General features: G+C 69.9%; 37 protein-coding genes, 1 tRNA gene and 2 pseudogenes. 20 read left to right on the top strand and 20 right to left on the bottom strand.

Going from position 1 to position 41,479, the window contains the following annotated elements:
- Positions 1 to 168: 168 nt before the first annotated feature.
- From N4G66_RS30495 to N4G66_RS30485, 3 genes are all read right to left on the bottom strand, one after another.
- A tRNA-Trp gene (locus tag N4G66_RS30495) sits at positions 169 to 243 on the bottom strand.
- A gap of 280 nt (positions 244 to 523) precedes the next feature.
- Positions 524 to 691 carry a DUF4177 domain-containing protein gene (locus tag N4G66_RS30490; protein WP_261707482.1) on the bottom strand — a complete coding sequence of 56 codons (168 nt, stop codon included), beginning with the start codon at positions 689 to 691 and terminating at the stop codon, positions 524 to 526.
- 829 nt (positions 692 to 1,520) lie between these two features.
- Positions 1,521 to 1,706 (bottom strand): hypothetical protein, encoded by a 186-nt coding sequence (locus N4G66_RS30485; protein WP_261707474.1) that lies wholly within the window; start codon positions 1,704 to 1,706, stop codon positions 1,521 to 1,523.
- A 1,030-nt stretch (positions 1,707 to 2,736) separates the two neighbouring features.
- Between N4G66_RS30485 and N4G66_RS30480 the strand changes: the two genes are divergently transcribed.
- Positions 2,737 to 4,431: an ISAzo13 family transposase gene (locus N4G66_RS30480; RefSeq protein WP_261707473.1), complete on the top strand. Its 1,695-nt coding sequence runs from the start codon at positions 2,737 to 2,739 to the stop codon at positions 4,429 to 4,431.
- Positions 4,432 to 4,458: 27 nt separating this feature from the next.
- Here the strand turns inward: N4G66_RS30480 and N4G66_RS46010 are convergent, their stop codons facing one another.
- Positions 4,459 to 5,265, bottom strand: a complete 807-nt coding sequence (locus tag N4G66_RS46010) for a transposase domain-containing protein (RefSeq protein WP_391858911.1) — start codon at positions 5,263 to 5,265, stop codon at positions 4,459 to 4,461.
- Between the two features lie 153 nt (positions 5,266 to 5,418).
- On the opposite strand from N4G66_RS46010, the pseudogene N4G66_RS30470 reads away from it, so the two are divergent.
- The 3 genes and pseudogenes from N4G66_RS30470 (at position 5,419) to N4G66_RS30460 (ending at position 8,725) form a co-directional block, all read left to right on the top strand.
- Positions 5,419 to 6,218: pseudogene (locus tag N4G66_RS30470) on the top strand (IS5 family transposase).
- A 65-nt stretch (positions 6,219 to 6,283) separates the two neighbouring features.
- Positions 6,284 to 7,469: pseudogene (locus N4G66_RS30465) on the top strand (IS701 family transposase).
- A 221-nt stretch (positions 7,470 to 7,690) separates the two neighbouring features.
- Entirely contained in the window at positions 7,691 to 8,725 is a 1,035-nt protein-coding gene (locus tag N4G66_RS30460; protein WP_261707472.1) for a M23 family metallopeptidase, read from the top strand.
- A 263-nt stretch (positions 8,726 to 8,988) separates the two neighbouring features.
- Here the strand turns inward: N4G66_RS30460 and N4G66_RS30455 are convergent, their stop codons facing one another.
- Together N4G66_RS30455 and N4G66_RS30450 are read right to left on the bottom strand one after the other, a co-directional pair.
- Positions 8,989 to 9,840: a helix-turn-helix domain-containing protein gene (locus N4G66_RS30455; protein ID WP_261707471.1), complete on the bottom strand. Its 852-nt coding sequence runs from the start codon at positions 9,838 to 9,840 to the stop codon at positions 8,989 to 8,991.
- A 10-nt stretch (positions 9,841 to 9,850) separates the two neighbouring features.
- Positions 9,851 to 10,609 (bottom strand): DUF6879 family protein, encoded by a 759-nt coding sequence (locus N4G66_RS30450; protein ID WP_261707470.1) that lies wholly within the window; start codon positions 10,607 to 10,609, stop codon positions 9,851 to 9,853.
- A 409-nt stretch (positions 10,610 to 11,018) separates the two neighbouring features.
- Here N4G66_RS30450 and N4G66_RS30445 point away from each other — a divergent pair, with 409 nt between their 5' ends.
- A complete protein-coding gene (locus N4G66_RS30445) occupies positions 11,019 to 11,273 on the top strand; it encodes a DUF7848 domain-containing protein (protein WP_261707469.1) in 255 nt (84 codons plus the stop codon).
- Between the two features lie 652 nt (positions 11,274 to 11,925).
- On the opposite strand, the gene N4G66_RS30440 is transcribed toward N4G66_RS30445, so the two are convergent.
- Positions 11,926 to 12,978: a sodium-dependent transporter gene (locus N4G66_RS30440; RefSeq protein ID WP_261707468.1), complete on the bottom strand. Its 1,053-nt coding sequence runs from the start codon at positions 12,976 to 12,978 to the stop codon at positions 11,926 to 11,928.
- Positions 12,932 to 13,675 carry a phosphatase PAP2 family protein gene (locus tag N4G66_RS30435; RefSeq protein ID WP_261707467.1) on the bottom strand — a complete coding sequence of 248 codons (744 nt, stop codon included), beginning with the start codon at positions 13,673 to 13,675 and terminating at the stop codon, positions 12,932 to 12,934. Before N4G66_RS30435 ends, N4G66_RS30440 begins: the two co-directional genes overlap by 47 nt.
- Positions 13,676 to 14,144: 469 nt before the next feature.
- Between N4G66_RS30435 and N4G66_RS30430 the strand changes: the two genes are divergently transcribed.
- Both N4G66_RS30430 and N4G66_RS30425 read left to right on the top strand, forming a co-directional pair.
- The gene (locus tag N4G66_RS30430; protein ID WP_261707466.1) at positions 14,145 to 14,537 is read left to right on the top strand and encodes a VOC family protein; all 393 of its coding nucleotides are present in this window, start codon (positions 14,145 to 14,147) and stop codon (positions 14,535 to 14,537) included.
- A gap of 84 nt (positions 14,538 to 14,621) precedes the next feature.
- Positions 14,622 to 15,686: an adenosine deaminase gene (locus tag N4G66_RS30425; RefSeq protein WP_261707465.1), complete on the top strand. Its 1,065-nt coding sequence runs from the start codon at positions 14,622 to 14,624 to the stop codon at positions 15,684 to 15,686.
- A 26-nt stretch (positions 15,687 to 15,712) separates the two neighbouring features.
- Here the strand turns inward: N4G66_RS30425 and N4G66_RS30420 are convergent, their stop codons facing one another.
- Positions 15,713 to 16,222 (bottom strand): mycothiol transferase, encoded by a 510-nt coding sequence (locus N4G66_RS30420; RefSeq protein WP_261707464.1) that lies wholly within the window; start codon positions 16,220 to 16,222, stop codon positions 15,713 to 15,715.
- Positions 16,223 to 16,350: 128 nt separating this feature from the next.
- Complete coding sequence (locus N4G66_RS30415; RefSeq protein ID WP_261707463.1) at positions 16,351 to 17,244, bottom strand: LysR family transcriptional regulator; 894 nt, start codon at positions 17,242 to 17,244, stop codon at positions 16,351 to 16,353.
- A 147-nt stretch (positions 17,245 to 17,391) separates the two neighbouring features.
- Between N4G66_RS30415 and mgrA the strand changes: the two genes are divergently transcribed.
- Entirely contained in the window at positions 17,392 to 18,384 is a 993-nt protein-coding gene (mgrA, locus tag N4G66_RS30410; RefSeq protein ID WP_261707462.1) for an L-glyceraldehyde 3-phosphate reductase, read from the top strand.
- Between the two features lie 209 nt (positions 18,385 to 18,593).
- Here the strand turns inward: mgrA and N4G66_RS30405 are convergent, their stop codons facing one another.
- Positions 18,594 to 18,881, bottom strand: coding sequence for a DUF1905 domain-containing protein (locus N4G66_RS30405; protein WP_261707461.1), 288 nt, complete (start codon positions 18,879 to 18,881; stop codon positions 18,594 to 18,596).
- A gap of 101 nt (positions 18,882 to 18,982) precedes the next feature.
- Positions 18,983 to 19,360 (bottom strand): nuclear transport factor 2 family protein, encoded by a 378-nt coding sequence (locus tag N4G66_RS30400; protein WP_261707460.1) that lies wholly within the window; start codon positions 19,358 to 19,360, stop codon positions 18,983 to 18,985.
- Positions 19,361 to 19,719: 359 nt separating this feature from the next.
- Here N4G66_RS30400 and N4G66_RS30395 point away from each other — a divergent pair, with 359 nt between their 5' ends.
- The 4 genes from N4G66_RS30395 (at position 19,720) to N4G66_RS30380 (ending at position 24,306) form a co-directional block, all read left to right on the top strand.
- Positions 19,720 to 20,130: a hypothetical protein gene (locus N4G66_RS30395; RefSeq protein WP_261707459.1), complete on the top strand. Its 411-nt coding sequence runs from the start codon at positions 19,720 to 19,722 to the stop codon at positions 20,128 to 20,130.
- A gap of 68 nt (positions 20,131 to 20,198) precedes the next feature.
- On the top strand, positions 20,199 to 22,541 hold the full coding sequence (locus N4G66_RS30390) for an ABC transporter ATP-binding protein/permease (RefSeq protein ID WP_261707458.1): 2,343 nt from the start codon (positions 20,199 to 20,201) through the stop codon (positions 22,539 to 22,541).
- Positions 22,542 to 22,547: 6 nt separating this feature from the next.
- A complete protein-coding gene (locus tag N4G66_RS30385) occupies positions 22,548 to 23,273 on the top strand; it encodes a hypothetical protein (RefSeq protein WP_261707457.1) in 726 nt (241 codons plus the stop codon).
- 34 nt (positions 23,274 to 23,307) lie between these two features.
- Entirely contained in the window at positions 23,308 to 24,306 is a 999-nt protein-coding gene (locus tag N4G66_RS30380) for a serine/threonine-protein kinase (protein ID WP_261707456.1), read from the top strand.
- Positions 24,307 to 24,407: 101 nt separating this feature from the next.
- On the opposite strand, the gene N4G66_RS30375 is transcribed toward N4G66_RS30380, so the two are convergent.
- On the bottom strand, positions 24,408 to 25,703 hold the full coding sequence (locus tag N4G66_RS30375; RefSeq protein ID WP_261707455.1) for a streptophobe family protein: 1,296 nt from the start codon (positions 25,701 to 25,703) through the stop codon (positions 24,408 to 24,410).
- Between the two features lie 162 nt (positions 25,704 to 25,865).
- Here N4G66_RS30375 and N4G66_RS30370 point away from each other — a divergent pair, with 162 nt between their 5' ends.
- Both N4G66_RS30370 and N4G66_RS45720 read left to right on the top strand, forming a co-directional pair.
- Complete coding sequence (locus N4G66_RS30370; RefSeq protein WP_261707454.1) at positions 25,866 to 27,179, top strand: DUF6777 domain-containing protein; 1,314 nt, start codon at positions 25,866 to 25,868, stop codon at positions 27,177 to 27,179.
- Positions 27,180 to 27,306: 127 nt separating this feature from the next.
- Positions 27,307 to 27,801, top strand: coding sequence for a helix-turn-helix domain-containing protein (locus N4G66_RS45720; RefSeq protein WP_315903711.1), 495 nt, complete (start codon positions 27,307 to 27,309; stop codon positions 27,799 to 27,801).
- A gap of 35 nt (positions 27,802 to 27,836) precedes the next feature.
- Here the strand turns inward: N4G66_RS45720 and N4G66_RS30360 are convergent, their stop codons facing one another.
- The 3 genes from N4G66_RS30360 to N4G66_RS30350 all read right to left on the bottom strand — a co-directional run bounded on the left by N4G66_RS30360 (position 27,837) and on the right by N4G66_RS30350 (position 30,429).
- Complete coding sequence (locus tag N4G66_RS30360) at positions 27,837 to 28,439, bottom strand: ClpP family protease (protein ID WP_261707453.1); 603 nt, start codon at positions 28,437 to 28,439, stop codon at positions 27,837 to 27,839.
- A 1-nt stretch (position 28,440) separates the two neighbouring features.
- Positions 28,441 to 29,094, bottom strand: coding sequence for an ATP-dependent Clp protease proteolytic subunit (locus N4G66_RS30355; RefSeq protein WP_261707452.1), 654 nt, complete (start codon positions 29,092 to 29,094; stop codon positions 28,441 to 28,443).
- 138 nt (positions 29,095 to 29,232) lie between these two features.
- Positions 29,233 to 30,429: an epoxide hydrolase family protein gene (locus N4G66_RS30350; RefSeq protein ID WP_261707451.1), complete on the bottom strand. Its 1,197-nt coding sequence runs from the start codon at positions 30,427 to 30,429 to the stop codon at positions 29,233 to 29,235.
- A 225-nt stretch (positions 30,430 to 30,654) separates the two neighbouring features.
- Here N4G66_RS30350 and N4G66_RS30345 point away from each other — a divergent pair, with 225 nt between their 5' ends.
- Together N4G66_RS30345 and N4G66_RS30340 are read left to right on the top strand one after the other, a co-directional pair.
- Positions 30,655 to 31,137, top strand: a complete 483-nt coding sequence (locus N4G66_RS30345) for a VOC family protein (RefSeq protein ID WP_261707450.1) — start codon at positions 30,655 to 30,657, stop codon at positions 31,135 to 31,137.
- A 191-nt stretch (positions 31,138 to 31,328) separates the two neighbouring features.
- Positions 31,329 to 31,724: a nitroreductase family deazaflavin-dependent oxidoreductase gene (locus tag N4G66_RS30340; RefSeq protein ID WP_261707449.1), complete on the top strand. Its 396-nt coding sequence runs from the start codon at positions 31,329 to 31,331 to the stop codon at positions 31,722 to 31,724.
- A gap of 65 nt (positions 31,725 to 31,789) precedes the next feature.
- On the opposite strand, the gene N4G66_RS30335 is transcribed toward N4G66_RS30340, so the two are convergent.
- Complete coding sequence (locus tag N4G66_RS30335) at positions 31,790 to 32,974, bottom strand: PP2C family protein-serine/threonine phosphatase (protein WP_261707448.1); 1,185 nt, start codon at positions 32,972 to 32,974, stop codon at positions 31,790 to 31,792.
- Positions 32,975 to 33,075: 101 nt separating this feature from the next.
- Positions 33,076 to 34,092 (bottom strand): zinc-binding alcohol dehydrogenase family protein, encoded by a 1,017-nt coding sequence (locus tag N4G66_RS30330; protein ID WP_261707480.1) that lies wholly within the window; start codon positions 34,090 to 34,092, stop codon positions 33,076 to 33,078.
- A gap of 141 nt (positions 34,093 to 34,233) precedes the next feature.
- On the opposite strand from N4G66_RS30330, the gene N4G66_RS30325 reads away from it, so the two are divergent.
- The 3 genes from N4G66_RS30325 (at position 34,234) to N4G66_RS46245 (ending at position 38,482) form a co-directional block, all read left to right on the top strand.
- Entirely contained in the window at positions 34,234 to 35,031 is a 798-nt protein-coding gene (locus N4G66_RS30325) for a VOC family protein (protein ID WP_261707447.1), read from the top strand.
- 418 nt (positions 35,032 to 35,449) lie between these two features.
- Complete coding sequence (locus N4G66_RS30320; protein WP_261707446.1) at positions 35,450 to 36,172, top strand: ribonuclease H family protein; 723 nt, start codon at positions 35,450 to 35,452, stop codon at positions 36,170 to 36,172.
- Positions 36,173 to 36,472: 300 nt separating this feature from the next.
- Positions 36,473 to 38,482 (top strand): serine/threonine-protein kinase, encoded by a 2,010-nt coding sequence (locus N4G66_RS46245; protein WP_261707445.1) that lies wholly within the window; start codon positions 36,473 to 36,475, stop codon positions 38,480 to 38,482.
- Positions 38,483 to 38,596: 114 nt separating this feature from the next.
- Here the strand turns inward: N4G66_RS46245 and melC2 are convergent, their stop codons facing one another.
- Entirely contained in the window at positions 38,597 to 39,421 is an 825-nt protein-coding gene (gene melC2, locus N4G66_RS30310) for a tyrosinase MelC2 (RefSeq protein WP_261707444.1), read from the bottom strand.
- A 33-nt stretch (positions 39,422 to 39,454) separates the two neighbouring features.
- Positions 39,455 to 39,859, bottom strand: coding sequence for an apotyrosinase chaperone MelC1 (melC1, locus tag N4G66_RS30305; protein ID WP_261707443.1), 405 nt, complete (start codon positions 39,857 to 39,859; stop codon positions 39,455 to 39,457).
- A 338-nt stretch (positions 39,860 to 40,197) separates the two neighbouring features.
- Between melC1 and N4G66_RS30300 the strand changes: the two genes are divergently transcribed.
- A complete protein-coding gene (locus N4G66_RS30300; RefSeq protein WP_261707442.1) occupies positions 40,198 to 41,400 on the top strand; it encodes an FAD-dependent monooxygenase in 1,203 nt (400 codons plus the stop codon).
- Positions 41,401 to 41,479 lie beyond the last annotated feature (79 nt).

Below are 41,479 nucleotides of genomic sequence, written 5' to 3'. Positions count from 1 at the left end.
TGATCGGCAGGTCCGCCGACCGTCGTCCTCGCGCTTGGAGAGCACGAGTCCACCAGACCTCATCGGCTGGCTGCACTCAGGACAGGCCAGGACATCGCTGATCATGCGGCGAACTCTAACGAAAGGCGACCGTTGGGACGTGTACATGGACGCCGCAGCTGGGGCGGACGAAGCCGACCGGATTCGAACCGGCGTCCTCGCGATTTTGGAGACCGCGTGCGACTACCTCTGCGCTACAACTTCGCCCGACTGGGATCCTAGTCCCGCCGGCCATGCGCGAGGCATACGGGCGCTCTTCGGCAGGACCCCCGCTCGCTTTCCAACTGTGGTGGTGGGGTGGTGGGCGTCGTTCGGGAGCGTTCACCTGGGTTCATGGGCGGTTGGCGACCGAGGTGGGCCCGGCTCCGGGTCTCGTCTGAACGGCCGTGAACGGTGCTGAATGAGACGGAAACCGAGACGGCCGCGCGACGGAGGACGCCCGCCCTGTGGACGTGTCCGTCACCAGGTCAAGGCGCGTTGGCTTTCATGCGAACTTCGGCCGCTTCAGGTAGGCCACAGGGTTGTCGCTGTTTGAGCCAGGAGGTGCGGGCACAACTTGGACGAGTTCCCAGCCGTCTTCGCCAAAGTTGTCCAGGATCTGCTTCGTCGCGTGCAACAGCAGTGGCACGGTCGCGTACTCCCACTTCGTCAGCTCCGCAATCCCACCTCCGGTGTGGGCGGACAGAGGCATGGCATTACTTGAGACGGCCACGGCCGCCGTGGGGCTTTTCGCCTTTGCTTGCCCGTCGACTGGTGACAACAGCAACAGCGCCGCGCCTATCGAGAGCAGCAGTGCAGCGCTGAGCGACCACCAACGGAGGCGCGGGCGGAAGCGGCCCAGCGTCGAGCGAGTGATTCGGGCCATGGAAGTCCTCCTCGTGATTGGGGACCAGGACGCCGCAGGGGGCCATGTCAAAGGGATGTGGCCACCCGCCGGTATCTGGCAGTCCGGATAACGGTGAGGGATGTTCAACCGTCGCGTCGGACTCAGGGCCAACCGCTGTGCGTAGCGATTGGACACACATAGCGACGTTAGGTGGACACAGATGATCTCGCGCACCCCAAGGTGCCGAACGAGTGAACGAGGGATCGGTGCCCTGTGCTCGGTGGCGGAGCCGTGCACGGAGTGGGTCACGCGTTCGCCCACGGGTGGCCGCACAACGGCTCACAGCTCTGCTGGGCCCCCAACTTTGCCGGTGCGTGGCTTCGTTCGGCGGATGGTCGGAACCTTGGTCGCGGTCCGTTCTCAGCCGCAGCCGACGAAAGCCCGCCACAACAGCGCGTCAGTTGACCGACCAGGCGCGCGTGTGCCTCGCTGCACCCCCACCGGCCTCAGCCACGCTGTTGAGGTGTCGTCGATCAGAGGAAGCTAGGACGCCCAGCCCGTGAGCACACTGCCTGAGCCATCAGCTTGGGAAGCCGCGATCACTTGGGGCCCGTCTCGGCGTAGAGCCGTGGAGCGTCATCCACATCGAAGCCGGCTAACGCTCGGACTGTGGCGGTTGCAATGACGATCCCGTCTGACGACCGGCGACGGCTGCGGCGAGTGCCAGTAGGGCTTCGACCTGTGCAACCTGGGCGCGGGTTTCATATGAGGCCAGCTTTCCGATCTTGATCGGTGCCAAGAGATCGCTCGCGGCTTGGGCGTGTACTTCGTAGCTGGCCATGCGGAACTCCCCAGTGAGTTGGGTCATGGGAGCGGAACCGTACTACGTCGACCTTCGAGCCTGATTCCCTCCCCGGTACTGGCTGCCCGCTACCGCTCGGATGGCGCAGTTTCAATGGCCGAGGCGACCCGACGACCGGGATCGACGCCCCTCGGTGCGAACTATGGGCGCGACGGTCACTGAGGTCTGCCGGGCACGTCAGACGGTCGCTCAGGGCCGGTGGTGGTCGGTCTGGTCGCAATGGTGGCTGTACTTCGATGCTGTACAGCCACCTGCCCTGCCGGCCGACCACCACTTTAGGAGCGAAGTTGGGGGATCACAGGTCTGACCTGGGAATCCCTGCCTTGGGCGGCGTGGGGAGGTACGCACCTTGGCGTACCTCGATTACCCGTGAGTCCCCGTCCGTTCTGGCACGGAAGTGGCACCCCGCGACCCCCTCGAAACCGCATCGATCAAGGCTCTTGCGGCTCGCCCGCGGCAGCGTCATCCGCGGAACCTCTGCGGCCTCGCCTGGCTGCTCGCATTCGGTCGATGATGAGTCCTGCAAGTGCAGCCAGGAAACAGATCGCCGCTGCGCCGAAGCCCACCCGAAGTAGTGGCGGTCGCCCGTTACCCAACGCGCGGGCGCCGGCCCAGACCGCTGCGGCCGTGAGCCCGAGACCCTGTATCCACCATCGCTCATCCTTGGCGCTTGTCATGTACTTCATCAATGTCATACGTGATGATCCCACTCGCGCCCACCCACCTCAGCTCCCATCCCGTCTGCCGTCGGCCCACTTCCGGCAGGAATCGGCCGACCCAGTCCGCCTCCTGTGGACAAGGGGCCGTGAACGCCGAAGACCCCCGACCGGGATGGGTCAAGGGTCTTCGAACCGGTGGGGCCAACAGGATTTGAACCTGTGGCCTCATTCTTATCAGGTCGGTAGTGGGTCATCATCGCCAAAGGGGGGGGCCTTGACCCAAGGCCGGGTAGTTAGGACTTGCCGGGGAACAAGCCGTCGCTTCCGGCTCCGAGGCTCGTTGCCATGGTATGGGGAGTCCGGAGGGGATCGAGGTGGCCCTGGCCGCGAAGTTTGCGACGCTGTTCCCGCATCTCGACGAGCGGCAGCGGCGGCTGGCCATAGGAGCAGAAGCACGGTCGCTGGGCCATGGAGGCATCAGGCTCGTCGCTCGTGCGGCCGGAGTCCGGGAGGGAACCGTGTCGTGCGGGGTGACAGAACTGGATTCCGGCGAGGCGCCGTTGGGACGGGTGCGCCGGTCCGGTGGGGGCCGCAAGCGTGCGGTGGACCTGGATCCGGGCCTTCGGCCCGCGTTGCTGGCCTTGGTGGAACCGGATGCACGCGGGGACCCGATGTCGCCGCTGCGCTGGACGACGAAGTCGACCCGGCAACTGGCTGCCGAGCTGACCCGGCAGGGGCACCGGGTCTCGGCGGACACCGTGGCGGCCGTGCTGCGCGAGGAGGGTTTCAGTCTCCAAGGCAACGCCAAGACCATCGAAGGTGCCCAACACCCGGACCGCGATGCACAGTTCGCCTATATCAACGACCAGGCCAAGGACTTCCAGGCCGCCGGAGACCCGGTGATCAGCGTGGACACCAAGAAGAAGGAGTTGGTCGGCAACTACAAAAACGCCGGCCACGAGTGGCGTCGCGAAGGTGATCCGGTCCGGGTTCGCACCCACGACTTTCCCGATGCCGATCTGGGCAAGGCGGTCCCATATGGGATCTACGACCTGACCGCGGACACGGGCTGGGTCAACGTCGGCACCGACCACGATACCGCGGCCTTCGCCGTCGCCTCCGTCCGCCGCTGGTGGCACGCGGTTGGGCGCGACACCTACCCGCGCTCGCACCGTCTGCTGATCACTGCGGACGCGGGCGGTTCCAACGGCTACCGCACCCGGGCCTGGAAGTTCGAGCTGGCCGCGCTGGCTGTCGAGACGGGCCTGGAGATCACCGTGTGTCACTTTCCTCCGGGCACATCTAAGTGGAACCGAATCGAGCACCGCCTGTTCTCCCATATCACGATGAACTGGCGGGGCAGGCCGCTGACCAGCCATGAAGTCATCGTGAACAGCATCGCAGCGACCACCACCCGCACGGGACTGACAGTCCGCGCCGAACTCGACACCGCCCTCTACGAGACCGGCGTCCGCATCAGTGACGGGCAGCTGAACGTCCTGCCACTGAGTCGCCATGACTGGCACGGCGACTGGAACTACACCCTCCACCCCCAGGAACACCGCCGGGACGGCGTCCTTCCGATCCCGCCCCAGAACGAAGCCGGCCCCGGCCGCGACTGGCTGACCCATCCCGCCCTCACCGGCATCCCGCACGAGCAGTGGGACTCGCTGGTCACCGAGTTGGCAGCGGCCCGCGCGGCTCAGCGGGAAGCAGACCTCCATCAGCGACGCGGCGGCGACCGGCAGAAGACACCTGCCGCCGGCCTCTACACCGGTCGACGCCCCGGCCTCACCCTCGTCGACCGACTCCTGGCCACCGTCCTCTACCAGAGGTTCAAGATCCCCCAGGTCGTCATCGCCCCGCTCTTCACCGTGACACCCGTGACTCTCAACCGGGCCATCAGCCAAACCCGCCGACTCCTCCACGACATCGGACACGCCATCGAACCCGCCGAGACGCGATTGGCCACCCTCGACGATCTCGCAGACCTCACCGCACGCCTCGGTATCCCCAAACCGGAGATCAAGACGGCGAGTTATTGATCGGCAAGTCCTTAGTGTTTTCGCTGGTCACGCAAGGGGAGTTGGGGTCCATGCTGTGGCGGCGTAGAGGCCGGGGCCCAGTTTGTGGATGAGGCCGGTTTCGGCCCATCGGGAGAGCTGTCGATACATGGTCTCCATGGTGATGTCGCCGAAATGGGAGGCGATGTCACGGGGTCGCCAGAGGCGGTTGGGGTCCTTCTCGAGCAGGGCCAGGATCCGGTGACGGCGGCGCTCGGCGAGGGCGGTGTGCCGGTCGTCGCGGGAGACGGCGGGCAGCTGGGGGCGGGATTGCGCAGGCTCGAGGACGTTGATGTCGAGGGTCGGATAGCCGTGGTGAGACGTCCGCCCCAGCCAGACCCGGTTCCGTTCGGAGTCGGCGACCTTCTGTGAACTGCACCCGTCGAACGACACCGTTCGGAACGGGCCGAATCGCACCCCTGGTGTCGTCGGCCGGGCCAGCGGCCCGGCCAGCACCTCGAACAGTGCCCGCACCGGTGCGACTCCAAGCCGACGGCGCAGATCACGCAGGGCCTTCGGCGTCGGAGCGGCCACCGCGATCCCGTCCAGGCCCACCGTCAGCTTGTCCCAGACCAGCCGGTATCCGACCTCGGGGAACAGATACATCGCGAGCAGGAAGTACACCCCGACCCGCGACGGGAGATCACGTAGTCGCCGCTGCACCGACCGCGTCTCCTCCAGGATCGCGTCGACCAGCTCGAACGGCACGACGGCTGTCAGCTCGCCCAGATGCCCCGGCGCGAACCGGCCCGCCGCCACGGTGACCGTACGGGTGCTGGCCGCCACCGGGGCCGACAGGACATGATGAAACGGCAACGGAGCTCCTCGGGAACAAGCTGTCTTGGTCGACTGCCTGTACCAACGAGCTCCGTTGTTCTGTGTCGGACATCCCTCAACGGGCTTGCGTGACCAGCGAAAACCCTAAGACGTCATCTCATTTGGAGTGTTCGGTAGGCTTCCGGTGTGGGGATCGTTGAGCGGCTGGTGCCGGATGAGTTGTGGGAGTTGTTCCAGCGGGTGGTGCCGGAGGCGCCGAGTCGACCTCAGGGAGGCGGCTGGCGTCGGCACGGGGATCGGGAGGTGCTGGCCGCGATCGTGTTCGTGGCCACGTCGGGCTGCACGTGGCAGCAGCTGCCCTTTGCCTCGTTCGGACCTTCGGGAGCGACAGCCCACCGGCGTTTCGCCGAGTGGTCCAAGGCCCGGGTGTGGGCGAAGCTCCATCGCCTGGTCCTGGACGAACTCGGTTCCCGCGGGGAGCTGGACTGGTCTCGCTGTGTGATCGACTCGGTGAACATGCGGGCCCTGAAAAAGGGGATCTGACGGGTCCGAATCCTGTGGATCGCGGCAAGTACGGGTCGAAGATCCACTTGATCACCGAACGGACCGGGCTGCCCCTGTCGGTCGGCATCTCGGGTGCGAACATGCACGATAGTCAGGGCCTGGAGCCGCTCGTGCGGGGTATTCCACCGATCCGTTCGCGCCGCGGTCCGCGCCGCCGCAGGCCCGGCAAGCTGCACGGTGACAAGGGCTACGACTACCGCCACCTGCGGCAATGACTCCGCAGCCGGGGCATCACCCATCGTCTGGCCCGGCGAGGCATCGAGTCCTCCACCCGCCTGGGCCGCCACCGCTGGGTCGTGGAACGGTCCGTCGCCTGGCTCGCTGGCTGCCGCCGACTCCACCGCCGCTACGAGCGCAAAGCCGAACACTTCCTCGCCTTCGCCGCCATCGCCTGCACCTTCATCTGCTACCGCCGACTCACCAAATGAGATGACTTCTAATACTGCAACGGTGCTTGCCGTGACTGTTGGCCAGGTCGTTCGTTGGTGTGGTTATGGGTGGGGACCTTGCTGATGTCAGGTTGTGGGCGGGTGAGCTCGAGGCGGTGCACGAGCGGTTTGTGCACCGGTTCAACCGGTCGGAGCCGCGGGAGTCTGCGCTGGCCTATATGCGGGGGCTGGTCGCGCCGCTGGAGCGGAAGAACGGCTGGACGCTGGCGGAGGAGGCCGGGCATGCCGGCCCCGATCGCATCCACCGGCTGCTGAACCGGATCGAGTGGGACGCCGACGAGGTTCTGGACGACGTGCGTGACTACGTCGTCGAGAACCTCGGTGACCGGGATGCCGTCCTGATCGTCGACGACACCGGCTTTCTGAAGAAGGGTGTCCGTTCGGCCGGGGTCCAGCGGCAGTACTCCGGCACCGCGGGACGCACGGAGAACTCCCAGATCGGGGTCTTTCTCGCCTATGCGACGGGCCGCGGACGCACGCTGATCGACCGGCGGCTGTATCTGCCCACATCCTGGACGGACGACCGGGAACGATGCCGGCGGGCAGGCATCGACGACAGTGTCGCCTTCGAGACGAAGGTGGCAATGGCCAAGGCTATGGTCGGCCGGGCCATCGCCGAGAAGATCCCGTTCGGCTGGGTGACGGCGGACGCCGCCTATGGCTTCAGCAAGAGCTGGCGGTTCGAGCTGGAGCGGGCGGACGTCTTCCACGTCATGGCCACCACCCGGCACGACACCGTCGTCACCCGCTGGTCCATCGACCACCCCGTCCACGACCTGTTCCCCGGTCTGCCACGGCAGAAGTGGAAACGCCGTTCCTGCGGCAAGGGAGCCCACGGACAGAGAATCTACGACTGGGCCCGCGTCGAGGTCCGGCCCTGGCACCGCGAGGACCGCCGGCACTGGGTGCTCGCCCGCCGCAGCGTGAGCAGGCCCGAGGAGATCTCCTACTACATCGCCTACTGTCCGGCCCAGACCACGCTGGACGAGCTGATCCACATTGCCGGCAGCCGATGGGCGGTGGAGGAATGCTTCCAGACGGCGAAACAGGAATGCGGCCTGGGACGACTACCAGGTCCGCCGCTATCCCGGCTGGCACCGCCACATGACCCTGGCCATGGCCGCCCACGCCTGCCTGACCGTCCTGCGCGCCCGCGAACTCGACGCCGACAAAGCAGAAACGGATCCTCCCAGCTCATCCACCTCAGCCTCGCCGAGATCCGACGACTGATCACCCGCCTCACCGACCGCCGGCCCACCCCGGTCGATCACATCCTGCACTGGTCGACATGGCGCCGTCGACGCCAACACCAGGCCCGCATCAGTCACTACAAACGACGCGGACACAGCCCATGAAAACTGCCCACCAATCAGAACAAGCACCGTTGCAGTACTAAGGGCGTCAACGTTGCAGGAACGTTCGGCTCAGCTGTCGGCAAGATCCCGCTGAAGATGATCTCCAGCCTGAAGAACAAGATCGTGGACGCCGCAGCGGATGCGCTCGCAGCCACCGAAGGAGGTGGCGGACAGTGGGCCAAGCCCGTCAACGCTCCGTTTGGCACGCGCTTCGGCGTGGCTGGCAAGATGTGGTCGTCCGGTCATCACACGGGCCTCGACTTCCCCGTCCCCATCGGGACGAGGATCAACGCCGTCGACAACGGCAAGGTCACATACGCCGCGGGTGGCGGCCCCTACGGCAACCACGTAGAGATCAGCCACGGTGGTGGCCTCTCCTCCCTGTACGCGCGCATGAGCCGGATCCTGACGTCGGTCGGCCAGGTCGTGAAGCAAGGCCAGGAGATCGGCAAGTCCGGCGACACCGGCAACGTCACCGGTCCGCACCTCTACCTGGAGGCGCGCGTCGGAGGCAAGCCCGTCGACCCGATGAAGTACCTGACGGGCGGAGGCGGGTTCGCGGCCAACGCGACCGGCGCGGCGCAGACGTACGCGAAGAGCATCCTCGGCAACTACGGATGGGGCCCCGGGCAGTTCGGCCCCCTGAAGAGCCTGTGGAACGGCGAGTCCGGATGGCACTGGAATGCCAAGAACCCCAGCTCAGGCGCATACGGCATCCCGCAGGCGCTGCCCGCGGAGAAGATGGCGTCCGCCGGCTCCGACTGGAAGACGAACGCGAAGACGCAGATCCGTTGGGGCATGGACTACATCAAGCACCGTTCGGACTACGGGTCTCCTGCCGTCGCGTACTCGAAGTGGCTGTCCCGCTCGCCTCATTGGTACGACGACGGCGGAATGATCCCTCCGGGTCTCTCCCTCGTCGCCAATGGCACCGGCTCCCCGGAGCCCGTCTTCACCGGCTCTCAGTGGGCCGACATCCGTTCCGCGAAGGGCGGAGGCGGACCCACAAACGTCGTCGTCGAGAACCACGTATGGATAGGTGACCGCGAAATCACCGACATCGTGGACCACTGCATCACGGTCCGCGACGCGGACACCGGTCGCGCTCTCGACGCGGGCCGCTGGGTCTGACGCACACCGCACGCACACACCGGGACGTCGCCGACATGGCGACGTTCCTCCCTACGCCCCGCGGACCGACATGGACCGCGGGGCGTTCCCATGACTTGAGAGGACACCCCATGTTCGACACCACGAAGCCTGTGAAGGCCGCTCCCGTCTCATGCCCGCACTGCGGCTGTGACGTCCCTCAGAGCCCCGGAGCGGGTCGCGTACGGCAGTACTGCACTGGAAAACTGGCGCCGTCGCATGCGCCACGCAGGATGGCTCTAGGCCTACCGGGAGACGAGCGCTCGTCTGGCCGAGCTGATGACGCTGTGCGCTTCAGTCCCGTACACCGCAGACTCGTGGAGCGTGGCCCAAACACGTCCGTACAGGCGGATGTTCTCGGCGTCGTCGAGCCACAGCTCCGCGTGCCAGTCCTCCGTGATGACGAGCCGCTCACCAAAGATCCAGAACCCGTTGGCCGGCGGGAGTTTCAGCGACGCTGCGAACGGCACGATACCTAGCTCTACGGAGTTCATCCCGACGACGCTTGCGAGGCGGTCCAACTGTGCGTCAAGGACCGAGGGAGGGCAGACGAGGACTCGGAGCGCTGCCTCCCACATGATGACCTTGAGCGTGTGGCCGCTCTCGTAGAGCCAGGCCTGACGCTTGGCCCGTGCTAGGACAGCCTCGTCGGCGTCCTGCGTCGATCCGAAGAACGAGCCATAGCGCATGAACACGTGCCGCGCGTAGTCGGCGGTCTGCAACATGCCTGGGATGACGGACTCTTCCCAGGCATGGATGACGGTGGATTGGGACACTTCGACATTCCACGAGTCCTGAACAGGGCTATGCCCGGAAGCTAGCTGGCGTCGCCATGAGCGGATCTGTGACTCGAAGCCGCGCAGCCGGGCGAGCATCCCGTCAAACTTGTCGGGTTGCCCGCAGGCGTCGACCCACCGTCGGAGGTCGTCCTCCGTGATGGTCTGCTTACCACCCTCGCACTTGTAGATCTTCGAGTGTGGCCACGCGAGTGCGGATGCAAGCTGAGTGCCGGTGAGTCGGCCTGACGGGCAGGTGAGGCGCAGCTCTCGAAGAGAGATGCCGAAGGCCACGCGCGCCTGTTGGTAGTCCGTGCTCACCGGCTCTCTCTCACTGGTCGGATGCGGCAGCCACTTGCTCCGCGAACAGATCGTAAGCAACGGCGCCGTGCGTGGCGGCGTCGCGTACCTGCATATAACGGTTGACCTCTGCGGGCTCCGTAATGACTTCCGCCCCGAGCAACACGTCCGACTCGTCGAAACGGAGGATGGCGACGAGGCGTGAGTCAAAGATCCAGAAGTCTTCTGCGGGCAGATTGCGGGCGTCCGCATCCTGGCGCCGCAGGTACCGCATGTCCTCCCCGGCGGCAGCGTTGCGCGGCGCGTCGGCGAGTAGGAAGAGCTGACCGGTGGTCGGCGATGCATCGACGATCCGGACGCGCCCCACTGTCTTGCCGGCTGACGTCTGGCGCCGCATGAGCTGCGACCACTCGTCTTCCGTGTCCAGGTCGAAGCGTCCCGTACGGACGAACTCGTCGTACGTCGGGTCTTCCGTGTCGGACTGATAGCGCCCGCGCGTCTCAAGCCGCCATGCAGTGTGCTCGAACGTCTCGAAGAGGAGCCCGAACTCCTCCAGGTCGATCAGCTTCGGCACACGCTCCAGCTCCTTCGGTCCGTGGTTGACGAGGGTCTCCCGCGGGACGAGGACAGCTACGTCGTCGGTCCCCAGGAACCGCAGCTTCGCAACCTCGTCGGGATCGGTAAGCGGGAGACCTTGAACGATGAACTCGTCAGTGCCGACGACCTCATGAACTGCCGGGCACCCACCGTTCTTGCTGTCGGTGCCGTTGAAGCGGATGTTCCGAGTCATGTCCGGCCTCTTTCCGGGGAGTTGGGTTCACTCAGCGTCGCTTCTGTTGTCGATGTTCTCCACATGGTCCGACACCCGGCGTGAGAACACACGAGAACATTCGGCCAATCTGCGCGATCATTCGAGAACATCACGTCGACGCGAGAACATTCGGCTCCGTAGCGTCGTGGTATCGAACCCGCGGCGGAGGTACAGGAATGGCACTAGAGCGGACGCTCAGGGATCCGATTCAGCTCCTGGACCCTGCGAGTTATTTGGAACCGGTACCGACGCCGGATTGCGACGTGTGCGGGGCGCTCGCGGATCAGTGGAGGGACGCCCGGAACCCGAACAGCCCGAACTATGACGTGACGCGGGCGTCGGACATCATCGTCGAGATGCGGCGCCATCAGGGCGGGGTGAAGGGGAAGTGACGAAGGAAACCCGCTCCTACGCCTATCCCTTTCTTACGCCGCGGATATCCGTCGACGACCTCCCCGCCCGCCGGTGGGTCGAATGCGCCTCGTGCATCGACTTCAAGGACATCGACCACACCTCGGAGGCGGAGGTGTGGGCCGTGGAGCACCTGAGCCACAACCCCCGTCATGACCGCTTCCGCATAGTCCGTCAGGTCGGATGGAAGCTCACCCCGACGGCTGTCGACTCGGAGCCCGTGACGGTCTGAGCTGTCCCCACAGACCCGCCCGCTAGCCGCCTGTGCGGCCGGCGTGCGGAGGGCGCGGCGGGGGTGGTCCGGGTAGAGGTGCGAGTGAGGTCGGACGGCTCCTCGCACCCCCGATAGCGTCCTGCACTTCCCGTCCCCCTCGTGACCTAGTCGCGGAAACGCGAGGGAGGACGGGGCGCCGCCCGTCGGAGGAGTCTCGGCCTACTGAGACTGCCAGGGGCGGCAAGGGAGCCCCGCTCATCCCTGGCCTGGTAGACGCAGGGGGGTGAGCGGGGCTTCTTCCTGCAGACGTTGACTACAGTTAGGCCGTCTTGCTGATGAGGAAGACGTTGTACGTCAGCACCCTCATGGAAGGCGTTGTCGCCCCGGCAGCCGACGCGGGATCGGCCCCGACGAGCCCCGCTGCGGTCAGGGACAGAACAAGGACGGCTGCGCCCTGCGTGCGACGCGGTGAGGAGAGCGGCACTGGGTCTCCCGGTGAGTGAGGGGGGTGGGTTGCGCCGCACATCAAACCACCGGCGATTACTGTCAGGTAACTCCCGTGCACGGAAAGGATGTCGCCGACAAGTACGTCCGGAGGCCGTCCAGACTCCGGGACCGGTACGGGACCCGCCCCGGCCCCGACTCCGGGACGGTACGGGACCCGCCCCATTCATACGTGAACACGACGTCGGGTCCCAGCCCGTACGACCCGCCCGGCGGCCACCTTCTGCAGCAGGCTGTACGCCAGCACCGGCAGCAGGACGTGCGGGCGGTCGGGCAGCGTCGTCGCGATCAGGACGGCGCTCGCGCTGCTGTTGTTCATGCCGCAGGCCAGGGTGACCGACGCGCCCGCGGGTGCGTCGAGGCGTAGTGCGCGGGCGGTGACCAGGCCCAGGGCGAACGACAGCCCGCAGACGGTGGCGGCGACGGCCACCGCGGCGGTGAACAGGACCGGCTCGGGGTGCGCGATGAAGGGGCCGAGAGCTCCGCTCGCGTTGACGTAGGTCAGGAGCAACGAGGCGAGTATCGCCGCGGGAGCCGCCGCACCGAGCAGGAGTCTCACCGGGCGGCGGGGCAGTACCAGGCGGCACAGGATTCCGGCGCCGCACGGCAGCAGTACCCCTGTGAGGGCGAAACCGCTGCCCGCGGTCCGGGCCGCGTCCGCCAGCGAGCCTGCGTACGTGCCGTGCAGCAGTGGGCACAGGGTCGTCAGGGTCACCGGGACGGTGAGCGGACTGACGATCGTGGACGCCAGGACGAGGCCCACCGCCGTCGGCTGGCAGCCCTCCCCCTTGGCGGTCCACACCGTTGCCCCGGCCGCCACCGGCATCGCCACGATCAGGATCATCGCCGTGATCAGCCCGCTGCCTCCGTCACTGTCGGGGGACTGCCGCAGTGCGAACGCGACCCCCGGGATGATCACCAGGGGTGCGACGAGATGCAGAGCGAGGCCCGTCAGCAGTGCGGTGGGACGGCCCAGAAGCGCGCGCAGTTCGCTCAGCGGCACTTGCAGGCCGGCAGTGAACAGGACCAGGGACAGCAGGAAGGGCGCTGTTCTGAAAGGGAATTCGGTCATTCCGGCCGGGCCGAGCCAGTGAGTGCGGCGTAGCCACAGGCCGGGGGCAGGCGCTGTCGCGGCGGCCAGATAGACGATGCCCACCGCCCAGCCGAGATGACTACGGAGCAGAGTGAGGGGGGACGTCGCGCTGGTCGTGGGATGCATCGTGGCGCTCTTCCGTCGTGGGGCCTGGGCGGAGACGGGGCGCCGATATCGCGGAGAGCGCGCGGGGGAGGAACCGCGCGAGGACGTAGAAGAGCAGGCTCAGCCAGCAGATGGCGAACAACCAGCCGCCGACGACGTCGGAGAACCAGTGCACGCCCAGATAGACGCGGGAGAGGCCGACCAGCACGGCCCAGCTGCCGATGAGCGCAACAAGGGTTCTCTTGCACTGCGGGGCGCGGGCGAGCACCGCGATGATGAGCAGTCCGCCGGTGACGGCGGAGGTGGTGGTGTGACCGGAGGGGAAGGACCAGCCCGAGGCGTGGGTGGCCCAGTCCGCCATGGGGGGCCGGGGGCGGGCGACCAGCGACATCACGGTGAACCGCACGGCCTGCGCGGCGGCCAGACAGCCCACGCAGGCGGCGACGGTGCGGACCCGCTGCCGGGCTGTCCGTCCGAGGAGGAGGCCGGCCACGACGACCAGCGTGTACGCGATAACTCCTGTGCCGGTGTACGTCACGCCGCGTGCCAGGGCGAGCGCCACGTCCGGGCGGTGGGTGAGCGACCAGGTGGTCAGCGCCTCGTCGCCGAACAAGGGGGCACCGTCGTGGCCGGTCACGATCAGTGTCAGCAGTACGAACGCGACCAGGCTTCCCACCGCCGTCGAACCGGCGATGTCGCCGGTGTCGTCGCGCTTCACGGCCGAGTCCGAGAGGCGTCGGCCTCGCGCGCGGGCGTGTCGCCCGGGGCGGCGGACATGGGTGTGGCCCCTTTCCATGGCAGGCGCGCAGGCGGCAGGACACCTCGCCCGCGCCGACCGCATCGCTGCAATCGTCTACACAACTGTAGACGATTGGGGGCCGGGATCGTTCCCGTATCGCCCGAAGAAGATCGCCGTCGTGCGGTCCGGCGAGGATCGCCGTCGTGCGGTCCGAAGGAGACCGCCGCCGTGATGTCCGGCCAAGATCGCCGCGATGCTGCCCGATGAAGATCGCCGTCGTGCCGGAGGGCGGAGATCGCCGTCGTGCCGACCGACGGAAACCGCCGCCGTGTCGGCTGTCGGCTGTCGGCTGCCGGGGAATGCCGCTGTGCTCCCCGTCGGAGATCGCCGCCGGGCCGCCCGACGGATGCCGTACCCTACGTGTTACGTATAACCCTGGAGAGGTCCGATGAGACGCATCGCCCTGGTCACCCTCGTGGTCGACGACTACGACGAGGCCATCCGCCACTACACCGAAGCCCTCGGCTTCCGCCTCGTCGAGGACACCCCGAGGCCCGACGGCTCCCGCTGGGTCGTGGTCGAGCCGGGCACGGACGGCGGCGGAAGCGGGCTGCTGCTGGCCCGGGCCAAGGACGAGGCGCAGCGTGGCCGGGTCGGCGACCAGACCGGCGGACGTGTCGGCTTCTTCCTGCACACCGACGACTTCGCCCGCGATCACGCCCGGATGCGTGCCGCGGGCGTGACCTTCCTCGAGGAGCCGCGCCACGAGCCGTACGGCTCCGTCGTCGTCTTCCAGGACCTGTACGGCAACCGCTGGGACCTCCTCCAGCCCGCCGGCTGACCGGGACCTCCCGCACCCTCCCGCACCCTCCCGCACCCTTCCGTACCCTTTCGACCCGAACCGACCTGCCGAGGAACACCGCACATGACCGCGCCCCGCATCGACATCGACACGATCCGCCGCCTGCCCAAGGCGGTCCTGCACGACCACCTCGACGGTGGTCTGCGTCCGGCCACCCTGGTCGAGCTCGCGGAGAAGGTCGGCCACACCCTGCCCACCACGGACCCGCAGGCGCTGGCCGACTGGTACTACGAGGCCGCCAACTCCGGTGACCTGGTGCGCTACATAGCCACCTTCGAGCACACCCTCGCCGTGATGCAGTCCCGCGAGGGACTGCTGCGCACGGCCGAGGAGTACGTCCTCGACCTCGCCGAGGACGGTGTCGTCTACGCCGAGGGGCGGTACGCGCCCGAGCTGATGGTGAACGGCGGACTCACCCTGCCCGAGGTCGTCGAGACCGTGCAGGAGGGCCTCGCGGCCGGTATGGCCAAGGCGGCCGCCGCGGGCACCCCGGTACGCGTCGGCACCCTGCTGTGCGGCATGCGGATGTTCGACCGGACCCGGGAGATCGCCGACCTCGCGGTGGCGTTCCGGGACGCCGGAGTCGTCGGCTTCGACATCGCGGGCGCCGAGGACGGCTTCCCGCCCGCCGACCATCTCGCCGCCTTCGAGCACCTGCGGCGCGAGAGCGTCCCGTTCACCATCCACGCCGGTGAGGCGCACGGTCTGCCCAGCATCCACCAGGCCCTCCAGGTCTGCGGCGCCCAGCGCATCGGCCATGGCGTCCGCATCACGGAGGACATCGTGGACGGCAAGCTCGGCCGCCTCGCGGACTGGGTCCGCGACCGCCGTATCGCCCTGGAGATGTGCCCGACCTCCAACCTCCAGACCGGCGCGGCCACCTCCATCGCCGAGCACCCCATCACCGCTCTGCGCGACCTGGGCTTCCGCGTCACCCTCAACACCGACAACCGTCTGGTGTCGGGGACGACGATGACCCGGGAGATGTCGCTGCTCGTCGAGGAGGCGGGCTGGGGCATCGAGGATCTGCGCACCGTCACGGTGAACGCCGTCAAGAGCGCGTTCATCCCGTTCGACGAGCGCAAGGCCCTCATCGAGGACGTCGTGCTTCCCGGTTACGACTGCTGAACCAGCCCGGGCGTCGTGCCTCCCGGTTACGACTGCTGGACCAGCCCGCGTACGTAGGCGGCCTGTCCGACGTGCTGGAGATCGTCGGACAGGACGCTGACCAGGCGTACGCCCAGAGTGACCGGCGGGTCCCAGCGTTCGTCCACGACCCGCTCGAAGTCCTGCGCGGTCAGCCCGCCGATGAACGCGAGGGTCCGCTCGTGAACGGCTTCGTAGTAGCCGAGCAGCAGGTCACCCGACTCCACCCGTACTCGGGCGACCTTCGCCGACGTGTGGCCGTACCCGGTGTCGCGGAGCGGCAGGTCGAGCCCGAAGCGCTTGGCCCAGTCGTCGGTGAGCCAGACCTGATCGGTCCCGGCGGCGTCGGCGACATGGTCGTCCTGGACGCGGGTCAGATGCCAGACCAGCCAGGAGATCGAGTTGGCTGTCTCGCTGGGGCGGGCGTTGAGGCCGTCCGGCGGGAGGCCGTCGACGGTGGCGCGGACTTCTTCCCGGATGCGGCCGAATCCGTCGATGAGGATGTCCTTTGCGAGCATGGATCCACCATCGCGCATCGCGCCCGTCCGTGCGTCCGGAACTCCGGGCGTTGGGCCCGCCGACGCGTGCGCGACACCCGCCGCACTCGCAGCCAGGTGTGCGCGACAGGAGCCGGGTCCGGACGGGCTCAGACACCTTCCCGGGAGGTGTCGAGAAGCAGCATCAGGGCCCGCGCGGCCGGGCTCGTGGCCTCCGGTGGCGGGAGCATGGCGACCGTCTCGTACGACCCTTCGACGGGGCCCTTGAAGGGGAGCGCGGTGAGGGCGCGGGCCTCGCGCTTGAGGCCGAAGTGGCGTGGTACGACGGCGATTCCGAGGCCTTCGTGGACGAGCTCCAGAAGGCTGTGGACGTCGTTGACCTCCAGGGTCACCGTCCGTTGCACGCCCGCCGCCGCGAACGCCGCGTCGCTGGTGCGGCGCGGACCCCAGTCGGGGTGGAAGTCGACGAAGGCCTCCTCGCCCAGTTCCTCGGGCGTCACCACGGCGGCGGTCGCGAGACGGTGCTCCGGGTGGCAGAGCACGCTCATCGGCTCACTGGTCAGCGGGACCGATCTCAGGTGCTCGGAGTCGGCCCGCGTCCGCACGGCGAAGGCCAGGTCGAGACGGCCCGCCGCGACCTCCTCCGCCAGCGCTTCGGAACCCGCCTGCCGCAGCCGGATCTCCACGTCCGGATGGCGTCGCCGGAACGCGGCGAGCAGCTTGGCGCAGTGCACGCCCGCGATGCACTGTTCGGTGCCGAGGGACAGGGTGCCGCGCAGCACGCCCTGCACGGCGGCCACTGCGTCGTGCGCCGAACGCACCTGGGCGAGAATCCGCTCCGCCTCGACGAGCAGGGCGCGACCGGCCTCCGTGAGGGTGACCCGGCGGGTCGTACGGACGAACAGCGGCGCCTGGAGCTCCCGCTCCAGCGCACGGATCGACGACGACAGGCCCGACTGCGACACCATCAGCCGCTCCGCCGCCCGGGTGAAATGCCGGTCCTCGGCGACGGCGACGAAGTGCTGAAGATGGCGCAGTTCCATGATGGGCAAGCGTAGACGCCAGGATGCGGGCACCCGCACCGATTGAGAAGCCGGATCGCTCAATGCCATCCGATCCTCCCGTTGGACCGCTGCCCACAGGGCGCGCGAGAGTGGAAGCCTGATTCCCCGGCCTCCCAGGAGCACGCGTTGTACACCCCCCACCCCGACCGTTACGCGGACATGCCCTACCGGCGCACCGGACGCAGCGGCCTGAAGCTCCCCGCGCTGTCGCTCGGCCTGTGGCACAACTTCGGCCCCGACCGGCCCGTGGACATCCAGCGAGCCATCCTGCGCCGCGCCTTCGACCTCGGCGTCACGCACTTCGACCTGGCCAACAACTACGGCCCGCCGCCCGGTGCCGCCGAGTCCGCCCTCGGCGACGCGCTGAAGGCCGACTTCACGCACCACCGTGACGAGTTGATCATCTCGACCAAGGCCGGATACCTGATGTGGCCGGGCCCGTACGGCGAATGGGGCTCGCGCAAGTACCTGCTGTCCTCGCTCGACCAGAGCCTGGGCCGGATGGGCCTCGACTACGTCGACATCTTCTACTCGCACCGCCCCGACCCGGAGACTCCGCTGGAGGAGACGATGGGCGCCCTGCACTCGGCCGTCCAGCAGGGCAAGGCGCTGTACGTCGGCGTCTCGAACTACTCGGCGGAGCAGACCCGCGAAGCCGCCCGGATCCTGGCCGAGCTGGGCACCCCGCTGCTCATCCACCAGCCGCGCTACTCGATGCTCGACCGCCGCCCCGAGGACGAGGGTCTGCTGGACACGCTCGACGAGCTCGAGGTGGGTTCCATCGCGTACTCGCCGCTGGAGCAGGGCCTGCTCACCGGCCGCTACCTCGACGGCATCCCGGAGGACTCGCGGGCCGCGAGCGACAGCCCGTTCCTGAGCGCGGACAAGGTCACCGAGGACCTCGTGGGCCGGCTGCGGACCCTCGACGAGATCGCCAAGTCCCGTGGCCAGTCGCTGGCCCAGCTGGCACTGGCCTGGGTGCTGCGCGGCGGCCGGGTCACCTCCGCGCTGATCGGCGCGAGCAGCCCGCGGCAGCTGGAGGACAGCGTCGCGGCCATCGGCAACCTGGAGTTCACCGAGGACGAGCTCGCCCGGATCGACGCGGTGGTCAAGGCGTAGAGCCTACGGCGGTCAGCGGACCGTCGGACGTTCGTCCAGGTCCCTGATGCGGAGCCCCTCCGCATCAGGGACCTCGCGGGCGACGTCCACCCGCGGCCCCCTGGCAGTCAGTCGCAAGCGCGGACCTCCAGGCACGGCCATTCCGGCGAGGTCTTCTGACGCGGCCACCCGCGCGGTCATGGGCGCGGACGTCGCCGCCGCGTCGGCCGCTACGCGGTGATCCTTTCCTCCAGGCGTACGGTCACCGGGTCGCCCTCCTCCTTCCCGATCGCCTTGCGCACGTCGGCCTTGACCGGCAGTTTGTGGGTGCCGTCGCCGAGTGCCATGAACGAGCTGCGGAAGGGGCGGCCGTCGATCGTGCCGCTGACCTTGACCAGTCCCCGGGTTCCGAAGAACGCGACGGACTCGGGCCAGACCACGTACGTCCAGCCGCCGTTCTCGGGACTCTTCCGCAGCACCGCGGTGAATTCCGCGTCGAGCCTGCTCGCCGTGCTCATGTGGTCCTCCCGGTCCGGTGGACGGCATCCGATGGTCGTCCTCTCCAAGAGACCACCGGAAGGGGGAAAACTCATCGCGAGCGGCCTGGTTCCGCTCCGGCTCAGGCCGGAACGCGGTCCAGGAATCCGTGCACGCTCCGTATCCGGCCCTCGCCGTCCAGGACGATCACGTCGAATCCGGCGACGGGCGCGGATCCGTCCGTCTCGTCGACCAGCTCCCAGCCGAAGCGGGCCGTGTCGTGGTGGCCGTCGACCGCGCCCAGCAGGCGGAAGGCGAAACCGGGGAACTGCTCGTGCGCCGCCGTGATCACGGCCGCGATCTGCTCGTGCCCGCGGACGTCGGCGAGCGGGTCGGTGTACGTGCCGTCCGCGGTCCAGGCGGCGGCCACCGCTTTCGTCAGGGTGTCCCGCCCGCCCGCGTTCCAGGCCTCGAAGTAGTGGGTGACGGCGGTCTCGTAGCGGTCGGTGTTCGCGGACATGGTGAACCAGCCTCCATCGAGGAACGTATTCATGGTCAAGGTCCGTATCCGGAGCCGGTCTTGCCGCTCCGGGATGCGATACGACCACCCTGACGGGCGCCCCTCGAAGCGTCGATTACCTGCGGGGTAATGCCGTGGGCCGGGAGGCCGGGGACGCGGGCGGTGTCGTTTCGGCCAAACCCGGCGGTGAATATGCCAAGAGACTGGCTGGAATCACATGGTGACAGTGTGTCAGTAGTGACGATACTCAATCAGTAGGGCAATTCAGCCACGCCCGTGCACCAGCACGGTGCACTGCATACGAGCCGCAGGGAAAGTGAGGCCGGACCGGCGACGAGCGACGCCAATGGGGGAAGATCGTGCACGACGAATTCCTGTGCCATGTCACCGCGTACGGCATCTGCGGCGGTCAGCGAGTCGGCGTTCCCTTAGGCACCTATCGCGCGCCGACCCTCGCACTGGCCCTGTGGTGGATGCGGGACCGGGCGGCCTGGATGGCCGAACGGCTCGATCCGCAGCCGGAGGACCCCACCTTTCCGCCCAACTCGATCGCGCCGGTGGGGGAGAGCGTCCCCGACGTACCCGCGATGCTGCGCGCCTGGTGCGGTGACTCCGAGCAACAGGAGCTGGTCGCCGATGAGTTGGCCGCGGGAAAACTCGTGCGGGTCTCCACCAACGACGACACCACCGAATACGAACTGCTCGCGGAATCGGTGGACGCCCTGCGCATGCACCGCACCGCAGCGGTTCTCGGCATCTCCGCCGCGTGACCTTCCGCCGGCGACGGCCGCAAGACGCTGATCGGGCACACATCTGGGCGAATCGTTAGAATTCTGGCATGGCAGAGAGGCAGGTCGCGGCGACTGCACCCGAGCTCGTCCTCGAAACCGAGACGGGCTCGACGGTGATGAGTCCGAACCACGATTACCACGTCGGGCGCGATCCCCTGTGTGACGTCGTGATCGACGACGTCCGGGTCTCGTGGCACCACGCGGTGCTGCGGCCCCAGGCCGATCACTGGACGCTGGAGGACGAGAACAGCACCAACGGCACGTACGCCGACGGCCGCCGCGTCCACGAGTGGGGCGTCGGACCCGGCAGCGTCATCCGCTTCGGCAGTCCCGCCGACGGCCCGCGCGCCGTACTCGTCCGGCGCCCGCCACCTGCCGCGGAACGCCCCTCGGCCGTCTCCATGCCGGCCGCCACCGGCACCTTCAGAGCGCCGACCACCGTACGGCCGCTGCCCTCCCGCACCGTCCGCATCGGCCGCGGCGCCGACAACGACCTGGTCATCGACGACCTGATCGTCTCCCGGAACCACGCGGAACTGCAGGCCCGGCCCGACGGGACGTACGAGATCGTCGACCTCGGCAGCCACAACGGCACGTTCCTCAACGGCCAGCCGGTGGAGCGCGCCCCGGTCACACCCGGTGACATCGTCGGCATCGGGCACTCGGCGTTCTGCCTCGTCGGGGACCAGTTGCAGGAGTACGTCGACAGCGGCGAGGTCTCCCTCGACGTGCAGGACCTCACCGTCGAGGTGGACAAGGGCCGCAAGGTACTTCTGGACCAGGTGTCGTTTCCCGTCGGCGAGAAATGCCTGCTCGCCGTCGTCGGCCCGAGCGGCGCCGGGAAGTCCACGCTCCTGAACGCGCTCACCGGACAGCGTCCGGCCGACCACGGCACGGTGCTCTACGACGGCCGTGACCTCTACCGCGACTACGCCGAGCTGCGCCAGCGCATCGGCCTCGTCCCGCAGGACGACATCCTGCACGCCCAGCTGACCGTCCGCCGCGCGCTCACCTACGCCGCCGAACTGCGCTTTCCGCAGGACACGGCCAAGGAGGAGCGCCTCGCGCGGGTCGACGAGGTGATCGGCGAGCTGGGCCTGGAGCAGCGCGCCGACCAGCCCATCCACAGCCTGTCGGGCGGACAGCGCAAGCGCGTCAGCGTGGCCCTGGAGCTGCTGACCAAGCCGTCGCTGCTCTTCCTCGACGAACCGACCTCCGGCCTCGACCCGGGCATGGACCGCTCGGTGATGCACATGCTGCGCGGCCTCGCGGACGACGGCCGTACCGTCATCGTGGTCACCCACAGCGTGCTCAGCCTGGACGTCTGCGACCGGCTCCTGGTCCTCGCGCCCGGCGGCAAGGTCGCCTACTACGGGCCGCCCGACGACACCCTGGCCTTCTTCGGCTACCGGCAGTGGCCCGAGGCGTTCGAAGCCTTCGAGCGCGACACGGACCGGGCCTGGGCGCAGGAGTACCGCGACTCGCCGTTTCATCGCCAGTACATCGACAAGTCCACCTCGCAGCCGAGGATGCCGGACGCGGCCACCGGAGCGCTCGTCGGACCTCCCCCCAAGGCCCAGAGCTGGGGCTCCCAGCTGCGCACCCTGGTCCGCCGCTACGCTGCCGCGCTGGGCGCCGACCGGACCTTCCTCGCCATCATGATCGCCCTGCCGTTCGTGATGGGCGCGATGGCGCGGGCGCTGGCCGGCGGCAAGCTGACCCGGGACACGGCGATGAACGCGCTGCTCATCCTGTGCGTCGGCGGTGTGCTGACCGGCGCTGCCAACGCGGTGCGTGAACTCGTCAAGGAACGGACGATCTACCAGCGAGAACGGGCCGTCGGCCTGTCCAGATCGGCGTACCTGATGTCCAAGGTCGTCGTCCTCGGCACCATCACCGTGCTCCAGGCCGTCGTGCTCACTCTCGTCGCCCTGTTCGGCGTCGACCTCAACGCCCCCGGCGGCAAAGGCGTACTGATGCCACCGCTCGTGGAGATCACGCTGGCCGTGGCCCTGCTCGCCTTCACCGCGATGATGCTCGGCCTCCTCGTCTCCGCCGTGGTGCGCAAGGAGGAGGTGACGATGCCGCTGCTGGTGCTGCTGGCCATCGTCCAGGTGGTGTTCTGCGGCGCCCTGCTGAAGCTGAACGGCGTGCCCGGCATCGAGCAGTTGTCCTGGCTGGTGCCCTCCCGCTGGGCCCTGGGCGCGATGGCCGGGACCATCGGACTCTCCCGGATCGTCCCCGGCGACCTGACCGGCGACCCGTTGTTCCGGCACTCGACCGGCGTCTGGCTCCTCAACATGGGGATGCTGATCGTGCTCTCCGTCGTCTTCGGCTGGCTGGTGGCCCGGCTGCTGCGGCGGCACGAGCCCGCGGTCATGCGGAAGTAGGCGCCGATGACGAGCCCCGACTTCCGCCCGACGCATGTCGTTCCGCAGGACGGGCTGCCCGCGTGGGAGTCGCCGGACCCCTCGCGGCCCACCGCCCCCCTCGACGCGCTGCTGCCCGTCGAGCTCGTCGACCGGCTCGGGGACTGGGGGCGGGTCGTCTGCGCGAACGGCTGGTCGGCCTGGGTCGACGGCCGCCTGCTGATCGCCGTACCGCAGGTACCGCCGGCGGCGACCCGTCCGCTCGCCCGCACGGCCGATCCGCGCCCGCTGCTGGCCCGGGTCGAGGATGCGCTCACCGACTACCGGAAGGCCGCCGAGGAACTGGCGTCCGGGAAGCTCGAGGCGGAGGCCTTCCGCGCCCGGACGCAGGGCAACCGGATCGGCGTGGTCGTCGACGGTGAGTCGCTGTGGCTGTACGACGGCGAGCACGAGCGGTGGGTGTACTGCGACGGAACGCGGCTGAGCACCTTCGCCGCCGAGCGCACTCCCGCGATCGCGCGCCCCCACGGGGCTCGGCCGCCCCGGGAACAGGACCCGCAGCGTGACCAGGATCCGGAGCGGGAGCGGGATCCGGAGCGGGATCACGATCGAGACCTGGAACGGGAGCCGGAGCCCAGGAAGGCCCACGAGCACGAGGCGGACCCGACGCGGATCGTGGGGGAAGCCGCTCCGGGCGGACACGAACCCACCCGGCTGGTCACCTTCGAGAGCGACGAGCGGGGCGAGGACTGATGGACGGCGCCGGGCGCGACCGGGGTGAGGGCTGATGGACGAAGGCTCCCGGCGTGACATGAGCGTGTTCTCGGGGCGGCCGTCCGATCTGATCGGACGGCAGATCGCGGGCTACCGGATCGAGCGGGAGATCGGCCGCGGCGGGATGGCGGTCGTCTACCAGGCCAAGGACCTGCGCCTGGACCGCACGGTCGCCCTCAAACTGCTCGCCCCGGAACTCGCCCGCAACGACACCTTCCGCGGCCGCTTCACCCACGAGTCACGGGTGGCCGCCGCGATCGACCACCCGCACATCGTGCCCGTCTTCGAGGCGGGCGAGACGGACGGTGTGCTCTACATCGCCATGCGCTACGTCGCCGGGCGCGACCTGCGTCATCTCCTTGACCGGGAAGGGCCGCTGCCGGTGGCGGTGGCCACCAGGATCGCTCTCCAGGTAGCGTCGGCGCTCGACGCGGCCCACGACCACGGCCTGGTGCACCGGGACGTGAAACCCGGCAACATCCTGGTTGCCCAGGGCACCGACAGCGACCACCCCGAACACGTCTATCTCACGGACTTCGGGCTGACCAAGAAGTCCCTCTCCCTGACCGGGTTCACGAGCGTCGGACAGTTCGTCGGCACCCTCGACTACGTGGCGCCGGAGCAGATCTCCGGCAGGCCGGTCGACGGCCGCTGCGACGTCTACAGTCTCGGCTGTGTCGTCTACGAGACGATGGCAGGCAAGCCGCCCTTCCAGCGCGACGACGACATGGCGCTGCTGTGGGCCCACCAGTACGACCAGCCGCCGGCCCTGAGCACCAAACGCCCAGACATCCCGGACGGGGTCGACGCCGTCCTCGCGAAGGCGCTGTCCAAGAGCCCCGACGACCGGTACGACTCGTGCCTGGCCTTCGTCAGCGCGCTGCGGATCGCCGCACGGGGCCAGGTGAGCGGGGGCGGCACCGGGTCGCGGGCGGACGCCGAGGCGGCACCGGGTCACCCCGGTCCTCCGCCTGAGCCGCCCGCCTGGGCCCGGCCGGTTTTCCGCCACTGACGCGATCGCGGCAGGTCCTCGCCGCCGGCGGATCCCACCGGGTCCGCCGGTCCGGCACCACCGGGGGACCTCCTTCCGCGGCGGCCCGCACCCGGCCCGCGTCAGCCGGGGGGCTCGACCTCACCCCTGCGCCGGACGCGCTTCGCCACCAGCGCGCCGAGGAAACCGGCGACCAGCCCCCACAGCACGGCGAAGCCGAGGGCACCCCACACCTGGGGCTTCAGGAAGAGCTCCCCCTTCAAGCCGCCGCCGATGTCACCGAGACCGAGGATCGACAGGCCGTAGTGCGCCGAGATCCGGCCGAGCAGACAGATCATGAGCACCGTCAGCGCCAGCGCGACCGCCATGTGGACGGCGTGCTGCCAGGCGCGCACCCGGGCCGGTGACCGGGCCGCCATCAGGAACGCAGCCCCGAGCAGCAGCACGGCATCGACGACCACCAGCCACCAGATCCTGCCGTCGTAGTCGGCGAGGGTGCCGAGATTGACCGCGGAGACGTCCGGGGTGCGCAGCACCTCGTCGAGCAGATGCGGCATCGGCAGCCCGAACGGCCCGTCGACCCGGCCGTTCCAGGTGGCGCCCAGCCCGATGGTGAACGCGAGCCAGACGACGTTGGGAAGGCCGAGGAGCATCACGGCGAACGTCTCGGCCGCATGCCCGCGGGTCGCCGCCACCACCAGTCCGATGACCACACCGAGGCCGACGCAGGTGAGCAGGAGGACCACCATGGCGTACGCGGCCGGTCGCACCGATTCCTGGAAGCGCAGCAGCCGGGCGGGGAGCGGCGCACCCCGCGAGACCAGCAGGGAGATGACGAACACACCCGCGAGCCACAGCACTCCGAAGACCAGGGTCTGGGCCACGGCGGCCTTGAAACCCACCTCGGGAGTTGCGCCGAACAGGTCGCCGATGGCGCCGATGGTGCCGTTCCCGAGGTCGACGGTGAAGTTCTGGCGCGCCGCGAGCGCCAGCCCGATCAGGGCGAGCAGCCACAGGACGAGGAGCCGTCCGGCCCAGCCGGCCAGTTCCGTTGCCCCGGCGACGGCGCGATGCCGCAGCGGCCGCAGGAATCCCGCCCCGAGCACCAGTGCTCCGGCCAGGGTCACCGACAGCGGAGTCACCGTGAGGCCCGCCTTGGTCTCGGCGATGGCACCCGCGTCGCCGGTGAACTCGACGGTGCCGCCGACCGCCGTGACGACAGTGGCCGCGACCACCCGCGGATAAGCGTTGTCGGGAAGGTCGGTGGCACCGGACGCCCACAGGCCGAGAGCGGCGACCACCCCCATGACCACCAGTCCGGCCAGTACGGCCACAAGGGCCTGGATCCAGCCGTGGCGGGCGGCCGGACGCGCACCGCTGCTGTCGGCCGGCTGGGCGGACGGTGTCTGGGGACTCACGCTGCCACGCTAAGCAGCGCCGACACCGTCCGCCCCTCGGGAGGGCCGACCGCGTCGGCTTGCGGGCACTGACGGACCGAGGCACACAATGGGTTCGTTGCGGAAGAAAGCGGCGCGAAGCACCCGCGTGCCGCAGCATCCCTCCATCGGGAAGAAGAGCTCGTGAGCGTCGAACCGCCGTCCTCCGGCCGCCCCACCGGACCGCCTTCGGGCCCGCTGTCGGGCCCGACCCGGCCGAGCCCTACCCAGCCCGTCGGCCGCCCGCCCGCCGGACCGCCCAGCGGCGCGTCCGGCGCGGGAAGCGGAGCCGGTGGTACGGGCGGCGGCGGTGGTGCGGGTGGTCCCTCCGGGCCCGGCGGTGGAGCCACCGGGCCGGGCCAACCCGGCAACGGACCCGAGCCGTCCTGGTGGCGGTCGGCGCCGCGCGTCGCGCTGCTCACCGGTGTCGTGGCGGCGGCGGTGATCCTGGGCCTGGTCTTCACCAACAGTGGCGGCGGGACCAAGAACGCGAACAGCGAGGTCTTCCTGCAGTCCGCGGACAAGACGGGACCCGACCCGTTCACCGAGTCGACCGCCAACGACAGCTCCACCGCGCCCCAGACCCCCGCGACGCCGGTCCAGTCGGCGCCCGCCAACGCGACCCGCGCCGTGAGCGGCAACGCGCCCGGCCTCTACGGCGGCACCCGCAACGTCTCCAGCTGCGATGTGGGCAAGCAGATCAGCGCGCTCCAGGCGGACCCGGCGAAGAACAAGGCGTTCGCCACGGTGGAGGGCATCCAGCCGGACGCCGTCCCCGCGTATCTGCGCTCCCTGACCCCCGTACAGCTGCGCATGGACACCCGCGTCACCAACCACGGCTACCGCAACGGCGCCCCGACCAGCTACCAGGCGGTTCTCCAGACCGGCACCGCCGTCCTCGTGGACGCCCGCGGTGTGCCCCGGGTGCGCTGCGCCTGCGGAAACCCGCTGCTCGCGCCGGTCCCGCAGAACGGCACGCCCAAGCCGACGGGCGACTCGTGGCCGTCGTACCGCCCGCAGAACGTCGTGGTCGTCGCGCCGTCGACGACGGTCATCAACGTGTTCGTCATCTTCGACCCGGACAACAACGAGTGGATCGCCCGGCACCGGGGCGACAACGTGCACCACGACAAGAAGACGCACCCGCCGGTGAACCCCTCCCCGTCGGTCAGCGTCTCGGGCTCCGCATCGCCGTGCGCCTCGCCCGGTGACAAGAAGCCGGCATCCGGGAGTCCGTGCCCGTCGACCTCGGCCTCCACCTCGCCGTCGTCCGAGAGCTCGTCGCCGTCGTCCTCCTCCTCCGCGCCGACCTCGTCCTCGCCGTCCTCCGCGGAACCGCAGACCCCGTCCAGTGAACCCCCGACGACCGAGACGGAGTCGGTCCCGGCGTCCGGTTCGGCGTCCTCCGACCTGACGACGCAGTCGGCACCTTCCTCCGACGTCTCCTCCTCCACATAGGCCAACTCCGACGTTTCCTTCTCCACACAGGCCAACGGTGTTCCACCGGCCGACGGCGTTCCGTGGATTCACCGAGAGCGGAACGCCGGTCCCTTCCCCCGCGGCCCTGCGCTTCTAGGCTGAAGGGGTGAGCAACCACGCGCCGAACGAAGCCCGCGTCATTCCGCTGCGCCCGGCGGCAGCACGGGAGCCCTCCCGGACCCAGGCGGTGACCGATGCCCCGGCTCGGACACCGCGGCCACCGGTCCTCGCGCCGCACCGGGGACCGGCGGCTCCCGCGACTCCCGCCCCCGCGGGCAAGGAGCCGTTGTGGCGCGACCTCGTCGGCGACGTCCTGCGGCGCGAGCGCCTGGCCCAGGAACGCACACTCAAGGACGTGGCCGACGCGGCCCGAATCTCCATGCCCTACCTCTCAGAGGTGGAGCGCGGCCGCAAGGAGGCCTCCTCCGAAGTCCTCGCGGCCGCCGCGCGCGCCCTCGGTCTCGGCCTCACCGACCTGTTGTCGCTGGCCCAGCGGGAGCTGACCCGGCACAGCCGGGCCGTGTCCGGCGGGGGCCGCTCCACCGCTGCTCCCGCCCCGACCTCGGCCTCGCGGTACGACGGCATGTGCCTCGCCGCCTGACACCGGCCGGCCCCGCAGCGGTCCGGGGCTCGGCCTCAGGGCACGGCGAGCCGCCGGCTCAGGATCTCGTCCGCGAGTCCGTACGCCACCGCCTCCTGCGCGGTGAAGATCTTGTCGCGGTCCATGTCCGCGCGCAGAGTGGCGACGTCGTGGTGGGTGTGCCGGGAGAGGACCTCCTCGACCTGCGAGCGGATCCTGAGCATCTCCTTGGCCTGGAGGCTGAGGTCCGACACCGTGCCCTGATGTCCGCCGCTGGCGGGCTGGCCGAGCAGCACGCGCGCGTGCTCCAGGACGAACCGCCGGCCGGGATCGCCCCCGGCCAGCAGTACCGCGGCCGTCGAGGCGGCCTGCCCGACGCAGAACGTCGAGATCGGCGCCTGCACGAAGGTCATCGTGTCGTAGATCGCCATCAGCGAAGTGAACGAGCCGCCGGGCGAGTTGATGTAGATCGCGATCTCGCTCTCCGGACTCGACGACTCCAGATGGAGGAGCTGCGCGATGACGACATTGGCGACGCCGTCGTCGATCTCCGTGCCGAGAAAGATGATCCGCTCCGAGAGCAGCCGGCTGAAGACGTCGTACGACCGCTCGCCCTGCGGGGTCCGCTCGACGACGTTCGGAATCGTGTACGTACCCATGTCAGAGTCCCATCCGTCGCCGTGACGCGGCCGGGCGGACATCGTCGAGCGACTCCACGACCCGGTCCACCATGCCGTACTCCTTGGCCTGTTCGGCCGTGAACCAGCGGTCGCGGTCACCGTCCCTGGAGATCGTCTCCTCGCTCTGGCCGGTGTGTTCCGCGGTGATCCGTTCGATGGCCCGCTTGGTGAACTCGTGGTTCTGGGCCTGGATCTCGATGTCGGCCGTGGTGCCGCCTATGCCCGCGGACGGCTGGTGCATCATGATCCGCGTGTTCGGCAGCGCGAGGCGCTTGCCGCGCGTCCCCACGCTGAGCAGGAACTGCCCCATGCTCGCCGCGAATCCCATCGCGAGCGTGCAGACGTCGTTGGGGATCAGCCGCATGGTGTCGTAGATGGCGAGCCCCGCGGTCACCGATCCGCCCGGACTGTTGATGTACAGGCTGATGTCCGTGCGCGCGTCCTCGGCGGACAGCAGGAGCAGTTGGGCGCACACCCGGTTCGCGGAGACCTCGTCGACCTGGGTGCCGAGGAAGACGATCCGCTGGGCCAGCAACTGCGCGGCCAGATGGTCGTCGAAGCGGGTCGCGGGGGTGTCGCCCTCCTCGGCCCGCGGTGCGTGGGCCGGATACCGGCCGGTGATGAGGGGAGTCATGGTTCCTCCTGATGGTGACGCGGCGGTTGTCGCCGCTGACTCCACTCTCGGCCCGGTGGCGGTGCCGGACCGGTTTTCTCGGCCCGCAGCAGATTCGCCGTGGGCAGAGCCGGAAAGCCGGAAAGCCGGAAAGCCTTCTCAGTCGGTCCCGCGGAGTTGGCGGAAGAACGCCCGGATGTCCGCGACGAGCAGATCCGGTTCCTCCATCGCGGCGAAGTGGCCGCCCCGGTCGAACTCGGTCCAGCGGACGATGGTGTCGGTGCGTTCCGCGATGTGGCGCAGCGCGACGAAGTTCTCCTCGGGAAAGACGGCGAGCGCGGTCGGGGCGGTCGACGGCTCGGGCGGTGTACCCCAATAGTCCGCGTGGGCACGCTCGTAGTAGACCCGTGCGGACGAACCGGCCGTGCCCGTCAGCCAGTACAGCATCACGTTGGTGAGCAGCAGATCCCGGTCGACGGCGTCCTCGGGGCGGTCCTTTGAGTCCGTCCACTGCTTGAACTTCTCGGCGATCCAGGCGAGTTGACCGACCGGCGAGTCAGTGAGGGCGTAGGCGAGCGTCTGCGGCCGGGTCGACTGGAGCGCGGCGTAACCGGCTTCCTCGCGGTTCCATTCCTGGCCCCGCCGCCAGGAGGCGAGGGTGCGTTCGCGTTCGAGCGAGGTCAGCGCGGCGAGTTCACCGGCGGTCGGTTCGGTGACGGCGTACGCACCGGGCAGCAGGTTGAGGTGGACGCCGGTCACCCGGTCGGGGTGCGCGCGCCCGAGTTCACGCGAGACGGCCCCGCCCCAGTCGCCGCCCTGCGCGCCGAAGTGCCGGTAGCCGAGTCGCTCCATCAGCTCGGCGAACGCGGCGGCGACCCGGGTGAACTCCCACCCGGTGTCCCGTGTCGGCCCCGAGAGCCCGAATCCGGGAATGCTCGGCACGACCAGGTGAAAGGCGTCCGCCGGATCGCCGCCGTACGCGCGTGGATCGGTCAACGGCCCGACGGCATCGGTGAATTCGACGATCGACCCGGGCCAGCCGTGCGTCATGATCAGCGGGGTCGCCCCGGGTTCCGGCGAGCGGATGTGCGCGAAGTGCAGTCGTGCGCCGTCGATCTCGGTGGTGAACTGCGGCCACGTGTTGAGGCGTTTCTCGGCCGCGCGCCAGTCGTAGGTGTGCCGCCAGTACCGTACGAGATCCTGGAGGTAGTCCTTGGGGACTCCGTAGGCCCAGCCCACTCCGGGCAGTTCGTCGGGCCAGCGGGTACGGTCGAGGCGTCGGTGCAGGTCGTCCAGGTCGCTCTGCGGGAAGTCGATACGGAACGGATGGACGCCGGGGGTATCGGTGAAGCTCATGTCCGCGGATGTTAACTCGGCGGGCGGGGCGTCCGGCAGCGGTTTTCCCCGGCTCCGGTAGCCGTGCCGACTCGGTACTACTAGCCAGTAGGGCTTGTTCGGCAGGGATTGTGGAGAGGCAGCCCCCGGGCCGTCGCCGGTGAGCTCGTGCGCGCGCGGCAGATGAGTTTTCGGACGAGGATCAGTCGACAGAAGTGACGACGTTTCCCGCCCGAGGAGGTACACATGCCCGCCGACGGTTTCACCACCTGTCTGTGGTTCGACGGTCAGGCCGAGGAGGCCGCCAACTACTACGTCTCGGTCTTCGAGAACTCCAAGCTCGGCAGGATCGGCCGCTACACCGAGGCCGGGCCGGGACCCGCCGGATCCGTGCTGGCCGCCGAGTTCGTGGCCAACGGCCAGAAGTTCGTCGCGCTCAACGGAGGCCCGCAGTTCACGTTCGACGAGGCGATCTCCTTCCAGATCGACTGCGCCGACCAGGAGGAGGTGGACCACTACTGGAACAGGTTCGTCGACGACGGCGGCGCGGCGGGGCCCTGCGGCTGGCTCAAGGACAAGTACGGACTGTCCTGGCAGGTCGTCCCCTCCCGGCTCATCGACCTGATCAGCGACCCGGACCAGGAGAAGGCGGCCCGCACGTTTCAGGCGATGCTCCAGATGTCCAAGCTGGACATCGCGGCCCTGGAGAAGGCGTACGCGGGGGAGTAGCCGGCCGGCACCGTGCGGCCGGGCGCACCGCACGCCGGGTGCGGGGCACGGCGCCGAGACGGCGAACGGTCCGCCCGCACGCGATGGCGGAGGGGGCCGCGTGGCCGGATGCCCTCGGGACCGGTGGGGCGGTGCGGCAGCACCGCCCCGGCGCCCGCACAACGGCGTTCCACGGCCAGGGGAGATCACTCATGTCGCGCCACCACGAGCTGAAGTACCGCACGTTCACGGCCTTCCAGCGGTGGATCGGCAATCCCGTCCTCAAGCGGCTGCCGGTCCAGACGCTCATCGAGACCACCGGACGCGCCTCGGGTCTGCCGCGCCGGACACCGATCGGAGGCCGGCTGGCCGGGCGGCAGTTCTGGTTCGTCTCCGAGTACGGCGACCGGTCGCAGTACGTACGCAACATCCTGGCCGATCCGAGGGTTCGGGTCCGCGTCAAGGGGCGCTGGTACACCGGCACCGCCCACGTGCTGCACGGAGACGACGCCCGCGCCCGACTGAAGAGTCTGCCCCGGTTCAACAGCGCCGCCGTCCTCATGGTCGGCGCCGCCCTCACCACGGTGCGGGTCGACCTCACCGACTGAACGCGGCGGTCGCACCGGCCGAACAGTCCCGGCCGCCGGCCCGGATACCGGGTGCCGAGCGCGCCTCAGGCCGGATGGCTCCGGGGGCGGATCCGGGCCGCCAGTACCGCCACGTCGTCCTCCGCGTGCCGGGCGTCGAGCTTGACGAGCACCTCGTCGAGCAGGTCGTCGACCCCCGCACCGGGCGGCAGACGCAGCGAGGACAGCCGTGCCAGCGACTCGTCGATGTCCTCGTCACGGCGCTCCACGAGACCGTCGGTGAACATCACCAGGGTGTCGTCGGGGGAGAGTCTGCGGACCACCTGCTGATAGCCGCCCACCCCCGTGCCCAGCGGCGGACCGACCGGCAGCGGCAGCAGTTCGCCGGAGCCGTCCCCGGCGAACACCACCGGGGGCAGATGCCCGGCGCCCGCGATCACCGCGATGCCGCGCGCCGGATCGACGCGGACGAGCAGGCAGGTGGCCGGACGCCGGGTGCCGTCCTCGGCGACCGCGGCGTCCAGACGGCGCAGCACGCGGTGGGGTGGCAGATCCGTGGAGGCGACATAGCGCAGCATCGAGCGGTACGCGTTCATGTCCACCGCCGCGTCCAGCCCGTGGCCCATCACGTCGCCCACGACCAGCAGGGTCCGCCCGAAGTGCAGCCGTACGGTCTCGAACCAGTCCCCGCCCACCAGAGTCCCGCCCCCGGCCGGCAGGTAACGGGTGGCGAGGTCGAGGTTGGGATGCGGCCGGCCCGGTTCGGCGAGCAGTGCCCGCTGGAGGTCCAGGACCGTGCTGCGGACGATCTCGTGCCTTCGGGAGTGACCGAGGTGCACGGCCGCCAGACGGGCCGCGTAGTGCGTGCCCGACGTGTCCGCGTCGGTGAACGGCGCCCCCTGCCGGACGGCGAGCAGCACCCCGTACAGGCGTCCGTGCGCGAGCAGCGGAACGGTCATGACCTGCCGGGGTATCCGCCCGGACAGGTCGATCGAGGCGGCGATCGGATGCCCTTCGTCGAGCGCCCGGACGGACAGGGGGCGCGGACCGCCCGACGGGGTGAGCAGCTGGGCGCGGCCGGCAGTGGCGGCGCGGAAGAAGTCCGGGTCCGGAGAGTGACGGTCGGCCGTCACGTCCGTCGGCAGCAGGTCCACCGCGGCGGTCTCGCAGAAGTGCCGGCACACGAACGCCACGAGTTCTTCGCAGGTGGTGCGCTCGTCGAGCGTCGTGCCGATCGACTCGATGGCGTCCTCCACGGCGTCGGACGGCATCCCCGCACCCGCCGTGTCGTCACCGCCCCGGCCCACCATCGCACCTCCACCGCAGCACCCGCCTGGATCCATCCACGCACGGGGGCGGCGGGCCCGCATGCTCAGCTCGTCGGCGGGCGGTCGTTCACCAGTACCGCCGCCCCGTCGAAGCGCCCCGTCTTGAGATCCCGCAGGGCCTGCGGCGCCCGCTCCAGCGGATAGGCGTGCGTCGTGGCGCGGATGCCGTGGCGGGCCGCGAGCGACAGGAACTCCCTGCCGTCCTCACGCGTGTTGGAGGTGACACTGCGCAGCTCCTTCTCGTAGAACAGGTCGCTCTCGTAGCGCAGCGGCGGGACGTCGCTCAGATGGATGCCCGCCACCGACAGGACGCCGCCCCGGTCCAGCGCCCGCAGGGCGACCGGGACCAGATCGCCGACCGGCGCGAACAGGATCGCGCTGTCCAGGGGCTCGGGTGGCTCGTCGTACGCCTCGCGGGCGGACGCGGCCCCCAGAGCGAGAGCCAGCCGTCGCGCGGCCGGATCCCGCGTCAGTACGTGCACGGTGGCGCCCTCGGCGAGCGCGAGCTGCGCGCACAGGTGGGCGCTGCCGCCGAAGCCGTACAGCCCGAGCCGGCCACCCCGGGGCAGCGAGGCCCTGCGCAGTGCCCGGTAGCCGATGATGCCCGCGCACAGCAGCGGCGCCAGGGCGACGTCGTCCATGCCGTCCGGCAGCCGGTGGGCGAAGGCGGCCGGTACCGTCGTGTACTCCGCGTAACCGCCGTCGGCGTCCCAGCCGGTGTACTCGGACGCGGGGCAGAGGTTCTCGGCCCCGCGCAGGCAGTACCCGCAGGTGCCGTCCGTACGGCGCAGCCAGGCGACGCCCACCCGGTCGTCGGCGGCGAAGCCGATCACGTCGTTCCCGGTCCCCGCCACCACGCCGACGACCTCGTGGCCCGGCGTCACCCCGGGGCGGTGCACGGGCAGGTCGCCCTCAGCGACATGCAGATCGGTGCGGCACACCCCGCAGGCGCGGACATGCACCAGGAGCTCGTCGGGTCCGGGCGTCGGCACCGGTCTTTCGACGAGGCGCAGCGGCTCACCCTCGATCGGCCCCGGCTCGGACACTTCCCACGCCCGCATCATCGTGTGCTCCGTCCTGTCGACGACCGGATCGGTCCGCTCTCCAGTGTCGTGCGGCGCCCGTTCTTCGGCGCGCGGCCCGCGCGGAGGCTGGCTAGCGTGAACAGCGCAACCGTTCACCGAACAGGAGAAGGTCGGGTCATGGCCGTACAGCCTGAAGGAACGCCCTGCTGGGCGGACGCGATGTTCAGCGATGTCGAAGGGGCCAAGAGTTTCTACGGGGACGTACTCGGCTGGACGTTCGGCGAGGCGTCCTCGGAGTACGGGAACTACACACAGGCCTACTCCAACGGCAAGGCGGTGGCCGCCGTCGTGCCGCCGATGCCCGGGCAGGAGGGCCAGTCCGCCTGGTGCCTGTACTTCGCCTCGCCCGACGCCGCCGCGACCGCCGCGAAGATCAAGGACCAGGGCGGTGAGGTGCTGATGGAGCCGATGCAGGTCGGCGAGTTCGGCACCATGACCCTGGCCCGGGACCCCAGCGGGGCCGTCTTCGGCGTCTGGCAGGCGGGTGTCCACGAGGGCTTCGAGTCGATCGGCGAGCCCGGCGCGTACGCCTGGGCCGAGGTCTTCACCCGCGACCCGGAGAAGTCCGACGCGTTCTTCCCGGCCGTCTTCCCCTTCACCGCCCAGCAGGTGCGCGACGACGCCATCGACTTCCGCATCTTCAACCTCGGCGGGAAACCGGTCCTCGGCCGGATGAAGATGACGGACGACTTCCCGCCCGAGGTGCCGCCGTACGTCAACGTCTACTTCACCGTCGAGAACTGCGACACGGCGGTGGCCAAGGCGACCGAGCGCGGTGCGGTCCTGCGCTTCGGGCCGATGGACAGCCCGTTCGGCCGGTTCGCCGCGCTGAGCGACCCGCAGGGCGCGCCGTTCTCCGTCATCGACATGAAGACGACCCAGGGCGAGATGCCCGAGATGGCGGACGTGTCCTGACGCCTTCCCGCACACGGGCGACACACGTCCGCGGCGTCGGGCACCGGGGGTTCTGCGGCCCGTGGCAGTCCCGCCGAGGACACGGTCGCGGGCCGCGCGCCGAACCCGCCACGGGCGCTGATCCCCGGCGGTCGGCCGCATCCCGGGCCTCCTCGCCCCGCCGGGGCCCCGGCGGGGCCCCGGCGGGGCGAACCGTATGCCGGTCGGCGGCGGGGTGAACCGCATGTTGGCCGGCGGCGGGGTGGGGCCGCGCCGGTCACTCACGGAGCGGGCCCGCGCCGGTTGTCGGTGGCGTCCGTGCCGGGCACCTGAGAGGTGGTTCGACCCCCGCCACGGCCCGCGCCTGCGGGCCGCCTCGGGCGCCCGAGGGGTGCGCCGGGCCCGTGCCCCGTGCGCGGCGCCCCCGCCGGGGCGTGGCATGATCGGGGTCATGCCTGAACGCGTTGTGGCCGCCTGTGACGGGGCTTCGAAGGGAAACCCGGGACCCGCCGGATGGGCCTGGGTCGTTGCCGACGGAGATGAGACCCCGACCCGCTGGGAGGCGGGACCGCTGGGCACGGCGACCAACAACGTCGCCGAACTGACCGCGCTGGAACGCCTGTTGACGGCGATCGCGCCGGATGTGCCGCTGGAGATCCGGATGGACTCCCAGTACGCGATGAAGGCCGTCACGACCTGGCTGCCGGGCTGGAAGCGCAAGGGCTGGAAGACGGCCGCGGGCAAGCCCGTCGCCAACCAGGAACTGGTCGCCCGCATCGACGAACTCCTCACCGGCCGCACGGTGGAGTTCCGTTACGTCCCCGCCCACCAGGTCGACGGCGACCGGCTGAACGACTTCGCCGACCGCGCCGCCAGCCAGGCCGCGATCGTGCAGCAGCCCGCGGGCAGCGACCTCGGGTCTCCGGAGCCGCCGGCGTCGCCCGACACCCCGACTTCCTCCGGTGCTTCCCGCCGCCCCGCGTCCAAGGCGCCACGGCAGGGCTCGTCGCCCCGGCAGGGCACGTCGAGCCGCACCATCAAGGCCAAGTTCAACGGCCGTTGCGTGTGCGGCCGTTCCTACGCCGCGGGCGAGCCCATCGCCAAGAACGCCCAGGGCTGGGGTCACCCGGAGTGCCGGACCGCGGAGCCGGGCGAGGCCTGACGCTCCTGCGTCCCCGTGCCGCGGCGGCACCGGTGCAGCCTGCCCCGCCCACACCGGGTGCCCGGTGCCGCGTCCGCCTGTGCCGGGCCCTTCCCCGAACCGCGGGTCCGGGCCTCCCGGTACCGCCGAGCCCTCTGCCGGCCCCGGGCATCTGTCCCGAAACACCCTGCGCGGTCCGCCCGTTGAGCCACCGGGGCGGATCGAGACGTCGTGCCCGGACGGTAGTGCGAAGACGCTGCGGGTCGGGGAGGATGAGGATCCTCGGCGGACGCCGGGGCGCGGGGCGCGGGCGGGGGCTGTGTGGAGGCATTCGAGGCGCTGGAAGCCGGGGACCCGCGGCAGGTCGGGCGCTACCGGATCGTTGCGCGGCTCGGGGCGGGCGGAATGGGGCGCGTGTATCTGGGGCGGTCGCCCGGAGGACGTGCGGTGGCGGTCAAACTGGTACGCCCCGAGCTGGTGGAGGACGGTGAGTTCCGCCGTCGGTTCGCCCGGGAGGTGGCCGCCGCCCGGCGTGTGAACGGAGTCTTCACCGCGGGCGTCGTCGACGCCGATCCGGACGGCTCGCCCGCGTGGCTCGCGACGGCGTACGTGCCCGGGATCGCGCTGGGCGAGGCCGTGGCGGTGCACGGCCCCTGGGCGGAGAAGCCGGTACTGGCGCTCGGAGCCGGTCTCGCCGAGGCGCTGGAGGCGATCCACGCGGCCGGCGTGGTCCATCGCGACCTCAAGCCGTCGAACATCCTGCTGGCGGCCGACGGACCCCGTGTGATCGACTTCGGGATCTCCGTCGCCGGGGAGGCCAGTGCGCTGACCCGTACCGGAGGCGCCGTCGGCACGCCGGGTTTCATGTCCCCCGAGCAGCTGACCGGCAAGCCCGTCGGAGCGGCGAGCGATGTCTTCTCCCTGGGTGTGGTCCTGGCGTACACCGCGACCGGATCCGGACCGTTCGGCAGCGGCCCGTCGCACGCCCTGAGTTTTCGTGTCGTCCACGAGGAACCCGAACTGGCCCCGCTCCCACGCCTCTTGAGGCCCCTGGTGGCCGACTGTCTGGCCAAGGAACCGGAGGCGCGGCCCCTGGTGGCCGAGCTGCTGGAGCGGTTCGCGGTCGCCGCTGACGGCGACCCGGGGGCCAACCACGGTCCCACCGGGCCCGGTTGGCTGCCTGAACCGGTCACCACCATGGTCCGCGCGGTGACGGTGCCGACGCAGCCGCCGGCCTCCGGGTCCGCGGAGGAGACCGCAGGGAGTGCGGGCGGCCGCCCCTCCCGTCGCCGCCTGCTCGGGATCGGCGCCGGTGTCACCGGCCTCGTCGTGGCCGGCTGGAACATCCACGACCTGGGGTCCTCCGACGGAAGGGCCCGGCCCTCGCCGGGTGAACAGCTGTGGCGATTCCCCGTCGGAGGGCTTGTCTACGCCTCGCCCGCCGTCGCCGACGGCACGGTGTACATCAGCAGTTCACGCCACCTCTGCGCGGTGGACGTCTCCTCCGGCCGGGCCCGCTGGAAGCGCCCCCTGGCCGGCGTCGGCCTCGGTTCGCCCGTCGTCGGTGACGGTGTGGTCTACCTCAACAGCGTCGACGACCACCTCTACGCGCTGGACGGCGCCACCGGTGAACAGCGATGGCGCGTCTTCGCCGCGGGCGCCGGTTCACCGGCCGTGGCCGACGGCATCGCGTACGTCGGCGGGGCGGACGGCCACCTGCACGCGGTGGACGCAGCGACGGGCGGGCAACGCTGGGTGTACGGCGCCGACGGCTTCGTGTCCACGCGGCCGGTCGTGGTCGGCGCGGTGGTCTACGCGGCGAGCCGCAGTGGTCTGTACGCGCTGGACGCGGCCACCGGCGATCAGCGCTGGAGCTTCGCGACCGAGGGGACCGTGTTCGGCGCTCCGGCCGTGGCGGACGGTGTGGTCTACGCCGGGAGCGACCGGGGAAAGCTCTACGCGGTGCGTGCCTCGGACGGTGAGCGGCGATGGAAGTCGCCCGACGCCGGCGCCGCGTTCTCGGCGCCGGCCGTCGCCGGCGGTGTCGTCTACGCCGGCACCGCCGACGGCAAGCTGCGCGCGGTGGACACCGACGGTCACGGACGGTGGAAGTTCTCGACCCGCAAGAACGGCCTCGCGTCGCCCGTCGTGGCCGGTCAGATCGTCTACATCGGCGCCACCGATCACCACCTGTACGCGGTGAACGCCGACACCGGGGTGTCACGCTGGAGGTTCGACACCGGTGCGCCCGTGTACTCGTCACCGGCGGTGGCGGACGGCGTGGCCTTCGTGAGCACCGAGAACGGCTACCTCTACGCGGTGGCCACCTAGAGCCGAGGCCACGGGACGGACAGGCGGACGACCGGCACTCGCTGGTCCGTGACCGGTGGTCCGTGACCGGTCGGCCCCCGAGGCGGGGGCCGACCGGTCACGGGCGGGCCGGGATCAGGCGGCGTCGAACGTGTAGAACGCGGTGTGGTCGAGCAGGTCGGCCGGCCGGGTGTCGTTCCACGGCTTCATCGTCTCGTCGAGGTCGACGACGTCCGGGGTGCCCGCGCGCGGCAGATAGCCGGAGCCGGGGTGACGGTGCTGCCACTCGGCCCACAGCTTGTCTATGAAGGCGTGGTGGAGCCAGAAGACCGGGTCGTTGGGGGAGACGCCGGTGGCCATCTGGCCGCCCACCCAGACGTGCACCCGGTTGTGCAGATTGACGCCCCGCCAGCCTTCGAGGTGATTGCGGAAGCCGTCCGACGCGCTGTTCCAGGGCGCCATGTCGTACGTCGCCATGGCGAGCACGGACTCCACCTCGGCGCGGGTCGGCAGTTCCCGGACCCCGCCGCCGAGCGATCTGCGCAGGTAAGTCCGGCTGTCGACACGGACGTTGATCGGCCAGTTGCCCGACGCGGCGGCGAACGGGCCGTCCATCACCCGGCCGTCCAGGCTGCGTCCGGTGCCACCGAGGAAGTCGGGCGCCCACAGGGACGAGCGCGCCGTGCGGTCGCTGCTCCAGTCCCAGTAGGGCAGTGCCACCGAGGGATCCACGGACTGCAGGGCCCGTTCGAACTCGAGAAGGAATCTGCGGTGCCAGGGCAGGAACGACGGCGAACGGTGGCCCGTCCGCTCGCCGTTGTCGGTGTCGCCGAGGATGAAGGCGTTGTGGGTCGTGACGAAGGCGTCGTACTTTCCACTGCGCTTGAGCTGCAGCAGCGCGTCGACGAATCGCCGCTTCTCGTCGGCGGTCAGGCTCGCCTGGTTCTTGCGTACGGTCATGTGCGGGACTCCACGATCTGCTTGCTGGGTGGTTCAGTTGGCGGCGAAGGGCACGAGCGGCGCCCCCTGCAGCTCCACGACGGCGGCGCGGGCGGCCGCTCGCGGGGTCGGCACGGGGGCGTAGTGGCTGACGACGCTGATCCAGCTGCCGTCGGCGTTCGTCATCACGTGCAGCTCCACGCCGTCGATGAACACGGCGTATCCGCCGCCGTGATGGTGACCGCCCCCGGTGACCGGGCGGCCTTCTATGCGGCGCCCCTGGTAGACCTCGTCGAAGGCTTCCGGGCCGCCGTGGTGGTGCTCGGCGGTCGAACGCCGTGCGGTGGCCGGTCCGTTCGGTGAAGCGGACGCGGAAGACGCGGTGAGGGTCTGGGCAGCCGCGCCAGCGGCGAGCGCGGCGGCGGCCCCGAGGGCGCGGCGACGAGTGAGCTCCGGCATGCGGAGGCCTCCTGTGATCAGCTGGGTTGATGACCCGATATGCCTATCGGGTCGTCAAACAGCGGGAGAAATCGCCGAATGTCGGTTGGCCGTGATCCGGACAATCGCGTATATGTCGTGCAAGGTTGAACGAAGATGATCTTGCTGTCCGGAGTGCTCGCGCCGCACCGGCGGGCGGAAATCCTCCGGCGGGGAGGCGTTGAGCCGATGATCTTGCGGTTGCGGTCAATGGCTCGTGGCGCGGCTCACGCTCGTGATCTGGCGTGAACTGCGAGCGGGGTGGCCCCTGCTACCCTTCGTGATCAATTGACCGCATTGTGCAACATAGGGGAGTGCGCGTGAAGATCGCGTGCGTCGGTGGCGGACCCGCAAGCCTGTACTTCTCGATCCTGATGAAGCTCCAGGACCCGTCCCATGACATCACCGTCCATGAGCGGAACCCGGCCGGATCGACGTACGGCTGGGGAGTGACCTACTGGGCGGGCCTGCTCGACAAACTGCGGGAGGGGGACCCGGCGTCCGCGCTCGCCGTCAGCGAGAACTCGGTGAGCTGGAGCGACGGCGTCGCCCACGTCGGCGACCGCACGACCGTGCACCCGGGCGACGAGGGCTTCGGCATCGGCCGCCGCCGGATGCTCGACCTGCTCGCCGAGCGGGCCCGGTCCCTCGGGGTCCGCGTCGCCTACGAGAGCGAGATCACGGCCGACCGGCTGCCCGACGCCGACCTGGTCGTCGCCGGGGACGGGGTCAACAGTGCCCTGCGGGAGCGCCACGCCGACCACTTCGGCAGCGAGATCAGCCTCGGGCGCAACTACTACATCTGGCTCGGCACCACCAAGGTCTTCGACTCCTTCACCTTCTCCTTCGTGGAGACGGACCACGGCTGGATCTGGTGCTACGCCTACCGGTTCGGCGACGACCGGAGCACTCTCGTCATCGAGTGCTCCCCGCGGACCTGGACCGGCCTGGGCCTGGACCGGGCGGGCGAGGCCGACGGTCTCGCGCTGCTGGAGAAGCTCTTCGCCGATCTGCTGAACGGGCACGGACTGATCGGCCGGGCGCAGGCCGACGGCGCCGCCCAGTGGCTCACCTTCCGCACCCTGACCAACCGGACGTGGCACCGCGGCAACCTCGTCCTGCTCGGCGACGCCGCCCACACCACCCACTACTCGATCGGTGCAGGCACCACCCTCGCCCTGGAGGACGCCATCTCTCTGGCCCGGGCGCTGCGGGAGCACGCGGACCTGGAAACGGCGCTCAGCGAGTACGGGCGGGAGCGGAGGGCGGAGCTCCTGTCGGTGCAGAGCGCGGCCCGCCACAGTGCGCAGTGGTACGAGAACCTGCCGCGCTACATTCGCCTTCCGCCAGCGCAGATGTTCGCCCTGCTCGGGCAACGGCACTCGCCGCTGCTGCCGTACGTTCCGCCGCAGCTGTACTACCGGATCGACCGCGCGGCCGGGCGGCTGGAGGCGTTGCGCCGCTTCAAGCGCTGGCTCGGACCGAAGATGGCCCGCGGCGTACAGTCCCGCGCCCGGCGATAGGGCCCCGGATATCGCGGGGCCCCGGTACGGCGGGGCCCCGAGCTCCCGGCCCTCCGGTGCCAATATTCATGGGCTTCCG

It is taken from the genome of Streptomyces rhizosphaerihabitans (assembly GCF_025399795.1).
Classification (GTDB): Bacteria; Actinomycetota; Actinomycetes; order Streptomycetales; family Streptomycetaceae; genus Streptomyces; species Streptomyces rhizosphaerihabitans.
Note: the sequence above shows the minus strand (reverse complement) of the source record. Positions and strands in the feature narration are given on the sequence as shown.

What these genes read in the sequence shown, in the direction of transcription:
- N4G66_RS30450 (WP_261707470.1), bottom strand. Translation starts at nt 10,609, where the DNA reads ATGACTCGGAACATCCGCTTCAACGGCACCGACAGCAAGAACGGTGGG.
- N4G66_RS30355 (WP_261707452.1), bottom strand. Translation starts at nt 29,094, where the DNA reads ATGACTCCCCTCATCACCGGCCGGTATCCGGCCCACGCACCGCGGGCC.
- N4G66_RS30440 (WP_261707468.1), bottom strand. Translation starts at nt 12,978, where the DNA reads ATGCATCCCACGACCAGCGCGACGTCCCCCCTCACTCTGCTCCGTAGT.
- N4G66_RS30335 (WP_261707448.1), bottom strand. Translation starts at nt 32,974, where the DNA reads ATGCCGTCCGACGCCGTGGAGGACGCCATCGAGTCGATCGGCACGACG.
- melC2 (WP_261707444.1), bottom strand. Translation starts at nt 39,421, where the DNA reads ATGACCGTACGCAAGAACCAGGCGAGCCTGACCGCCGACGAGAAGCGG.
- N4G66_RS30480 (WP_261707473.1), top strand. Translation starts at nt 2,737, where the DNA reads ATGGGGAGTCCGGAGGGGATCGAGGTGGCCCTGGCCGCGAAGTTTGCG.
- N4G66_RS30420 (WP_261707464.1), bottom strand. Translation starts at nt 16,222, where the DNA reads ATGCTCGCAAAGGACATCCTCATCGACGGATTCGGCCGCATCCGGGAA.
- N4G66_RS30460 (WP_261707472.1), top strand. Translation starts at nt 7,691, where the DNA reads ATGATCTCCAGCCTGAAGAACAAGATCGTGGACGCCGCAGCGGATGCG.
- N4G66_RS30400 (WP_261707460.1), bottom strand. Translation starts at nt 19,360, where the DNA reads ATGTCCGCGAACACCGACCGCTACGAGACCGCCGTCACCCACTACTTC.
- N4G66_RS30345 (WP_261707450.1), top strand. Translation starts at nt 30,655, where the DNA reads ATGCCCGCCGACGGTTTCACCACCTGTCTGTGGTTCGACGGTCAGGCC.
- N4G66_RS30425 (WP_261707465.1), top strand. Translation starts at nt 14,622, where the DNA reads ATGACCGCGCCCCGCATCGACATCGACACGATCCGCCGCCTGCCCAAG.
- N4G66_RS30330 (WP_261707480.1), bottom strand. Translation starts at nt 34,092, where the DNA reads ATGCGGGCGTGGGAAGTGTCCGAGCCGGGGCCGATCGAGGGTGAGCCG.
- melC1 (WP_261707443.1), bottom strand. Translation starts at nt 39,859, where the DNA reads ATGCCGGAGCTCACTCGTCGCCGCGCCCTCGGGGCCGCCGCCGCGCTC.
- N4G66_RS30485 (WP_261707474.1), bottom strand. Translation starts at nt 1,706, where the DNA reads ATGGCCAGCTACGAAGTACACGCCCAAGCCGCGAGCGATCTCTTGGCA.
- N4G66_RS30360 (WP_261707453.1), bottom strand. Translation starts at nt 28,439, where the DNA reads ATGGGTACGTACACGATTCCGAACGTCGTCGAGCGGACCCCGCAGGGC.
- N4G66_RS30385 (WP_261707457.1), top strand. Translation starts at nt 22,548, where the DNA reads ATGACGAGCCCCGACTTCCGCCCGACGCATGTCGTTCCGCAGGACGGG.
- N4G66_RS30415 (WP_261707463.1), bottom strand. Translation starts at nt 17,244, where the DNA reads ATGGAACTGCGCCATCTTCAGCACTTCGTCGCCGTCGCCGAGGACCGG.
- N4G66_RS30325 (WP_261707447.1), top strand. Translation starts at nt 34,234, where the DNA reads ATGGCCGTACAGCCTGAAGGAACGCCCTGCTGGGCGGACGCGATGTTC.
- N4G66_RS30430 (WP_261707466.1), top strand. Translation starts at nt 14,145, where the DNA reads ATGAGACGCATCGCCCTGGTCACCCTCGTGGTCGACGACTACGACGAG.
- N4G66_RS30380 (WP_261707456.1), top strand. Translation starts at nt 23,308, where the DNA reads ATGGACGAAGGCTCCCGGCGTGACATGAGCGTGTTCTCGGGGCGGCCG.
- N4G66_RS30320 (WP_261707446.1), top strand. Translation starts at nt 35,450, where the DNA reads ATGATCGGGGTCATGCCTGAACGCGTTGTGGCCGCCTGTGACGGGGCT.
- N4G66_RS30350 (WP_261707451.1), bottom strand. Translation starts at nt 30,429, where the DNA reads ATGAGCTTCACCGATACCCCCGGCGTCCATCCGTTCCGTATCGACTTC.
- N4G66_RS30405 (WP_261707461.1), bottom strand. Translation starts at nt 18,881, where the DNA reads ATGAGCACGGCGAGCAGGCTCGACGCGGAATTCACCGCGGTGCTGCGG.
- N4G66_RS30340 (WP_261707449.1), top strand. Translation starts at nt 31,329, where the DNA reads ATGTCGCGCCACCACGAGCTGAAGTACCGCACGTTCACGGCCTTCCAG.
- N4G66_RS30390 (WP_261707458.1), top strand. Translation starts at nt 20,199, where the DNA reads ATGGCAGAGAGGCAGGTCGCGGCGACTGCACCCGAGCTCGTCCTCGAA.